The following is a 56,062-nucleotide window of genomic DNA, read 5'->3' on the forward strand; positions in this document are numbered from 1 at the left end:
TGGCCAAAAAGGCGCTTTTGTGTCTGGTTTGTTTTTTGGTATGCCTTTGATTTTTCTTTTGGTATTGACCTTTGAGCGGCAATTAAGCCTCGCCGAAGGAGAGCGGATTTCCAGGACGAGCCAACAGGACGTTGGCGAGAGGGCGTGCCGGGACAGGGATGTCCCGTCACAACCGGTCCGGCCGGAAAGCCGATAGACTGAGGGAACCCGCTGTAAGCGGGCGATGCGCCTGCCGCAAGCCCGGGGTCAAGGGGCAGCGGCGACTGGCTGCCCCTTGTCGCTTCGCCCGCGCAGCGGGAAAGCGAAACGCCCTTAACGTTGACCTTAAGACGTTGACCTTAAGACGTTGACCTTAAGACGTTGATCTTAAGACGTTGATCTTAAGACGTTGACCTGACCTTTCGGGGTGACCGAAAAAGAAGGTCACCCCCTACACCCGCATGCATCCCCTTACGGCAGCGCCGGATACACCCCCGGCCCAATCGGCAGACCCAGCGCATACCACGCCAGCAGCAGCACAATCCACACGGCAAAAAACACCAGCGGATACGGCATAATCAGCGTGTAATAGGTGCCGAGCTGGGCGTCTTTACGGTAGCGCTGCAAGAAACCGAGGAACAGCGGCAGGAACGGCGACATTGGCGACAGCGGGAGGACGGCGGAGTCGGCGATGCGGAAAATCATCTGGGCGAAAGCCGGGTGAAAGCCGAGCAGCATAAACATCGGCACGAAAATCGGCGCGAGGATCGACCAGATAGCCGAACCGCTGGCGATAAACATGCAGAGAAACGCCGACAGGAACATCAGCCCGATAAACGCCGGCGCCCCGGTCATCGACATCTGTTCCAGCACATCCGTCAGCCCCACCGCCATAAACGTGCCCATGTTGCTCCAGTTAAACATCGCCACAAACTGGGCGAGGGGGAACACCATCACGATAAATCCGGCCATGCTTTTCATCGGTTCAATCAGCAGGGCAGGCACATCGTCCGGGCGGGTGATCTGCTTGGTTGCCACGCCGTAGGTAATCGCCACCACAAAGAAGAACAGAATAATCAGCGGCACGATGCCCTGAATAAACGGCGACGGGATGATCGAGCCGCTGCCCGGATTGCGCAGCATTGCCCCTTCCGGCACCACCATCAGCGCCACCAGACCGATAAACACCACCGCAGCCAGCGCGCTCATCAGCAGACCACGGTTCTGCAACGGCGTCAGGCTGGCGAGCTTCTCTTCGCTGCTGCCCTGCCAGGCGGGCAGGCGCGGCTCCACAAATTTATCCGTCAGCAATCCACCTGCGAAGGTCAGCACTATCACCGAGCTGGCCATAAAGAACCAGTTATCGATCACGCTGACGTGAACGGTATCGCTCACCGCTTTGGCCGCCTCGCTGCTGATGCCCGAGAGCAGCACATCGGTAGTCACAATCAGCAGGTTGGCGGTAAAGCCGGAAGCCACCCCGGCAATCGCGGCGAGCAGCCCGGCGACCGGATGGCGACCGACGGCAATAAACATCAGAGCGCCCAGCGGCGGCATCACCACCAGCGCGGCATCCGACGAGATATGGCTGAAGAAGGCGATAAACAGCACCATATAGCTGGCGTAGCGGGCGCTGACAAACGACGCCATCTTATTCATCAGCGCCTGCAACAGCCCGGTCCGTTCTGCCAGCCCGGCACCGATCATCAGCGCGAGGATCGAACCCAGCGGGGCAAAGCCGCTGAAGTTTTTAATGATATTCGGCAGGATCCACTGGATCCCCGCCACGCTCAACAGGTTTTTGACCTCGACCATTTTGCCGCTGGCCGGGTTTTTCACCGCCACGCCGAACCAGGAGAGCAGCGCGGTGGATATCATCAGCACCGCGATCAGATAAACAAATAACAGAAACGGATTGGGTATTTTGTTGCCGATACGTTCAATCCAGTGAAAGATCTTTCCGGGGCTTTTGTTCGCTGCTGTTGTCTCGCTCATTGATTAACCCTATTGCCTTGTCGTCGTTATGGTGTTGTTTGCGTGTTATTTTTTTAACGGGGCCGGGATCGAGCCAGGCCTCCGGGAACGTCGAATATCGTTACGCCAGCGGCGTGGGTGTAACCCCTGGCGGAATAGGGCAGTGGTAAGGCTGTCTGGCCCGCTGCTGACGGAATTCCTGCTGCGCCTGATCCAGGACATCGGCGTCGCTGAATAACGCCAGCGCGGTTGCCGCCAGGGTTTTACCTGCAAGACACATGCCTTTATGGGCAATCGGGGTGCGGCCCTGGGCCACGAGCTGCCAGCTGTGCAGCGCGGTGCCGAAGGCGAAGCAGGGGGTAAAGCACTGTGCGGTGGGGGCTACCCAGCTGACATCGCCGACGTCGGTGGAGCCGTACAGCACTTCATCGCTGGCGCAATAAGGCGCAACGCTCTCCGTCAGCACGCGATCGCCCAGTTCCTCTGCCCAGGCGTGACCTGCTGCGCCCCCGGTACGCGCGGCATTCAGCCGGGCGTTACGCAGATCGTCGGCGGTCAGCGTCTGGCGGATCTCGCTGGCAAACTGGCGTTCTTCGGAGGTGTAATCGGGCAATCCGAAGTGGGTGAGCTGGCGGTACATCAGCTGTTCCAGCACCCGGTTGGGTTGATAGTTGGAGCAGGCTTTTTCAAAGCGCACGCGCATTTGCGTGCCGGTCATCAGCGCGGCGCCACGGGCAATATCGCTCACCCGCTGGTAAATATCTTCCAGCTGATCAAGCTGCGGCGCCCGCACCAGATACAGCACTTCCGCTTCGGCCTGCACGACATTCGGGGAGCTGCCCCCGCTGTTGGTCACCGCATAGTGCAGCCGCGCTTCAGGAATAATGTGTTCGCGCAGGAAGTTAGCGCCAGTGTTCATCAGGGTGACGGCATCCAGCGCGCTGCGTCCGAGGTGCGGGGCATTGGCCGCGTGAGCGGCGACGCCGCTGAAGTGAAACGCCGCCTGGATATTGGCAAGGGTGGCGGTATTAAACATGCCGCTGAACCCCTCCGGGTGCCAGGTCAGCGCGGCATCCACGTCGTCGAACAGCCCTTCACGCACCATAAAGGTTTTACCGGAACCGCCTTCTTCGCCGGGGCAGCCGTAAAAGCGGAGGGTGCCCGCGCTACCGTGTTGTTGCAGCCAGGCTTTTACCGCACAGGCCGCCGCCAGCGCCGCGGTGCCCAGCAGATTGTGGCCGCAGCCGTGGCCATTGCCGTCCGTGACCAGCGGCGTGCGCGTGCTGCATCCCGCCTGCTGGCTCAGCCCGGCCAGCGCGTCATATTCCCCCAGCAGGGCGATCACCGGCTGGCCGCTGCCGTAGCTGGCGATAAACGCCGTCTCAATGCCGCCCGCCGCCTGTTGAATGCGGAACCCTTCCTGCTCCAGCGCCCCGGCAAGCAGCCCGGCGGCGAAGGTTTCGCTAAAGCGCGTTTCCGGCTGGTCCCAGATGGCATCGCTTAACGCACTGAAGCGCGCCTGATGCTGGTCGATGTAGTGCGCCACAAAGTCATTCATTGCCTGGTTCATCACGCCTCCGGCTCGAATTCAGCAATATTGAGCGCAATCGCTGCGAGGGTTTTCACCGCCACGGCTATCACCTGCTCGTTGAAGTCGAATTTTTCGTTATGGTGCCCGGCACTCAGTTCAGTGCCGAAAATGATGTAGGAGGCCTGCCCGCCGTGCTGCTTGACGCGCTCCATCATGTAGGTGGCATCTTCCGATCCGGCCGCTACGCCGCGCTTGTCGACTCGCGAGGTCAGTTCAGGAATGTGCCGCGCCTGGTGGCGGATATAACGCACCCACGGCGCGGTGGGCTGGCTGCTGCGCGCTGCGCCCATCAGCGTGACCTGATGCGCCACGCCGTACATTTCTGCCGCCCCTTTCAGGACTTGTAACGCACGCTGGTAGATAAAGTCGTTGATTTCATTGGTTGCGCCACGGGTTTCCACCTTCATCATCGCGCGGTCAGCGACGACGTTACGCCCGGTGCCCGCCTGCAAGACGCCGACGTTAACGCGGGCGCTGCCGCCGCTGTGCTGAGTCAGTGTGTGCAGCCCCAGCGTGGCCTGCGCGGCAGCCAGCAGCGCGTTGCTGCCCTCTTCGGGGCGTGCGCCTGCATGGGCGGCATTACCACGGAAGCTGACGTCGAGCTTGGTGGTCGCCATAAAGTTATCGCTGCCGCACACCAGTTCACCCGCCGGAACGCCGGTGCCGATATGGATGGCGGTAAAGAAGTCGACGTCATCAACCACGCCTGCTTCGACCATCGATTTTGCGCCGCGCGTGCCTTCCTCAGCGGGCTGGAAAATCAGCTTAATGGTGCCGCTCAGTTCGGCTTCGAACTGCTTCAGCACCTGCGCCAGGCCCAGGCCAATAGTGGTGTGACCGTCGTGGCCGCAGGCGTGCATCATGCCCGCATTAACGGAGCCAAAGCCCTCAGCGTGCGGGCGGTGCTCTGCGGTCTGATTTTCAATCACGTCCAGCGCATCCATATCCACGCGGAATGCCATCACCGGGCCGGGACGGCCGGTCGCCAGCGTGGCGACAATCGCGCAGAATCCGCCGGAGAAGTGCGGCAGCCACTCGGGCAGCGCACCCTGTTCCAGCGCGCGCTGTTCGTGCTGTGCCAGCACCTCTGGCGCAGGCAGGCCCATGCGCGCGTCGGCCTTCACCACCTCTTTACCCAGCTGGAGCTGATAGCCAAGGCGATGCAGTTCAGCCGCCACAAGGGTGGCGGTGCGGAACTCCAGCCAGCCGGATTCGGCAAATTTATGCAGGTCACGTCGCCGCTCCTGAAGACGTGGCGCAATCTCTTTCACAAAGTCAGCAATAGCCTGGTGCATGGTTCATCCTTCTGATTGGGCATCATGATTTCAGTGTTATCACTTTCTGTTCTACACAATGGAATCTGGCGGCAGAAGATGCCAATATCTTATGACTGATAACCAATGGTTATCACATAAGGAAAACCTATGCCTGCCTCCATCAAGTTGCACCAGCTACGCGCCTTTGTTGACGTTGCCCGTCACGGCAGCATTCGCGCTGCCAGCCGCGTCGCCGGATTGTCACAGCCCGCGCTGACTAAATCGATTCAGGAGCTGGAAGAGGTGCTCGGTGCCCGGCTGTTTATCCGGCGCAGCCAGGGCGTGGCACTCACCGATATTGGTGATAACTTTTTCCAGCATGCGAGCCTGGTGATTGAAGAGCTGCGCGTTGCGCAGGAGGACATTCAGCAGCGGCTGGGGCTGGCCGGTGGCACGGTGAATATCGGTGTAGGCGGCAGTATTGCCCGCACGCTGATGCCGCAGGTGATCACCCAGTTTCGTCGCCAGTTTCCGAATGTGAAGATCCGCATTGTGGAGGGGCAACTGGTTTCGATGATCCCTGAGCTGCGGCAGGGCGAGCTGGATTTCACCATCAACACGTCTTATCCCGGCCATCTGGACAGCGAGCTGAGCTATGAACGGCTGATGGAGCGCGAGTATCGCGTGGTGGTGCGCAAAGGGCACCCGTGCGAGCACGTTCAATCGCTGGCGGAATTGCAGCACTGCGACTGGACGATGCCAACGCCACGCGGCAGCTACTATCGTCTGCTGCATGATCTGCTGCACGATATGGGCATGGCCCCGGCGATCAGCGTCACCTGTGAAACCTTTATGGCCTGTACCAGCCTGATCGCGCAGAGTGATTTTGTCAGTATTCTCTCCAGCGATGTGATTGGCGATCCGATCCTCGGCAACCAGCTGGTGGCGCTGAATATTAAAGAGGTGCTGCCCAATGCCACGTTCTATTTAATCCAGCGGAAGGACAGCACGTTGACGCCGATGGGGGCCGAGCTGGCGCGCTTATTTCGTCTTTATTGCGGTGACTCACAAAAAGAGAATTAAACACCGCACATCCCACTAAAACGCACGAGGAAAAAACATCATTTATTGATGATATCGCCTGGCAGAACGGCTGGCTGTGGTTTGGTGGGGCGATAAGGTGATATTCAGGATGCAAAAAACAGGGAAGGCATTGGCGGTCGTGATGCTGGTTGTGGTTTCATCTTCGGCCAGTGCGACCATCACCGTGCTGGAAAAAAACACCCTCACAGATCCGTGGTTAGCCCCGCTGAGCCTGGGCGTCAGCGGCAGTGTTCGCCCGGAGTTTATCTGGCATAGGGGGGAGGATAATCACGCCGGGCATGACGGCGGTACACGCTTTCGTTTCAGTGCGGATTACCTGCTCAGGCCCGGCACGTCAATCATCGGTTTCTACTCGCTGGGCGTGGATACCGCCCATGCGCTGGGCCTGAAACACCATTACGATCATGACCGGAGCTGGGATCGGCAGCGTAAGCTGTTTGGCGGCATTAAAGATGATCGCTACGGCACGCTGACCTTTGGCCACCAGTACAGCGTTTATTACGACACCATCGGGGGAAAAAGCGATGTCTGGGGTAATGATGGCAATGCCAGCGCTAACTGGATTGGCGTCGGGGGGGATTATGATGGGGGGGAGCGGCCGCGTAACAGCCTGAAATATAAAAATACTTTTGGTGACCTGACGCTTTATGCGAGTTATCTGCTGCCGCAGGATGAGCTGGTGCTGGATAACAGCCAGTATTACCGGCGTAAGCGCGGTGGCGGAATAGGTTTTGATTATCGGCTGGCAAAAGACCTCACCATGAGCGCCAGCTGGAATCAGACCAACGCGACGGTGCGGGGAGCGGGCGCGACACAACGTCATTATCGTCAGGCGTTTAGCGGCGCCGCGATGACCTGGACGCCGGGCAACTGGTATCTGGTGAGTACCGCCACGATGTATCGCCACTATGTTCCTGCTGTCCCCCCGCAGAGTACCGACGACTATTTCGCGCGACACGGTTACGGACTGGAAGCTTTTGCCGGTTACACCTTCCCGATCAACAAACCTTATCTGCACAGCGTTCAGCCCTATTTTGCTGTCGATACGCTGCGTTTGCAGGGGAATGAACATTATCATGCCAACCACAGCTATCTGGGGATTTACACGCAGCTGGCTTACGGTTTTTCCGTCTATCTGGAACAAACATTTACCGCCACGACGGCGAATGATCCGAACGTGACGTCGTTGTCGATTTACTACGATTTTTAATTCGCCAACGTATTAGTAAAAGCGATAGATTAAACTCCTGCCGAACGATCTTAAACCAGCGGAGCCACGTATGATGCCCAGCGAGCTTGTCACTATCCAGCGCTACCGACCTGAATACCAGCCCGGTGTTGTGCAGTTGATCCTGCCGATCCAGAATGAGGAGTTCGGTATTGCCATTACGGCAGCGCAGCAGCCGGATCTCAGCGATATCGGGAATTTTTACCAGCAGGGCAACGGCGATTTCTGGCTGGCGCAGATTGGCGATCGCGTGGTGGGCTGTATTGGCCTGAAGGATATTGGTCAGCAGCAAACGGCGCTGCGTAAGATGTTTGTCGCCGCACCGTATCGCGGCCGGGAGTGGGGTGTGGCTTCGGCATTGCTCAATACGCTGCTGATGTTTGCGCGTCATCGGGGCGTGGACAGTATCTTCCTTGGCACCACCGCGAAGTTTATTGCGGCGCATCGTTTTTACGAGAAAAACGGCTTCAGAGACATCCCCCGGACGGATCTGCCGGTGAGTTTCCCGGTGATGACGGTGGATACGAAGTTCTACCGTTTTACTTTCTGACCAGCAACGCTGGTCCATGTCGACACCCAAACTGAAAACAACTCAGGACGCGTAGGGGCGGCCCTTCTGTTTCGGTCCGCCCGTTGGGTGCACATCATCAGCACGGGGCGATCGGAAAAGATGATCGCCCCCTACATCAGATCGAGATGCCGCGGAGGTTTTAACATCCACAGCGAGCAACGCTTCTGCGGGGATCCCTCTGTGGCCGACCTCCTCAGGCGAAATTTTCTGACATATATTGTAATAACCCCGGCCGCGTCGTAGCATTCCCCAGCTCAATTGAGATTGAGAATAATTATTATTCCTCTGTGGAGAGTGTTATGACGTTCTGGGGTAAAGCAGTGATCCTGGCGGGTGGCTTGCTAGCGTCAGCCAGTCTGCTGGCTGCACCGTTTGTGGTGGAAGATGTCAGCGGCCGTAAGGTCGAAATCAAATCTGAAGTAAAACGCGTGATCCTCGGTGAAGGGCGGCAGATTTATCTGCTGGCGGCCTTTGATACCGATGCGCCTTTCCAGCGTGTAGTGGGATGGCGTGACGATCTGCCGAAAGCTGATTTTGACAGCTATCAGATCTACGCCAAAAAATACCCGTCCATTACCGCTCTGCCGACCTTTGGCGGCGCGAAAGATGGCACTTTTAACGTTGAGCAGGCGCTGACGCTGAAGCCCGATCTGGTGCTGATGAACCTGGAATCGAAAGCCGCCACCGATGAATCTAAACTGACGGAAAAACTCAACAAGCTGGGTATTCCGGTGGTGTTTATCGATTTCCGCGAAAAGCCGTTTGAGAACGCGGTGAAAAGCATCCGCATTATGGGGCAACTGGTCGGTAAACCGGAACGTGCGGAAGAGATCATCGCTTTCCGCCAGAAGCAGATCGATATCGTTATCGATCGCCTGAAGAACTATCAGGGTCCGCGCCCGAAAGTGATGCTGGACCGCGCTGGGGGCTATACGGAAGAGTGTTGCATGTCCTTCGGCGACGAGAACTTCGGCCGTATGGTGGAAGTGGCAGGGGGAACGAATATTGCTAAAGGGCTGATCCCTGGCACCTTCGGCACGCTCAACCCGGAGCAGATTATCGCTTCACGCCCGGATGTGGTGGTGGTGACCGGCGCGAACTGGAAAAACTACAACACGGCCGGTGGCTGGGTGGGCGTGGGACCTGGCGCGGATCTGGCGCTGGCGACCCAGCGGTTAACCGCCCTGATGGCGCGTCCGGCCTTCCGTACGTTGCCGGTGGCTACCAACGGCAATGCGCACGCTATCTGGCATCAGTTCTACGACAGTCCTTATCAGTTTGTCGCCATTCAGATGCTGGCAAAATGGCTGCATCCTGAGCTGTTTAAAGATATCGACCCGGATGCCACATTCCGGGAGTTCCATCAGCGCTTCCTGCCGATCGATTATCAGCCGGGTTACTGGGTGACCCTGAAACCGGCTCAGTAAGGCAAAAAAAAAGCGAACCGCAAAGGGTTCGCTTTTTTTCATCACCCGCCGCTGGCGGCCGGTTATCTCACAAGGAGAGCGATCATTAACCCTGGTGCGCGCCTGGCTCACTCAGTTTCTGCAAATCTTTATCGACGAAGAACAGTGCCTGACCGCTGTTACCCACCAGTGCCAGTTTATCCAGTACAGATTTGAACAGCTTCTCTTCTTCGTGCTGCTCAGACACATACCACTGCAGGAAGTTAAAGGTGGAGTAGTCCTGGGTGGTCATGGCTGAGTGCGCCAGTTCGTTGATTTTAGCGGTGATCAGCTGCTCGTGCTGATAAGCCTGCTCCAGCACTTCGTACAGGGAGTTGAAGGTCACCGGTGGGGCTTCAATGGTGCCCAGAACCGGCATTGCGCCCGTGTCGCTCAGGTAGTTGAACAGACGCTGCATGTGCTGCATCTCTTCCGCAGAGTGCTCACGCATAAACGCAGCAGCACCTTCAAAACCTTTGTCATTGCACCATGCGCTCATCTGCAGGTACAGGTTGGCAGAATAGAATTCCAGATTCAGCTGATCGTTCAACTGAGCGGTCATTTCGTTAGTCAGCATGGTGACTCCTTAACATTATATTTTGCGATTTATTACTCTTAATAATTCATGTTACAGGGACAGAGTGAATGTTTCTGTAACGTGAAGTATAACGAGTAAACAGGTGATTTCTGCGCATTATGCACGCAGACTGATAAAATAAAAACCGTTTTATATAGCATAGGCTAATTTTATTGAAATCACCTAAAGGTATGATTGGTAAGTGATAATCATTCCATTGTGAATATAAATGGTTCTGTTTTATAAATGATTATGATAACCATTCCTATTAGAATATAAAGGGGATTAATACTGCGGAATGAGAATTAATCCGTATTGGGTTGTTTCTTATAAGGCGTTATTTTTACTGCGAATGAGCTGCCTTTATCCGCTGAGGATAAAGGCAGTTTTGTATTTACTGCGGATCGGTGACCAGACGGTCGAGGATGGCCTGCGCGGTTTTAATATCGGTGACCAGCGCGTTGATCATGCCGGAACGTACCGCACCAATAATCCCGGCGGCTTTCTCTGCCGTGGCCGCCACGCCGATGCATAACGGTGTCTGACGAAGCTGGTCCGGTGATGCCGCAATCATCCGCTGCTCGCCCTCCCAGTGCAGCACTTCCCCCTGTTCGGTGACGTAGTGGCGGAGTACATCGCCTGCCGCATGGCTGAGCGCCTGCTCATCGGGGGTGGCGGTGCTGGTTTCGCTGGGGTGGGGCGCATGATGCGTCAAGCCGACGCCGACGATTGCCACGTCCAGATCGTCCCACAGCGAGGTAATTTGCTGCACGCCCGGATCGCAGAGAAACGCATCACGCAGCACTGGCGACGAGATATAGGGCGCGTGCAGGAAATGCGGCGTACCTTCCATCTGTTCTGCGGCCTGGCGCACAAATTCGTTAATCTGAAAATGCGCTGCTGCCTGCTGCATACCGCCGTTAAGTGCCACCGTCATCACCCCCGGCAGGCGCGGCAGGCCGGATAACGTCACTTCACGTACCGCCCGTCCCCAGCCGATGCCCACCACCGAACCGCTGACCAGATCGGCCTGCTGAAGCAGCGATGCCAGCGGCGCATTCAGGGCGCTGAGCACATTGCCGGGCGGAGATTCCACCACGGCGGCGGTTTTTAACCCCAGCCGGGCAATCAGATCCGCCGTGATCTCCTCAGGGGACGTCAGCTCAATCACCTCTATCCGTACAATCCCCGCCGCGCGCGCTTTGGTCAGCAGACGCGAGATCGTGGCGGTGGACACGCCCAGTTTTTTAGCGATATCGACCTGCGACATATCGGACTGATAGTGCAGCTTCGCCACCATATGCATCATTGCCCGCGTGGTGGCGGGATCTTGTAAAAGTGGCTCTTTCAGGGTTGTAATTCCTTTCTGCAATGTATTACACTCACTTCATCGGTTGGAGAATTATTGCTCAACATCCGCAAAATTGCAACGTGCACAGGTGGCTGAAACCCCTGACAGGACTGGAGATTCACCGGCAACAGCCCGGCGTCGTGCACACAGGCTAAAGGTAACTTTCGGGTCGTCTACGACGGCTTTTTACCCTGTAATCTGTATAGGAGTTCACCCTAATGTCACACATGTCCACTTCTGAACTGCGCGGTTATCAGCAAATTTGCGGCAGCAACGGCGCGATGCTGGTGATTGCCTGCGACCAGCGCGGTGCGATGCGTTCGCTGTTAAGCGCCGATCCTGACCAGCAAAAAGCCATTTCCGAGCGGCAGCTCGGTGGTATCAAGGCGGACATCACCCGCTATCTTGCCAGCCAGGCGTCCTGCGTGCTGGTGGATGCCGTCTGTGCCGTACCGGATCTGGTCGATGACGGGATTATCAATCGCGATACCGCCTTGCTGATTGGCCTGGATGCCTCCGGTTTCGATACTACCCCGGAAGGCTATCGCAACTCGCGTCTGGTGGAGGGCATCAGCGCCCGCCGCGTGCGCGAACTGGGGGCTAACGGCGGTAAAATTATGGTCTATTTACGCGCCGACCGCCCGGAGGCAAATCAACATAATCTCGATATTTTGCGTCACTGCATCGAAGATTTCGCCCGCGAAGATCTGTTACTGGTGGTGGAATTCCTCACCTATCCCCTGCCGGAAGAGCCGGACGAAGCCTATAAAAGCCGCGTGCCGTCACTGATCTATCAGGGCACCAAACTGTCGCTGGAGCTGGGTGCCAAAGTGCTGAAGATCCCGTATCCTGGATCCGCTAAAGCCTGTGCCGATATCACTGAGCTTGCCGGAGATGTGCCCTGGGCCGTACTCTCGGCGGGGGTTGATCATACAACCTTCCTGACCCAGGTGGCGGATGCCATGAGCAACGGCGCTTCCGGCGTGATTGCCGGGCGTGCATTGTGGAAAGACTGCATCTCGCTGGATCATCGTATCACCCGTGAAAAACTGGAAACGCTGGCGATCCCACGTTTGCGTGAAATTCAGGCGGTGATAGGTAAGTACTTCCATGCCCGTACCCCAGAGGAAAAAACCAGCCATGCCTGAGCAGCCCGTTTTGCAGCACTCTGCCCCCCGGACCCAGGGTAAACGCCTGGTGATGGTGAACGGCGTACCCGCCTCGGGAAAAAGCCATATCGCCACCCGTCTGGCGACGGAAACCGGCTGGCCGCTGCTGACGCTGGATCAGATTAAAGAACCGTTTATGCGTCAGATTGAAGGTATTGACCGCCCGATGAACCGTAAGCTGGGTATTGCTGCTTATCAGGTGATCTGGTCGATTATTGCCGCTGCCCCGGCAGGTAACACCTTTATTGTTGATGCGTGGTTTGGCTTCCAGCCTAAAGCGGATCTGGCAGGGTTTATCGAGGCGGCAGGCATTGATCGCGTTGCGGAAATCTGGTGCCAGATCCCCGGTGAGATGGCCGCGCAGCGTTACAGCAGCAGACTGGGCGCACGGTTACCGGGACATCCGGGAGCGGAATACGTGGCAGAGCTGCAACAACTGGCCGATCGCGCCGAACCGATGCAACTCGGGCCGGTATGGGTTGCCGATCAACGCAGCGAGATTGACTTCAACGGGTTAATTCACTGGACGCAGGAGATCGTGAATCAGGCTTAGTTAATTTATTCTCCTCTGCCAAAAATAAACAGGATTAATCCTGAATATGAATGGCGTATTAAATAAAGAGTGTTACCACTGGTGTAATTAACCAGGGCGAAGCTATGGTTTCTGATTTAATTAACTGATATTTAATAGTTTATTATTAAATAAGTCATATTGATCACGTTTTTATCATTCTGCGGAAAGTATAGTGAATTAACTTGCTGAATAATGAACAGGGCGATGATGTATGTTAACCGACTGGATTAATGACAGTAACCTGAAACTGTTAACGCATACGGATAACTGGCGTAAAGCCGTTGAGATTGCATTGCAACCGATGATCGATAATGGTGCAGTACAACCCCGATACCTTAATGCTATTTATGATATGCATGAACAGATTGGTCCCTATTATGTTCTGGGCGAAGGTATTGCGATGCCCCATGCCCGGCCAGAAGAAGGGGTGAATCATACGGCACTCTCCTTATTAATTATTTCTGAGGGTGTGAACTTTGGCAGTGAAGATAACGATCCGGTGTATGTGATATTTGCACTGGCCGCTATCGACAGCCACTCGCATATTGAAATGATCGCCAGCCTGTCGCAGCTTTTTTGCCAGGACGGCGTGGTCGAACAGTTAAGGCAGGCACGGGATAAGTCAGCGGTACTGAACATTCTCCAGCAGTTCTGAACCGCCGTCAGGGCTGGGATGCCCGTCATCATACCCGCAGTCAGAGGTCGCGGACTTACAGACACTTAATTAAGGTATGCCTGATGAAAAAATTATCTATTCTGGCTGTATGCGGTGCCGGGCTGGGCAGCAGTTTTGCCTGTGAAATGAGTATTGAAGCGGCACTGAAAGATCTGGGTGTGGATGCCGACTTATCTCACTGTGATATTTCCAGCGCGACCTCATCGCGTGCCGATATTATCATGACCGGCGAAAATTTCCGTTCGCAGTTTCAGCATTACACCATCAGTTCCACCATTATTTATCTTAAGCGCCTGGTGGATAAGAACGAAATAAAACTAAAATTAGAGCCAATTCTTAAAGAAAAAGGCTACCTTATTTAATTTGTGTTTTTTTTAAATCCGATTAAATCCAATAAGCAGGGGAGTTCTATGTCTTTCCTTACCTTTATTGTCCATGATGTTCTGGGGCAGGCGTCTATCCTGATCTCGTTAATTGCCATGATTGGCCTGATTGCGCTGAGAAAAAGCCCAGGACAGGTGATCACCGGAACATTAAAAACGTTGCTGGGTTTCTTAGTGTTGCTGTCTGGCGCCAGTATTATTGTTGCCACATTAACCTTCCTCGGCGATATCTTCCAGAAAGGCTTTAATATGCGCGGCGTGGTGACCGATGTCGGTTCCATTGCCGGTATCGCGCAGCAAACCCTCGGGCGTGAAACGGCACTGATTATGGTGGTCGCCTTTGTGGTGAATATCCTGATCGCCCGTCTGACACGCTACAAATATATCTTCCTTACCGGGCAGGCCTCGCTGTGGATGGCAACCGTCTGCTCGGTGATTGGTTATATGGGCGGGATGCGCGGCGTGGAGCTGATCCTGATCGGTGGTGGGATTGCCGGGGTGATGGCGGTGCTGATGCCCGCGATTGCCCAGCCGATCGTGCGTAAGATCACCGGCGGTGATGATATTGCCCTCGGCCACTTCTGCACCATCGGGTATATGGTGCAGGCGGGCGTGGCAAAAGTGACCGGCGATGTCAGCAAAAGCACCGAAGATGTGGAGTTGCCGCAGGCGCTGTCGTTCCTGCAAGACACCTATCTGTCGATGATGGTGGTGATGATCCCGATCTACCTGATCCCGGCGATCGCCGCAGGCCCGGAGGTGGTGGCTGCTTCCTCTAATGGCGTGAACTATCTGGTCTATGCCTTCCTGCAAGCGATCCAGTTTGTGGTGGGTGTCTATGTGCTGCTGGCGGGGGTGCGCCTGCTGCTGGCTGAAATTGTTCCGGCGTTTCGCGGGATTGCGCTGCGCATCGTGCCGGATGCGGTGCCCGCACTCGACTGCCCGGTGCTGTTCCCCTATGCGCCTAACGCGGTGATCATCGGCTTTATCTCAACCACCATAGGTGCGGTGATCGGCATGTTCCTATTCCCGTGGGTCGGGCTGGCGATGATCCTGCCGGGCATGCTGACCAACTTCTTTGCCGGAGGCACCGCCGGGATCTTTGCTAACGCCGTGGGCGGGCGACGCGGTGCGGTGATTGGCGGGGTGTTCCACGGGCTGTTTATCACGCTGCTGCCCGCGCTGTTACTGCCGCTGCTCGGCCAGTATGGCTTCCAGAACGTGACCTTCAGCGACTCCGATGTGATCGGCGTCGGGCTGGTGTTCGGCCATATCCTTAACTTCTTCCACTAATTTATCAGGAGGTTTTATGGACGCGATTGACAAGATCTTACGGCAGGAATTACCGGCGAAAGCCTGTGCGGAGGCGTTAAATGAGCTGGGTAAGCAGTTTATGGCGCAGCAGGACAGCGACAGTGCCATTCAGTGCTGGGAGCAGAGTATGGCCAGCTACGGAAAACCGGGGTTTGCCCAGGCCCAGCTGATGAAGGCTTACAACGCAAAGCGACGCGCCTGTTCCCAGGCCGGTGACGGCAACGGTGTAGAGCTTTACTCGGAGAAAATCGACGGGCTGATGCAGCAGAGTAAGGACGCAATCCGCTACGGTTTTTGATGGCCAGTTAAAGGCGGGGAAGGGCAGCGCGCTGGGGGTTATCCACGGCGCGCGGTAACCATTCTTTGTTGTACTTCCATTCAAGCGCAGGCTCTTTTAACCCATCAGCACTATGATATACTTGGTCGATAAGTGAACAGGAGGCAATATGAAAAATACCCCCGTTAATGCCGAGAATCTTTCAAGCCTGTTAGTTAAAGCGCGCAAAGCAGGCACTGTGCACATTGAAGGGAGCTCATATGAGGAGCGCCGTGCACAGTTCGTGAAAGACGTATTAGGGATAGACGAAGCACGTCAGGTTGAAGGAAGCAGCCATGGCCAGAAAAGTAAAAATTTCGTGCGTTGAGACTAGCCGATTATTTCAAAAAATCAGTGAAGAGTATGGTTTTACCAGCGAAGTTGTCCTGTCTTATTTCCAGGACATTGATGACCTTCAGCAGCTTTGGGAAAAGCAGCAAGAAGTGTGGGTTTATACCCAGGACGAACAATTTCGTTATGGCTGGATAAAAGAGTCACACTTAAAAGGGGATGGCTCTCTGGTTCCGCTGTATATCGGTTTACATCATACCCGGGTACTTGACGACAGAGAGGAACAGGATCCACTGCTTGTGGTGACGTTTGAAACACGTGAAGGGCTGGCCGATCCCGTACTTGTCATTCTCACTATGGTTGACCATGCAGACATGTTTGGTGAACTGGGTGCAGCGAAGCACAATCCCCAACAGATGTACTACATCCATAAAAAGTTAGATGATTTAATCCAGGGTGACCTCCCAAAAGGCACAAGCCTGCATGAACCCTGAATGTTCTTTTTTGCTGAAAAGGGGCGACCACCCAACGGTCGCCCCTTTCGCTATCAGAAATCCATCTTCACGGTGAACTGCACTTCACGCGGGTCGCCAATCTGGTTGGACAGATTGTTGGTGGCAATAGATGAGGTGTAGTAGGTCTTGTCGAACAGGTTTTTCACGTTAACCTGCAAGGTCACCGGGTTCTGCGTTTTGATCTTATACGACGCAAACGCATCCGCCACCGCGTAGCCCTGTAGCGAGTAGTCTTCGCCGTTGTTACCGGAGCGACGGCTAACCGCATGGCCCCCGCCGCCAACGGTCAGCGTATTGCCGCCAATCACGTTGTGGAAGTCATAAGTCAGGAACAGTGAACCGGTGTGACGCGGCACGTTAGGCAGCATCTTGCCCTGGTAATCCGGGTCTTCCATCACTTTGGCATCGGTATAGCCGTAGCTGGCAATCACATTGACGTTCTGCGTCAGCGCCCCCGCTACATCCACTTCTACCCCACGCGAACGCACTTTCCCGGCGGTTTTCGCCACGCTTTCGCCGTTGACCGTATCGGTGTACAGCACGTGGCTCTTATCGATATTGAACAGCGCCACGTTGGCGGTCACGCCGCTGAACAGGTCAAATTTGGCGCCCACTTCATAAGCGGTCGCGGTTTCTGGCGGCAGCTCACCAATGTAGCTGGCGATCGAATACTGCGGCATAAACGAACGCGAAACGTTGCCGAAGAACGAGACGTTCGGCGTGGCTTTGTACACCAGACCAAATTTCGGTACCCACGCGCTGTCGCGGCTGTCGGTGTTCACATTGAACGGGCGGCCCTTACCGGCATATTCGGTAAAGGTGGTGTAACGCATGGCGCTGACCGCAATCCACTTATCGGTCAGGTACAGCGAGTCCTGCACGTAACCCGAGTAGCTCACCTGCTGGATGGTCTGGTCGCTGTCGGAGGCCGATACCGTGGTGCATTTGCCGGTGGTGCCGTAAGACGGGCTGTAAATATTGAAATCTTTCACGTTCTTACAGCGGATCATATCGGTGCGCAGCAGATCGTAGTTCTCATACGACAGCCCGGTGAGGATCTCGTTATAGAAACCGCCGATCACCACATCGCCCTGCAAATCGAAGCGCGCAGAGTGCTGGCGCTGAGTGGATCCCTGCGTGGCATCGACACGACGCGTCAGGTTGCCGGTGGTGGAATCATAGGCCATCACGCGCGCCTGGTTATCGTTGTATTTGTCCTGGCTGAAGCTGTAGTCGAACTTCGCCGTCCACTGGTTATTGATGCGGTACTCGGTATTCAACTGCGCCAGATCCGACTCGCCGTCGGTGATGTTCCAGGCTTCATCGAAACGGGTTTCGCGACTCACATTCACCGCATGGCCGGTATTCAAATCGAAAATAGTGCCACGGTCGAACGGCGTGCTGTAGTTGCGGTGTGAGTAAGCGACGGTCACGGTGGCATCATCGCCAAACCAGGTCAGAGACGGGGCAATAAAGCTACTGCGCTCTTTGCCGAAGTTACGCCAGTAATCTTCATGCTGATAGGAGCCGATCAGGCGGTAAGCGAGATTCGTGCCGTCAATCGGACCGGTGACATCCACGCTGCCCGTGCCGCCGCCAAAGCTGGTGGAGGTGGCCTGAATCGAGCCGCCGAAGGTTTTTTCCGGGCGTTTGGTGATCACATTGATCATGCCGCCAGGGTCGAGAATACCGTACAGCGTCGAGGCCGGGCCTTTCAGCACTTCTACGCGATCGGTCGCGGCGTTAAAGCTGCGCGGCAGCACGGTTTTCAGGCCGTTGGTCATCACCGAGCCATCACGGTTGCTGCCAAAACCACGGCGTACAAACGCATCCTGAGTGCCGCCGAGGGTGTTGGTCTGAACCACGTTACTGACGTTGTTCAGCACGTCATCCAGCGTGGTGGCGTGCTGATCTTCAATCACCCGGTCGCTGACGGTGTTCACCACCTGCGGAATATCCAGCAGCGGCATGGTGGTTAGCGTGGCGGTGGAAGAATTCAGCGGCTGATAGCCGGAGGTCATTGGCTTATCGGCATCGGCCACGTTGGCTTCGACGGTCAGCGTGCCGTTATCGCTGCTGTCGGCATCATTTTTTTTCACGCTGCTGGCTGGCGTGTCTGCTGCTATCGCTGCCGGCGTTGTCAGCACCCCGATAAAGAGCATTGAAAACAGTACGCGCCCTTTTTTTCCCAGAAAAGAAGGTGATAATTCAGTCATTTATTGTGTTTTCCGCAAGCTTTCTCATTCTCTGTTGAATGAGACGTGGTGTGTTGTTTTCATTGCCCGATGGGTTGCGTCACGCGCAGTCCTGTCCGTTAAACCCCGTCGCCGTGGCTCAGACATGTAATTGAGAATCATTCAAACATGCCGTTATGTAGTAGTAAATGCAAAAATCATCAAAAAAACACACAAGCCGATTACCGATGAATTGTCACATCCGTATTGCGGGTATTATTTTTTAATTAATTGATAAATATAGTCATTAATTTTATTGCAATCGCCTGTTGATGCCCCGGATAAGCGGATGTTGCGCTGTGGGTATGCGACCTTTTATTTCTTGACTACTACAGTCTTTCTACGCATGATCGAGAAAACGAATGAGATTTATTTTTATTTAAGACTTACGCGCGCGCTGGCCCGGTTGCTACGCCGTTGCGGTGCAGGAGCGGCAGATGCCACAGCGGGTGGAAAAGACAGCAGGCGCACTCCCGGCGCCCGCACAACAGGGTATTGTCCTCGACAGACTCTCTGCCGGTTATGGCAAAAAAATCATTGTTGACGGTGTCAGCCTGACCATCGAACACGGCAAAATGACCGTACTGGTCGGCGCGAACGGCTCCGGGAAATCCACATTACTGACCACCATTGCCCGTATGCTGGCGCCCCTCGATGGCTGCGTGCGGCTCGACGGTAAAATCATCCACGATCAGCCCACTAAAGCGGTGGCCCGCCAGCTGGGCATGCTGCCGCAATCGCCGCTGTTGCCGGATGGATTAACCGTATTTGAACTGGTGTCACGCGGGCGCTATCCCTGGCAGAATTTCATGCGCCAGTGGTCAAGCGAAGATGAAGAGGCGGTGTACGATGCGCTGCGTCTGACCGGCACGCTGGAGTTTGCCCATCTGCCCGTCGACAGTCTCTCCGGCGGCCAGCGCCAGCGCTGCTGGATTGCGATGGCGCTGGCCCAGCAAACCGCCACCATCCTGCTGGATGAACCGACCACCTTCCTCGATCTGCGCTATCAGGTCGACATTCTTGAACTGCTGCACGACCTGACGCGGCTGCATGGCCGCACCGTGGTGGTGGTGCTGCACGACCTGAACTTTGCGGTGAACTACGCCGATACGCTGGTATTTCTGCGTCAGGGACGATTACAGGGGGTGATCCGCGAAGGTGAGCACTGTACGCCCGCGCTGATCAAAGAGGTGTTTGATGTTGAGGTCCAGATGTCGGTAAACCCGCTGACCGGAAAACCCTTCTTTATGCCGTTCCGTGCGCCGCGTGATCACGCCGGATGAGTGACTTTGCTGCGGCAGTCCGCCGTCGCCACGCCCGTTCTGGTGTGGCACTGATCATCCTGCTGCTGACCCTGCTGGGCTGTGCGCTGATCCACCTTGGGCTGGGGGCGCGCTATATCGGCCCCGGCACGGTATTGCAGGCGCTGCTGGAATTTAACCCGCGTAACTTTGACCATAAGGTGATTGTTGACCTGCGCTTGTTGCGGCTGGTGGCTGCGCTGCTGACCGGCGCGGTGCTGGGTGTGGCCGGGGTTCTGCTTCAGGCGGTGATCCGCAACCCGCTGGGTGAGCCACATATCCTCGGGCTGAATGCCGGGGCGGCGCTGGCGGTGGTGATCGCCTCGGCGCTCGGCAGTCAGTGGGACGGGTGGCTGTTGGGTCGCCCGTTGATTGCGGCCGGGGGCGGGGGCGCGTTGTTTGCGCTGGTGATGCTGTTGGCCTCCGCCGGACGCAGCGGGCTGACTCCGATGAAAGTCACCCTGTGCGGCGTGGCGATCTCCTCTTTTGCCTCGTCGGTCACGGCGGCGATCCTGATCCTTGATGAACAAACGCTGCTGGAAATGCGCACCTGGCTGGCGGGCGATCTCGCCGGGTTAAGCTGGGCGGTGACCCGCGCTGCTGCGCTGCCGGGTGCGGTGGGAATGGTGCTGGCGATGTTTATTGCCCCGCGTTTGAATGTGCTGGCGCTGGGGGATGTGATTGCCAGCGGGCTGGGGGTGAATATTGCCCGCACCCGGCTGCTGGGGCTGATTGCCACCGCGCTGCTGTGCGGCGCGGCGGTGTCGGTGGCCGGGCCGATTGGCTTTATTGGCCTGGTGGTGCCACATATTGTGCGGCGGCTGATCACCGACGATATACGCCTGGCGATCCCGCTGTCGGCCCTGTGCGGCGCGTTGCTGCTGCTGCTGGCGGATATCGCCGCGCGCACGCTGATTGCGCCTCAGGAACTGGCAACCGGTGTGATGACCGCGCTGGTCGGTGCGCCGGTGTTTATCTGCATCGCGTCGAGGTTTTTTAAATGAAAATGTGGCTGCAACGGGTAGGCTATCGCCGCTGGCAGTGGGGCGACTATAGCCTGCTGGTGCGCCCGCGTGCGCTGGCCTGTGCGGCGATCCTGGCGGTGCTGGCGCTGGCGCTGGTGATGTTCGGCGTGACCCAGGGATCGCTGCCCGTCCCGGCATCGGCCATTGGCCGGGCGCTGTTTGCACCGTCGTTGCCGTCACAGCAGGACTACATTGTCTGGGATATTCGTTTGCCGCGCCTGCTGATGGCCGCCCTGAGTGGGGCGATGCTGGGGATGGCGGGGGCCGCGATGCAATCCATTACCCGCAACGGGCTGGCCGATCCGGGGCTGATCGGGGTGAAAGAGGGCACCAGCGCCGTGGTATTGACGCTGATCCTGTTGTTCCCGTCGCTCGGCCTGCTGTGGCGTCCGCTGGCGGGGATGGCGGGCGGGCTGCTGGTGGCGCTGCTGGTGGTGGCACTGGCGCGGGATTTCTCGCGCCCGCGTTTTATTCTGATCGGCATCGGCGTGTCCTGGGCTTTTTCGGCCGGGATCGGAGTGTTTATGACCACCGCCGACGTGCGCGATGTGCAGACGGCGCTGGTGTGGATGGCGGGCAGCCTGCACGCCGCCACCTGGTCACTGCTGGCCGTTGCCGCCTGCTGGGCGCTGCCGGGTGCGCTGATCCTGTTTCTCACTGCCCGTGCGTCTGATGTGGCGCTGCTCGGTAATCAGGCCGCCAGCGGGCTGGGCGTGCGTCTACAGCATCTGGCGTTGATCCGCTTTGCTGCTCCGGTTTTACTGACGGCAGCCTGCGTCTCCTGCGTGGGTAGCCTGGGGTTTGTCGGGCTGATCGCTCCGCATATGGCGCGTTTTCTGCTGCGTGGCGGCCAGGTGGCGCTGCTCAGCGGCAGCGCGCTGATCGGGGCGCTGTTGGTGCTGGTAACCGACACCATCGGGCGGCTGGCATTTGCCCCGCTGCAAATTCCGGCGGGCATTGTGATCGCCCTGGTAGGCGGGCCGTTTTTCCTGCTGTTGCTCTGGCGCCGTCGTGATGCGCTGTAATCCGGGCGAGGCATGCCTCGCCCCTACTAAAGGAACTGCTATGCGTTTGCTCTTTTCTCTGCTGCTGCTGATCGGGGCTGCCGCCAGTGCGGCCGTGCCCACGCAGTCGTTTACCGACGATCTGGGGCGCACCGTGCTGGTGCCGCTGCATCCGAAACGCATCGTGTCGCTGCACGATCTGGATATCACCATTCCACTGATTGAGCTGGGCGTGCCGCCCGTCGCCAGCCACGGACGCACGCGGCCGGACGGCAGCCATTTTCTGCGTTCGAGCGGTTTGCTCACCGGGGTGGATTTCGATAACTCGGCTATTCAGTTTATCGGCACCGCCGATATGGATATCGAAGCGATTGCGGCGGCGAAGCCGGATCTGATTATCACTGAGCCAGGCCGTAATATGGCGGTGGAGCAGCTGGAGAAAATCGCCCCAACGGTCAGTATTGACCATCTGAAAGGGGGCGCGCCGCGTATCTACAGCAAGCTGGCGCAGCTGACCGGCAGACAGGCACAGCTGGCGATTCTGGAGCGCCGCTATCAGGAGCAGATCAGACAGCTCAAATATGTGGTGGATACGCAACACATCACCGTCTCCGTGCTACAGGCGAACAACGGCAAGCTGACGGTACACCGTAGCTATCATTCGCTGGGGCGGGTATTGCGTGATGCGGGTTTTCGTTTTCCCCCTCTGGTGGATGCGATCCCGGAGGGTGGCAGGGTGGACATCAGTGCGGAGCGCCTGCCCGAGCTGGATGCAGACTACATATTCGATACCTGGCGTGCAGACACCGGGGGGAAACCCGCTGATGAAATTGCCGATATGAATCGGGTGATGCCGGGGTTCTGTGATTTTTTACGCGCCTGCCGTGAAGGGCATTACATTTTATTGTCACGTGATGAAGTGATTTCAAACTCTTATGCCTCGCTGGGCTTGCTGGTCGCGCAGGTTCAGTCGCATCTTTCCGGGCGTACGCTGCCGGAAAAAGCGGGGCAGCCATGAGTGTGTCCACCGGGCGCAGACGCGTGGATCTTTACGGCGAACGCTTCAAGGCGCGGGCAAGCCAGCTGTCGCCCCGGCTGTATGCTGTCGCCAGCTATATCAATGAACACCGGCATGTGGTGCTTGAGCACACCGCGATGGAGATTGCAGCCGCCACGCAAAGCTCCGATGCGACGGTGATCCGTGCCATTCAGGCGCTGGGCTTCGCGGGTTTGCGCGATGTGAAACTGACCATTGAAGGTTTTCTCGGGCCGGGAATTAACTCGGCAGAGAAGATGAATACCACGGTGAGCGCGCTCTCCTGCGATATCAATGCCAGCATAGATTTTGTGATCGAGGGGCATCAGCGTGCCTGCGACGCGTTAAGCGAACCGCAAAACCGGCTGGCGATGGCGCAGGCGGTGGCCTTACTGGCAGAAGCGCAGCAGGTGGCGATTTTTGGTATTGGTGCGTCTGGGGTGCTGGCCGAGTACACCGCGAGATTATTAACGCGTATCGGTACGCCTGCCTGTGTACTCAACCGCACGGGTATTCTGCTGGCAGAACAGTTACTGGAGATGAAGCGCGGGGATGTGTTGATCATGATGGGGCAGAAGTCGGCGCATCGTGAAGGACTGACTACGCTGGCCGAGGCGCGGCGGTTGGGGATCCCGGTCATATTACTGACTAATGCGCCGGATTCACGCTTCAGCCGTGAGGCACAGACGATCATTACCGTGCCGCGCGGCGGGGAAAACGGAAAGGTTGCGCTGCATGGCACCGTGCTGCTGTGCCTGGAAATGCTGGTGATGTCGGTGGCTTCCACCGCCCCGCAAAAAACCATGAAGTCGATGAAGCGGATCCAGGATCTGCATCGGTCGATTGGTAAATCGGGGGGGAAGAAGGGCTAAAATAACTGGCTGTAGCTCAGGGGATCGGTGCGCGTTATGGGCAGAACGTCGGGACGCCGTAAACCCCTCCCTGGGGGCTCCAGCTGCCGCATCCATGCGGCAGAGGCCCGACTAACCTGTCCCATAACGCTCACCTTAACCAACATTGGCGTCGCGGTTGAAATTCTTAACAGCAACACCGGAACGTCAATGCCATCGGGGTTATCCGGGTTAGCGGACCGTTGAGCGCAGGGATGCGCGAACACGAGCCCCCAGGGATGGGTTTACGGCGAGTCCGCGTTCCGGATAACCCCGATAAGGCTTTCACCAGACTTGCCGCAATCCGTTACAGATCCGCACCGTTGCTGCTGATCACCTGCTTATACCAGTCGAAGCTTTTCTTCTTCGAACGCGCCATCGTGCCGGTACCGTCATCGTTTTTATCCACATGGATAAAGCCATAACGTTTGTTGTACTGGCCGGTGGTGAAGGACACGCAGTCGATGCAGCCCCACGGCGTGTAACCCATCAGATCCACGCCATCTTCCAGTACCGCAATCTTCATCTGCTCGATATGCGCCTGCAAATACGCAATGCGGTAGTCATCGTTGATCTGACCGTCAGCTTCAACGGTATCGTAGGCACCAAAGCCGTTCTCAACGATAAACATTGGCTTCTGATAGCGTTCCCAGAAGGCATTCAGCGTGTAGCGCAGGCCCACCGGGTCAATCTGCCAGCCCCAGTCGGAGGCTTTCACATGCGGGTTCGGGCGGCTGCCTGGGAAGCCTTCGATATGACGGCCGTCATCGCTGTCCTTCGCAGAGAACTGCACCGCATTACTCATGTAGTAGCTGAAACCCAGATAGTCGGCACAGCCGTCACGCAGCGCCTGCTCATCGCCCGGCTGCATCTCAATCTGGTAACCCTTACGCTCCCACTCTTTCAGAATGTACGACGGGTAGTAACCGCGCAGATGCACATCACCGAACAGATAGCGCTCACGCATCGATTCCTGCGCGAACATCACATCATCCGGGTGGCATGACCACGGATAGAGCGGCACAATCGCCAGCATGCAGCCGATCTGCAAGTTCGGGTTGATCTCGTGACCCAGTTTCACCACCTGCGCACTGGCCACAAACTGGTGATGCAGAACCTGGTACATCGCCTGCTCAGGCTTCTCGTGGTCGTTGAAAATCACCCCGGAGTTACAGTAGCCGAACAGTGGATAACGCCAGTTACGCTGGTTATTGATCTCGTTAAAGGTCATCCAGTATTTCACTTTGTGCTGATAGCGCTTCAGTACCACTTCGCTGTAACGTACAAAGAAATCCACCACTTTACGGTTCAGCCAGCCGCCGTACTCTTTCACCAGATGCTCAGGCATCTCGAAGTGGGAGAGGGTGATCACCGGTTCAATATTGTATTTCAGCAGTTCATCAAACAGGTCGTCGTAGAACTGTAAGCCCGCTTCATTTGGCTCCAGCTCGTCGCCTTTTGGGAAGATGCGCGTCCAGGCAATCGAGGTGCGGAAACACTTAAAGCCCATCTCGGCAAACAGCGCGATATCGTCTTTGTAGCGATGGTAGAAATCCACCGCCAGGTGATTCGGGTAGTGATGCGCCGGGTCAATGCCATCGGTGATCACGCGGTCCACGCCGTGCGCGCCGCCGGATAACACATCCACAATACTCGGGCCTTTACCGCCCTGGTCCCAACCGCCTTCAACCTGGTGTGCCGCAACCGCGCCACCCCATAAAAAATCTTTTGGTAATTGCTGCTCTGACATAATCCATCCTTTCTGGTGAGATTAACAACGTCTTAATAATGCGGGCGAGGCATGCCTCGCCCCTACGAAATCCCTCACTATTGATGCCGGGATTTAATACTCGATATCTTTATTTAAATTCGCGCCATTGGTCTGGATCACGCGCTGATACCAGCTAAAGCTTTTCTTGCGGTAGCGCGCCAGATCTTTCAGATCGTGCTCGTCACGGTTGACGTAGATAAAGCCGTAACGCTTGCTGATCCCCTGATGCGTACTGACCAGATCGATTGCCGACCACGGGCAGTAACCGAAGACGTCTACGCCATCGCTGATCGCTAACTGGAGCTGCTCCAGATGGTCGCTGAGATAAGCGATGCGGTAGTCGTCATACACTTTATTGCCTGCGGCCAGCTCGTCAAAGGCACCAAGGCCATTTTCAGTGACGATCAGCGGCAGCTGGTAACGATCGTAGATCTCGCGTGCTGTGATGCGGAAGCCAACCGGATCAACATACCAGTTAAACTGATTTTTCTTCAGATGCGGGTTATTGGTGCCGACGTAAACGCTTTTATCGATACCGGCCATCTGCTGGTCAACTTTCTGGTTGCCTTCCCCCTCATCGCTCAGCTCGGCGGCAACGGTGGCGGAGGCATAATAGTTAAAGGCGATAAAGTCCGGTTTCGCCTGCTTCAGCAGCGCCATCTCGGCATCGGTGATCGTTGGCAGCCAGCCTTTTTCCTGCATAAAGCGCCAGGCAATGGTGTTGTAGCGGCCATAACAGGCGAGGTCGAGGTACAGCCAGTTGCGAATGGAGGTGAAGTTATTCGCCGCCAGCACATCTTCCGGTTTGGAACTGGCCGGGTAGACGCAGGAGATATTCGGTGCCGGGCCAATTTTCGCCGCAGGCAGCATCTCGTGGCAGGCGATCATCGCCCGCGCCTGCGCCAGCATCATATGATGGTTCTGCTGATACAGCGTTTTATGCGGGTCCGGGGTGCCTTCGGGCAGCGTACCAATGACATCCCCTTTGAGGATCATCATGTTCTGCTCATTGATGGTCAGCCAGTATTTCACCCGGTCGCCGTACAGCTCAAAGCAGGTGCGGGCAAAGTGCTCAAACGCCGCGATGGTGGCAGGATCGGACCAGCCGCCTTTCTCCTGCAATGCCCACGGCAGATCGAAGTGGTACAGCGTGACCAGCGGCTCAATCCCTTTGTCGGTGAGCGCGGTGATCAGCTTCTGATAGAACTCCACCCCTTTGGCATTGATTTCCCCGGTCCCCTGCGGAAACAGGCGGCTCCAGGAGATGGAAAGACGGTAGGTTTTCAGGCCCAGTTCAGCGAACAGTGCCACATCCTCGGCAAAGCGGTGGTAGTGATCGCTGGTCACGGTGAAGTCTGTCAGGCGCGGATCGAAACGGGCTTTATCAATGACCGATGGCCCTTTACCGTCCTGGTTCGATGCCCCCTCTACCTGATAGGCCGAGGTGGAAGCTCCCCATAAAAAACCGTCAGGGAAGGGCGATAGCTTGCGGTATTGCATCCTGTTCTCCTTGTCTTCTTGAACGGGTCGACCGGAAAAAAAGGTCGACCCCTACGGTGATGCTGTTAACCCTTGTTTTTCAACGTCTGCACTTCACGGTGCAGAATGATGATCTCTTCCGCTAATTCGCGGCAGAGCATGGCGTTCATCAGATGATCCTGCGCATGAACCAGAATCAGGTTCACCGGCACCTTGCCGACACCTTCGTCAGCGCCAATCAGCGCCGTCTGGATCTTATGCGCGGCTCTGGCTGCGGCCGTCGCGGCTGTCAGCTGGGCATCCGCTTCCTGCCAGTCATAAGTCCGTGCCGCACGCAGCGCCTGCATTGAGCAGGAGCGGGCTTCGCCAGCATGAATAATCAGCTCCATGACGGTGGTTTCCATATCCATGATCAGTTCTCCACGGCTTTCAGTTCAGTATCCGACGGGGTCGGCTGCTCCTGCTTCAACAGCTCGCGCTCATACATTTTGAAGAAGGGATAGTAAATCAGCGTTGAGACCACAATCAGCACGCCCACCAGAATCACGGCGCGGAAGTCCCAGCCGGTTGACCAGGCGGCACCAATCGGGCCGGGTGTTGTCCACGGGGCCAGCGAAACGACGTGGTTCACCAGGTCAGTACGCGTGGCGACCCAGGCAATAATGGCATTGACCAGCGGTGCGGTAATAAACGGGATAAACAGCAGCGGGTTCATCACTACCGGGGAACCGAAGATAATCGGCTCATTGATATTGAACATGCTTGGCACCAGGCCCAGCTTACCGATGGAGCGCAGGTGCGCCGAACGGCTGCGCAGGTAGAGGAATACCAGGCCCATCGTGGAACCGGAACCGCCCACCACGATAAAGAACTGCCAGAACGGTTCGATAAAGATTTGTGTGATCGGCTGGCCCGCGTTCAGTTCCTGCTGGTTAATGCCAAGGTTGGTCAGCCAGAACGCCTGCAAGATCCCGCCGACAATCACCGCACCGTGAATACCGGCAAACCACAGCAGGTGACACAGCAGCACGGCAATCAGCACCGCAGGCAGTGAATCAGACGCGGAGATGATTGGCTTGAAGATCGCCATAATCGCCTGCGGCAGCAGCATACCAAACTGATCCTGCACCAGCAGACTGAGGGGGAACAGCGTCAGGAAGATGGCAAGGATCGGGATCAGCAGATCGAACGATTGACGGATTTTCGGCGGAACCTGCTCCGGCAGCTTAAAGCCGATATGGTGCTTTTGCAGGAAGTGCATCAGCTCAGTGGAGTAAAGGCTGACGATAATCGCCGTAAAGATCCCTTCTCCCCCCAGCGATCCCACTGGCAGTGTGCCATTGCTTTGAGGGGCGGCGACCAGCAGAAACGCCATCAGCGACAGGCAGGCAGCCATAAAGCCGTTCATCTTGTAGCTAATAGCGAGGTTGTAGGAGATGGCGGCGGCGATATAGACCGCCATAATGCCCATCGTCATGTTGTACGGCATCATGATTTGCGCGGTATGACGCTCCACCATGCCCAGCCACCACTGGGCAAACGCCCACTGGCTGTCGGCACCAAACGGCGGATGTGCGAACAACAGCATAAACGAACCCACAATCAGGAACGGCATCGAGGAGATAAAGCCATCTTTAATCGCCACCACGTGGCGCTGGCTGGATAGCCTGGCCGCGATCGGGCTGATGCGATTCTCGATCACGCCGAACAGGGACTCGCTGAAGCGACTCATTTGGCGGCCCCGCCGTTCTGGATCATCAACAGGGCTTCCGCAAGGATTTTTTCGCCGTTCATCATGCCGTAGTCCATGGTGTTGATCACGGCAATCGGCTTGTTGAGTTCATCGGCCAGCGGCTTGAAATCCACCAGCTTGTATTTGATTTGCGGGCCGAGCAGGCAGCAGTCGTAATGGGCGATCTGCTCCACATACTCGTCCAGTCCGACCGCATTAATTTCCACGGCAATATTTTTTTCTTTAGCGGCTTTTTCCATACGCTGCACCACCATGCTGGTGGACATACCTGCGGCACAACAGAGTAAGATTTTATTCATGGTTGTTCTCCGGTCTAGGTTTCTTTAATAAATAGCTGAAATTGACCTGTTTCTGCAACCGGTTTCATATTCAATGATTTGTTCTGTGAGCGGGATCGCATCGGTCAGAGACAAAGCAGGTGAAACAGCAAAGTTGTGCTGGTAATAGATATATCGCGATGCATATTGCAGGCAGGTTTAAACCGCTCTTTTCCGCTGAAAAGATGGGCGACCGGTGAGATGAGAACCTGCCAGATGGGGACTAAAGATAATAATTTCATTATGTTACCGTGCAGGTGTGGGCGCACGGTAAAACAGGTTATTATATCAACCAGAACTTAGCTTTCAGGAAGCCATGATGATTACCATGCTGGATGTCGCAAAAAAAGCCGGTGTTTCAAAAGCCACGGTTTCCCGGGTACTGGCAGGAAATAGTTACGTCAGTAAAACCACGCAGGATCGGGTATTTAAAGCGATTGAAGAAACCGGCTATCGGCCTAATTTATTGGCGCGAAATCTGGCGACCAATAAATCACAAAATATCGGACTGGTGGTCACCAATACGTTATATAACGGTCCCTATTTTAGTGAGCTGCTATTCCAGGCGGCAACGGTCACCGAGCAGCATGGTCGCCAGCTGTTGCTGGCAGATGGTAAACATGATGCGCGCCAGGAGCGGCAGGCTATTGAGTTTCTGCTGGATCTGCGTTGCGATGCGATCATTATCTATCCCCGCTTTCTCAATACCGCCGAACTGGATGAGATTATTGAGCAAACCCACAAACCCATTATTGTGGTGAACCGCCAGCTGGAAAAACACCCGCAGCACTGCGTTTTTGCCGCCCATGAACAGAACACCGTTGATGCCGTGAATTATCTGGTGTCCCAGGGGCATCGCGATATTGCCTTTATTTCCGGTTCCGATGGTTCACCGACCGGTATCAGCCGCCTGAACGGTTACCGTGAAGCGCTTCAATCGCACCACATTGCGTTTAACCCGCAGCGGGTGGCACAGGGTAGCTGGACGCTGCAAAGTGGCTATGAAGCCGGGCTGGAGCTGCTGGCAGGGGGGGCTGAGTTTACCGCGCTGGTGGCGAGTAACGATGATATGGCCATCGGTGCCGCAAGGGCGCTGTATGCCGCTGGCAAACGCATTCCGCAGGATGTGTCGTTGCTGAGTTTTGATGATATTCCAATGGCATCATTTTTTGTTCCACCGCTCACTACCGTGCATGTCCCGGTCGGAGAGATGATCCGGCATACGCTGGAAAAACTGGTGCTGATGCTCGACGGGCAGCCCGGCGAACCGCTACCGGCATTCAACGGCCAGCTTATCGTGCGTGAATCGGTGGTGGCAGGGCCTTATCTGGGGCGGACCTGACGCGTTGGCAGCGCCATTATTGGCCCAAAAAGTGATTCAAACGGGGCAGAGGCAATACGCACTCTGCCCCGTTTGAGCTTTTCTTAACGCGACGCCACCACCGCCCGGTTACGTAACGCCAGCGACAACACGTAATAAATCACACACGACACCAGCAACGAGTTAATGGTTGGCACGCCCCACTCGGTCATCAGGCCAATCACACTGCCGACCAGCGTAGCGATAATCGCGATCCAGCCAATGGTGGGTGTTTCGCTGTCCCCAGGCAATTTCCCTTCTGCACGGCTTTTATCCAGCGCGGCACGGTGTGTGCGCAGCAGCAGATAGTCAACCAGCATAATGCCGAGGATCGGAGGGAACACCACGCCCAGCACGGTGAGGAAGTCAACGAAGCGGTCAAGGATACCCAGCACCGAGAGCAGGGTGCCCAGCACGCCAATCACCAGCGTCGTATTCCGGTACTGTAACTTCTTACCGGAGATGCCTTCGACGGCGTTAATCACCCCGAGGGAAGAGGAGTAGAGGTTGAGATCGTTCACGCGCAGAGTGGAAAGGATAACCACCAGCAGCCCAACGCCGCCTGCGACCTGTGACATAATCGTCACGACATCAGCGGTTTGCAGTGTGCGGGCAATCATAATGGCCAGCCCGTTTACGATAAACTCCCCGGCAATAATCGTCAGCAGGGTTACGCCCGCCACATGTTTTGACGAACGTGAATAACGTGTCAGATCCGGTGTCATCAGGCTGGCAACAATGGCCCCGCCAACCACCATGGTGATGGCCGCGCTGATGGTCAGTGGGCTACCGGTGGGCGGCAGGTCAATAATTTGCTGAAGGGTATGACCGGATAACGTCTGGAACGAGATAAATGCCACCAGACAGATGAACAGCGGGACGGCGATACGCGCAGTCACGCGCAGCGCTTTAAACCCAAAGGTCACCAGCACGGTGAGCAGCAGGCCGGAAAGCGTGGCGGCCAGCGGGAACCCCAGCGCGCCACCGAGGGCGAAATTCAATGACTTGGCGAAGATGGCGTTTTGAATACCAAACCAGCCCAGCAGACTGACGGCGACAACCAGGCCAATCAATACCGAGCCGATGCGACCAAAACCGCACCAGCGTGCCAGTAAGCTACCGGAGATGCCTTCTTTCATCCCGGCGTAGCCCAGCCCGAAGGTGACAATACCAAAGATCACGCTCCCGGCCAGAATCGCCAGAAAAGCGGAGGCCAGACTCATCGAGTCCCCCAGTACCGCCCCCAACATAAATTGGTCGAGTGCGGTCAGCATGCCCATATGGACTACAGCAACGCTTAAGAATGAGACACGCTTGTTTTCCGGTACGCGACTGAGTGGGTAGTCTTCAATACGAATCAAGATGGTTTTCCTTAGCAAAAATTAAATAAACTGGATGCCCTTTTCAATCAGACGGTCCGGGATAAAATTGTCCAACCCTGCATGACGGCAATACTCCTCGAACTGGCTCAGGGTATGCACCCCCGCTTTCTGATAGATGTTATAAATCCGGTTCTCTACGGTGCGATGGCTGAGATTATAAATCCGCGCTATCTCTTTGGTAGATAAGCGTTGCAGCATCAAAAAAAGCGTATCCAGTTCGGAGCGGGTAAATACATCGTTATCGACTTCGGTTGTCAGCACCCCGGGTTTTTGCTGAGTAATATATTTCAGCGGTGACATGGTGTTGAGGAGCTTAGCGTTCCATGCAATCCCGATAAAATCCCCGTTTTCGCCATACAGTGGGATTTTTTCACAGACATAGGGCGTTAAGGTTTTCTGCCCGTACCAGTAGTGAGTTTCGATGACGGCAACCCGCCCGTTACATGCCTGAGTGCGACGGTCGTGCTCGATCAGATCGTCTTCACACTCGGCCCATGCGGCGGGGAAATCACTGTCGAATCGGCCTTCAATGGCAAAGTTTTTGGGCGTATTGGTGTATAAATATGCCGCCGTATTCATATACAGGTGTTCTGAATCAGGCGCCTTGATTCCCCAGGGTTCGGATAAATGTTCCATCATAGCAATCAGAGCATTCAGACTTGATCGCGGCTTATCTTCCGGTGATTCCATTTTTCCCCCTGCGGTAGGCTTCAGATCTTCTTAGCCAGATAATGGCGCGTATGCAGGTGCGCATAGTCGCCGAGTTCGCCATAAGCGGAGTAGCCTAACTTCTCGTAAAACCCGACTGCCTGAAAATTGAACGTATCGACGTAAGCCATATGGCAGCCGCGCTGTTTTGCTTCCTGCTCTGCCGCCAGCATCAGGTCACGTCCCACACCTTTGCCTCGACAGTCATCGCTGACCCAGAGATATTGCACTTCCAGACCCCCCCACCAGGTGCGTGCGACCAGGCCTGCAAAAATCTGGTTTTTTTCATCACGCAGCGTGAGAAAAAGAGGGTGGATATCAACCGGTGTTGTTTTCGCATTGTGTTGCCACAGACTATTGATCACAAACGTTTCATCAGCGTCTGCGGGCGTATCAGTTACAGTTATTTTCATTGGCCACATGCTCTCATTATCTGAACAATAATTAATAAGATAAGTTGTATATTACCTTCGCGCAATTATCATTTATTTCCAGGTATAGCAAGAGTGTTTTCTCCCCTTTCCCGGAATGATAAAAATGCTTAAGGTATGAGTCATGGGCGGCGATGTGAATCAGACGATACTAATATCCTGCTGTCCTTCCAGTTTGGCAAGGCAAAAATTCGGCCTCACCAGGGAAATTTCACCATGCAGTCCCTTTTTCAGCGACCCTTATGTGGCGGATGAGAAAGTGAATAAATAAAGAAGTCTGAAGAGGGCACTGAGTGCCACTTCAGTAAATCTTTTTAAAATGATGTTGTTTCAGTAAAAGGCCGCTTCTGAAGTGGCCTTTTTTATTGGATCGCCCCCACAGTGGTTCTGAGCAGGTGGCCGGGGCGGGGAAAACGATGCGGGAAATTATTTAAACGATTAACGGATTAAATGACCGGGTGCATTAGTGCCCGGCGGCGCTCATCACATCAATGCAGCTCGCGACATCTTTTGCCGCCGCGTTTTTCTGCTCCACACTGAGCGCCTGGTACTTCTTAATCGACGATCGTCCCAGCCGATCGTCATAGCTCACCTGCTTCACCGAGTAAGAGCTGTTTTCATTGATAATCACCGTGCGGATTTTATCAGCGAAATCCTGCTCGCTGGTCGGTGTGCCCAGCACATCGACAGCCACGCAGGCCGCCGCGTCATAGTGCGGATCGTGGGCCGGACTTCTGAACATAAACCACCACAGTGACAGTATGGCGGCAGCGAGTACTAACAGCGGGAACAGCTTTTTCATTACATCAACTCAATTCACCCGGAGCGGGCTATCATCAGGGGGCGCATTATACGGAGATATGCACCCGTAGCGATCAAAAAGAAGCCTGACGGCGATCAGCCATGCATTTCGCGCAGCAGCGCGTGCAGCTGTTCCGCTGGCTGCGGTTTGCTGAGCAGAAACCCCTGTAACCGGTCGCAACCTGCCGAGGCCAGCATCAATCGCTGCTCTTCGGTTTCCACCCCTTCTGCGGTCACGGTAATGCCCAGGCTATGACCCAGCTTGATCACCGCTTCAACAATGGTGGTTGAGTTTTCGCGTACCCCCAGCGACTGCGTAAAGGCGCGATCGATTTTAATCGTATCGACCGGGAACTGGACCAGATAGCTCAGGCTGGAATAACCGGTACCGAAATCGTCGAGCGCAATACAGAACCCGGCGGCGCGCAGGGTCTTAATGGTTTTCAGCGCATTCTGTTCATTTTCCAGCAGCACCCCTTCGGTAATTTCCAGTTCGATTTGCTGTGGATTGATCCCGTGGCGCGCCATAATCACCATCAGATTGTCAATAAACCCAGGGGCGAGGAATTGCAGGGGTGAAACATTGACGGCAACGATCAGTTTTGGGCAGGTGAGCGCCAGCTTACAGGCCTGCTCCAGCACCCATTCACCCAAAGCGATAATCAGCCCGGTCTCTTCGGCAATCGGCACAAACTCTGCCGGAGAGATGTTGCCAAGCTGCGGATGGTGCCAGCGCAGTAGCGCTTCGACGGCAATTATTTTTTTGCCGCTAACATCCATAATTGGCTGATACCACTGCATTAATCCCGTCTCGTTTTCCAGCGCCAGATGGAGCTGCTGCGCCAGTCGCTGACGTTTTTGCAAGGCTTCGTCCATTGCGGGAGCAAACAGGCAGTAGCGGCCACGTCCTTCCGCTTTGGCGGCATACAGGGATATATCGGCTTTGCGCATCAGCTCCAGCCGTTCCAGCCCATGTCGTGGCGACAGTGCCACCCCGATACTGACGCCCACCCACAGCGTATGGCCGCGCAGCGTCATGGGTTCGGCGAGCCGTGTAATAATTTTCTGGCACAGTTCTGCCACCTGCTGATCGTCTTCCACATCACCGATCATCACCACAAACTCATCACCGCCAAGACGCCCGACAGCGTCCTGTACCGGCAACAGCGACGACAGCCGTTGACCGATCTCGACGATCAGATCATCCCCCGTATGGTGGCCGTAGGTATCGTTGATCATTTTAAAGCGATCGAGGTCGAGCAGCAGTAGCGCCAGCTTCCCTCCGCTGAGGGGTAAATGATGCAGTCGTTCATTAAGCTGCTCTTCAATCCAGGCGCGGTTGGGCAACCCGGTGAGCACATCATGGCGAGCCAGATGCTGAGCGTGTGCTTCACTGGCGGCCAGTCGGCGCATTGAGCTGGAGAGTTTGAGCGAGGAGTGCCACAGGCGGCGCGTCATAATGATGCACATCAGTGTGATGCTCAAAATGGCCACCGCAATCAGCGGGCCTGTCACCATCAGCATCTGGCTGCCGGGGCGCATGGGTATCCAGGAAACACTGCTGACAGGCACACCGCTTGCCGACGTCAGAAGAAAACCGGCGCTGTTGGACTGCTCTGGCACGCTGGGAGTAAAACGAAAATGGCTGACCACACCGCGATGCTCAAGGAAATCGATAAAGCTGTAATGCAGGTAGCGGATAAACACCAGCCGTCGCCCGGAGTTATCCGGCAAATTACCAATAACGACCTCCGCAACCCGGTCACGCAGGCGGATGAAGTCATTGATAAATGGCGGTGAACCCACCGGAAGCAGCCAGTGCGATAGCGATGGGCTGAGAGCATCAAAGCTGGAAACCGGTACGAGCCTGCCCTCCAGCCAGCTGACCACCGGATGCTGCTCTGCATCCAGAAGATACATTTCATTATCGCCAGCGAGATGAAACAGCCAGCCGCCAAACTCTGCGGGCCTGGCTAACTGTGAAATCAGATCCGGCCCATTCAATAGGTTTTTGTGTTGAAGGGTAAAATCAGCCAGGTGCTGAGCAAAAATGTTTTCAATAACCTGTTGTTGTTTTTCTTGTGCTTTGGCATTGCTTTGCACGGTGACCCAGTATGCAGTAAAGCCGCATCCCAACAGGGAGAACAGCACCACGGCCACGACCGGCGCGACAACGCTACGCATAAACTCACGGCGTAGTTCAGCTACCGTGCTGTATTCGATTTTCATTGATATTCCAGGATGGACGAGTCGTTGCCTCAGGAAATACTGGACCTGTTAAGCGCAAACATTACCTCATTACGTATTATTGGCAAAGTCAAAGACGTTATTAAATATCCCTTTATCTGAAATTCGGGTCAGGGGAGGAGGAATTTTTTATCTCGGGAGTAATACACTTAATGATGAAGGGGTTACCTGTGGTGGAGAGACGCGCCCGGGTTGTTCATTGAATGAACAACCCGTGAATCGTATTAATCAGAAAGCAAGGTTGCCTGGTGTAAATTCTGTGAATGCATTATCTGAGGGGGGATAGCCCAGCACCTCTCGGGTACGGGTCAGATCAAAACGCTTGTCTGTGTACTGCTGGCAAAAACGAAGCGATGGCAGGTGTTTTACAGCCGTCCGGCGCTGCCACAGATGCGGATTTTCTCTGCCACCACCTGCTTCATCGCCGCCTTGCCTGGCGCCATATATTCGCGTGGATCGCTGGCGGTGGGGTGCTCACCAAACCAGGATTTCACCGCGCCGGAGAACGCGATTTTCAGCTCGGTGGCGACGTTCACCTTGCAGATCCCCAGCGCAATGGCTTCACGCAGCATCGCTTCGGGAATACCAGAAGCGCCGTGCAGCACCAGCGGAATATCCACCTGTTCACGGATTGCCGCCAGCCGGGCAAAATCCAGCTTAGGTTCACCCTGATACATCCCGTGCGCTGAGCCAATCGCCACCGCCAGAGAATCAATGCCGGTGCGCATCACATACTCTTTCGCCTTTGCCGGATCGGTAAAGAAGCTGTCCTCTTCATTGACGACCAGGTCATCTTCCTGCCCACCAAGGCGCCCCAGCTCGGCTTCCACGCTGGCATCGTAGCGCTGACATAACGCCACCACCTGCTGTACCCGCTCAATATTCTGCGCGAAGGCAAAGTGAGAGGCGTCAATCATCACCGAACGGATGCCTGCCTGTACTTTATGGCGGATGTCATCGAAGGTTTCGTGATGATCAAGATGCAACGCGATCGGCAGGTCGTACTGGCGTGCGGCATCCTGACAGATAGACACCAGATAATTCAGGCCTGCGTACTGATAGGTTCCCGGCGTCCCGGCCATAATCACCGGGGAACGCAGTTCGGCGGCGGTTTCCGCAATCACCTGAACGGTTTCCAGGTTGTGGATATTAAACGCCGGAACGGCATAGCCCTCGCGCTGGGCTTTTTTCAACATTTCACGATTAGACACTAAATACATAACGCCTCCTGCTGCTTAATCATTCTGAAAATTGAGCATGATCTTGCCGTTCATCGGCTGACCATGAAGGGCGCGGACGGCGCTGGCGTAGGTGTCTGCATCGCCCTGTTCGGCCATCAGCGGGGTCAGTTGAATACGCCCGGCGTTGAACAATGCCACGGCCTGCTGCCACTCTACGCCAGGCCAGGGGCCGGAGTAGTTCATCCAGCTGCCGAGAATGTGCAGCTCTTTGCGCAGGATCAGCCCAAAGGTGCTGCTGCTGAGAGTGAGATCGCGATGCAGCGTGCCGATCAGCGCCAGCTGCGCCTGTGGCCCGGCCAGGGTGATAGCCAGCTCCACCGTTTGCGGGGTGCCTGCAGTTTCGAGGATCAGCTGATCAAAGCGCTGCTCACGCAGCAGGGTCTGCATATCAGCAGCGGTCAGCTCTGCGCTGTTAAACACCCGGTCAGCCCCCAGCTGCTGTGCCAGCGCCAGACGCTGCGGATTGATATCGATGGCGGTGACGCTGCGGGCACCCAGCGCTTTGGCCGCCTGCAACGCCAGCTGGCCGATCGTCCCGGCACCGATAATCAGCACCTCTTTATCCTCACAGCCCCCCGCCAGCTGTATGGCATGCAGGCTGACGGTCAGCGGTTCAAAAAAGGCCCCGGCCAGCGCGGTGGTGCCCGCAGGAAGAAGGAACAGATTATGGCGTGGCAGAACGATAAACTCGCGGTTGCCGCCATCGCTGCGTGAGCCGATAAACTGATAATGTTTACACTGCGACCACAGCTGGCGCTGGCACTCTTCACAGGCAAAGCAGGGCTGCAACGGCACACAGGCGACCCGGTCGCCAGGCTGTAAATCGGTCACCGCGCTGCCGCAGGCGGTGACCCGGCCGCTGAACTCATGGCCGAGGATAATCGGGTAAAAGTGCGCTCCTTCGTGGAAGATGCGCGGAATATCGGAGCCGCACAGCCCGGCACACTCCACCTGGACCAGCACCTGATCGGGCTGTACGAGATGAGGCAACGGTCTTTCTTCAACCGTAACGCTGCCTCCGGCGTGTATGACGACAGATTTCATGGTAGATACTCCGGTAACGCGGGGTTAACCCCCCGCGAGTTATTTCGACAGTGCGGTGAGGTCAGCCGCTTCAGGCGCGGGGATTGCCTGACGTGCGCGCCGCCAGGTCAGGAACACGCCGATGGCATAGACCGAGCCAATCGCCAGCAGCGCCGCGACGTTTTGCCAGGTCAGTAGCTGGATGAACAGATAAGTGATCGGTGAGCCGCCCTGGTCCATCGAGGCCACCATGCCGCCGGGGGTTTTCAACGCACCGGCATTGGCTGCCAGCTGGCTGTGCAGGCCAATGGTTTGCGTGGCAATCCATAGCGTGATGCTCATGATGATCACGCCGGAGATCAGTGTGCGGAACAGGTTGCCCTGGTGTACCGCCACCGCCATGGCAACAAAGAAACCGATGGTTGCGAGGTCGCCAAACGGCAGCACTTTGTTACCCGGCAGCAGTACCGCGACCAGGATCGTCAGTGGGATAAAGATCAGGCTGGCAGACACCACGGCGGTATGGCCGAGCAGCAGGGCAGGATCGAGACCAATCAGGAACTCCTGGCCGCCAAATGTCGCCTGTAGCCGCTTGCGTGCATGTCGGGCAATCGGCGTCAGGCCGTCCATGATCGGTTTGATCACGCGCGGCATCAGCAGCATCACCGCTGCGGTTTTCACCGCCAGTTGCAGAATATCTTTCACATCGTAGGAGGCCAGCATGCCGATAATCAGCCCCATGATAAAGCCCACCGTGACCGGTTCACCGAAGGCACCAAAACGCTTCTGAACATCGTCGGCACTGAAGTGGATCTTGCGCAGGCCGGGGATCTTTTCGATCACCGCATCCACCAGCACGGCAAAGGGACCCATATACGCGGACGTGCCGTGTGGAATGGCAATCCCGTCCAGACCAAAGAAGTCACGCGTATCGCGGGCAAACCAGTCGCCCAGCTTGTAGACGAACGCGGCATGCACCACCACACCCAGAATGCCCAGCCAGTAAGATCCTGTCGCCAGATGCACCAGCGCACCGGTAAAGGTCATATGCCAGATATTCCAGATATCGACGTTCACCACGCGCGTCATGCGGGTGACCAGCATCAGGATATTCACCCCGATGGCGATTGGGATCGCGACCAGCGCAATCTGTGACGCCCAGGTCATGGGGGACGATCCTGGCCAGCCCACGTCCACCACCTCCAGACCGATCTGGAAATGTTCAGCCATCGCTTTTGCGGCCGGGCCAATGGAGTCCAGCATCAGGCCAATCACCAGCCCGATACCGACAAAGCCAATGCCGATATGCAGCCCGGATTTAAACGCATCCCCCAGCTTCATGCCCAGCCCGACCGAGAAGATGATGATCACCAGCGGCAGCATCACCGTGGGACCAAGGTCGAGGATGTAACGCATAATGTCAGTAAACATAAAATTACCCCTGCAACAGCATCAGGATTTTTTGCCGAAGCGCGTCAATGCCCACGCCGGAAACGAAAGGCATCCCGTGTACCACCGGGATATCACCGAACGGGCGATCCACGCGTGCGGTGGTGCAGATCAGGTCGGCATCGTCCATATAGGTTTCGATCTCGGTGACGCGGCACTGCACCAGGTCAAGGGTGATGCCATGCTCTTCGCACAGCTCTTTGATCTCTTCTGCTGCCAGAGTGGAGGTCGCGACGGCACCGCCGCAGGCAACGATAATTTTTCTTTTCACAGGTCACTCCTGTTGTAGGGTCAGGTAAGACAAAGGTCAGGCCGCCGTCGCCAGCAGCTGCCGGTTAAAACAGGCGGCAATCTCGGCTTCCGGGACGTTAAGTAAAGTTTCAATAAATTCCGGCTGTTGCAGCTGGCTGAACAGCGCCCGCAGCAGCGTCAACTGCTGCTGCGGATGGGTGACCACCAGCGCGATAATCAGCGTAGCGGCCACTTTTCCGTCGTCATCGGCCTGGTCAAATTCGACCGGGTTATCAGGGCGGATCAGGTAAATAGCCGGTTCAACCGCATGGTTGGCTTCACAGTGTGGGATCGCCACCGCATGACTTTCCAGCGCTATGCCGGTGGGGTAGCTGTGTTCCCGTTCCAGCAGTGCCGCCGGGTAGCTTGGTAGCACCACACCTTCGGCCAGCATCCGTTCGCCGATATGCGTCAGCGCCTGGTGAGCATTGTCGAAATGCACGCCTGAAGTGACGAACAAACGATAATCATGCATGGCTGACTCCCTTCTGTGGCTGTGATTGACGTTCACAGCCAAAGGCATAGTCGCGCAGGACATCCTGAATTTTGTCGATGATTAATCCGGTCGGTGTCGGGGAGAGTTCGCCGCACAGTACGCGGGTAAACTGCTGCGGCAGATACTGACTGAGCAGGCCCAACGGGATCGCGGTGGTTGCCAGGTTGTCCATCAGCTGGCTGAAGGCACGATGAATACGTGGATGCGGCCAGTAATAACGGATGCGGTCAGACAGGCTGAAATGAATATCCACCAGCGACTCACTGAATACCGGGCGGTAGTACTTCTTCCAGTAGCCAGGCTCGTTAAGCATCACCTGGTCGATCACAGCCAGGATCTGGCTCTGCTGTTCCGGGGCGATCAGCACCTGCTCAATAGCGGCCAGGGCGAATACCGCCTCACGCAGGGCAAAGGTCAGCGCGGGGCCGACTTTCAGAATGGCAAAGTGGTCCAGCACCAGAGCACGATAGGCGCTGCGGGTCTGGTAGTCCGTTGAGTGGGCTTCATACACCAGCGGCGTGGTGGCAATGTAGTTGCGCAGCCCCTGCGCCAGGTCGGGCTGATAGTGCACCACGCTGCTGTGATCGAACTCGACGCCTGGCTGCACCACAATGGCAATGATCCGACCGATAGCCTCTTCCAGCCCGGCGGCGCGGAAGGCCTGATGATGCAGCTCAATGGTGGCCGCCGCATCGGCCACGCGGGTGATATGCACCGTGCTGATCGCGCTGGCTTCGCCACCTGGCACGGGGACTTCTGTGCCAATCACATAGGTCAGTGCGGCTTTCTGCTGGGGCGTTGCGCTGCTTTCGGCAATGCGGCATAACTCAGCGGCACGCTGCGCCACGGTTTCTGGTGGTAACGGGTTGGGATCGTCGGCGCAGGACATGGATGCATCAAGGTGGATCTTACTGAACCCCGCCTGCACATAAGCGGCGATCAGATCCCGGGATTTTGCCATCGCCTGTTCTGCGGGTTCCTGCTGCCAGCAGTTTGGCCCCAGATGATCGCCGCCGAGGATCAGGCGCTGGCACGGGAACCCGACCTGGTCGGCAATCGCCAGCACGTAATCGCGAAAGGCCTCCGGCGTCATGCCGGTGTAGCCGCCAAACTGATTGACCTGATTGGATGTGGCTTCGATCAGTACCGCACGGTCGCTGTGCAGATCCAGCCTCAGTGCGGCTTCGATCACTAACGGGTGTGCAGAACAGACGGAGCAGATGCCGATCTGTGGATCTTGCTGGTGTTGTTCAATGATCTTTTTCATATACCCTCCGGTTGACTGCGCAAACAATCGTTTGTTTTCGAATTGGACGCAATTGGCTTCCTGTTCTTTTGTGATCGGAGTCATAATCTTTTCGTATTCTTTCGTTGTCTTTCTTTGTCTTTATTGTCTTTTACTTTCTAATGCTTCCGTTTAAGCTTTCGCCGGTCATCATTTCAGGAGCCGTTATGAATACGTTTGAACGCCGGAGGAAGATTGTTGAGCTGGTCAATGCTCAGGGAAGCCTGTTGGTTAACGATATTTCGGGGAAGCTAGGCGTGACCGAAGTGACCATCCGTGCAGATTTACGGCTGCTGGAAGAGAGAGGGTTACTGACGCGTTTTCACGGCGGTGCCGCCCGCGTCAGCAGCGCGCTTCAGGAGCCTGAAGCCGTGCAGTATCATGCGGAAGTCAGCCTGACGGATCGCTATCAGCTGGCCTCCTGGCCGAAAAAGCGCATTGCCATTGCGGCCGCAGGTCTGGTGCAGGAGGGCGATACGCTGATCCTCGACAGTGGCAGCACCACCAAACTGATCGCCGAGGAGCTGGTGGCCTTCAGCAATATCACGGTGATCACCAACAATCTGCCCGCCGCTTTTATCCTGGCGGAAAACAAAGATATTACGCTGGTGGTGTGCGGCGGCACGCTGCGACATAAAACCATTTCGCTGCACGGTTCCATTGCGGAATATGCCCTGCGCGACGTCTCAGCCAATCTGATGTTTGTCGGGGCCGACGGTCTGGACCCGGATAGCGGCATCACCACGTTTAACGAAGGGTTTGCCATCAGCAGCGTGATGGCGGCAGCAGCGCATAAAGTGGTGGTGGTGACTGACGCCAGTAAGTTTGGCCGCAAAGGCTTTAACCAGGTTCTGCCGCTGGAAAAAATTGACACGATTATTACCGACGATGCCGCCCCGTCAGAGGTGCTGGATCAGCTGATCGGCAAAGGGAAGACGGTGATGGTGGTGTAGGTGAGAATGGCGGCGGTTATGGCCATTGCCGGGCAGTGTGCAGGATACGCAGTATTTTCAGGCTATAACTATCGACCTGATAAATCATGACATAATGGGGATGAACCACCGCCTCATGAGTGCCGGGCACTCGCCCCATGTTGTACATGTCCGGGTGACGACATGCTGATTCTGCGATAATTTCAAAGCGATCATCCAGTTCAACGGCGGCCAGCGGGTTGTCTTTGGCAATATAATCCATGATGGTCTCCCTGTCCTTCAGGGCAAGTGGCTTCCATACCAGTTTCATGATTATTCCTTAAGCAGAGCGCGCTTCCTCGCGGCAAAAATTTCCCGGGCTTGCTGATGATCAAGGGAAGGACTGTCATCATTCTGTGAAATCAAAACCTGTTCACTGAACCACTGCTCATACGCTGCGGCTTCATGGGCGCGTTTAAGCGCCACAGAACGATCGGGCCGCGTACCCGTTGGACCTATTTGTGGGTCAAAGCCTGAAGAGTCAATATCAAAGCGTTCGATGCCCAGGTCTTTCAAATAGATAACCAATGACTCCAGTCGTTTAAACAGACGCGTCTGGCGGCTGCGTTGCGTAGTCAGTTGGCTCTCTATGCGTCCATAGCGGATCAACAATATCCAGCCTCCATGCTGAGCCACCACCTGGACGGAGTTGATTGCACCGGCTTCTGCCAACTTATTGAACGTGGCGTGATCGATTGTTTCGTTCATCGTTATGCACCTTAATTCTTGTGCGCAAATAATAATCGAATTATACGCAATTAACTGTTAATCGCAATTCTGCCGGGGTATTTACCCGGCTTTAATCGGATAACTCACCAGCGGTTTGATCTCTTTCAGCACAAACATACTCTGCATCTCTTTGATGCCCGGCAGGCGGCGGATCACCTTCATGGCAAAGTCGGCGTAGGCATCCAGATCCTGCGCCACCACCTGTAACAGAAAGTCTGCGTCGCCGCCGATGCTGTAGCAGGCCACCACATCCTCCAGCGCCGTGACTTCCTGCTCAAATTTGCGCGCTTCGGCTTCGCTGTGGCTGTCGATCGATACGCGGACAAACACCATCACTCCCAGGCCAATTTTCTTGCGATTCAGCACGGCACGGTAGCCCTGAATCACCTCATCCTCTTCCAGCTTGCGCACCTTACGCCAGCACGGCGAGGCCGACATCCCGATATGATCGGCCAGCGTCTGATTGGTGATGCGCGCATCGTTTTGCAGCAGCGCCAGAATTTTCATATCGATTGTGTTTAAGGTCATCAGGTCCGGTTCTTCTCATATTGATATTACATTGGGTTAATTTTGCCCTTTTTAAGCCATTTTACAACAAATTGAGACAACCTTTTCCCGCCGTGCTGCGCAATAATATTCGCCTGATTATTGTGACTGACACCAGGAAATTCCGATGAAATTTGACGCCACGCAGCACCGTTGTACGATTATTATCGACAATCAACTCAGCCCAGGACTGGCGATGAATGCTGCCAGCGTGATTGGCATCAGCTTTGGCCGCACGGTCGACAACCTGGTGGGGCCGGACCTGCAAAGCAGCGATGCGGTGAACTATCCGGGGGTGATTTATGCCCCGTTGCCGGTGCTGCTGTCAGAGGGCAGTTATGTGCAGCAGCTACTGGCTATCGCCGCTCAGGATGATGATATCTATGCCATGCCGTTCAGCGCGCTGGCACAGTCGTGCCGCACGTATGAAGAGTACGGGGAACGTATTTCCACGGTCAGCAGCCCGCAGATTGAGCTGGTCGCGATTGGCTTAATCGGGCCAAAAAAGAAGATCACGCAACTGACGGGGAATCTGGCGCTGTATAAATAGAGGATGCAATGAAGATTATCGACAGTGAGATTCGCAACGTGGTCAGCGGGCAAAATGTCCGGGTGATGACCCCGGCAAATATCTATGAATGCGTGTTGCAGGATGATGTGTTTGTGGGGCCTTTTGTCGAGATCCAGAAAGGGTGCGTGATTGGGCGCGGCAGTCGTATTCAGTCACACACGTTTATCTGTGAGAACGTCACGCTGGGCGATCACTGTTTTATCGGGCATAACGTCACTTTTGCCAACGATCTGTTTCACAGCGGTAAACCGGATGCGGATGCGCAAAACTGGCTGCGTATCACGCTCGGTGACCATGTTGCCGTGGGCAGCGGCACGACCATCCTGACGGAAACGATATGCAGCGGAGTGGTGATTGGTGCGGGCAGTGTGGTGGTGAAACCGGTGACTGTGAAGGGGATCTATGCCGGGAATCCCGCCCGGCTGATCAGGACGCTGTGATCGTTGATGGCTTAAAAACCATGACGATCTGTTGCAGGGGGCGATCATTTTTTCCGATCGACCCTGCGGATGGCCTGCACGATGGCTCAGTGCCTGCACACCGAGCATGCCGTTATCACCGCACCACGCTTGTCGGCCTGCCCGATACCGGGTCGGGATAAATCTGCGCATCAATACTGAACACCGTGCGCAGCAACGCGGGCGTCATCACCTGCTCCGGGCTGCCGCTGGCGACAATCTTCCCGGCGGACATCAGCACCAGATGATCGCAGTAGCGGCTGGCCTGATTGAGATCGTGCAGCACGGCTACCACCGTTTTTCCCTGCTGCTGCTGGCGTCGCAGCAGCGCCATCAGCTCTACCTGGTGATGAATATCAAGGTAGGTCGTGGGTTCATCCAGCAGCAGCAGCGGCGTATCCTGCGCCAGCGTCAGGGCGAGAAACACCCGCTGGCGTTGACCACCGGACAGCTCCGTCACTTTCTTACTAGCCAGATCGCTGATCTGCGCCTCGTCCATCGCGGCAGCAATCAGCTGACGGTCGGCCGCTCCAGGGCGGCCAAACAGATTCAGCCATGGGCTGCGGCCGTAACCCACCAGCTCCTGCACGCTGATCCCTTCCGGGGCAATATGCTGTTGCGGCAGCAGTGCCAGCCGCTGCCCAAGCTGACGGGCGCTGAAATCCCTCAGCGGCGTATCATTCAGACGAATATCGCCGGATTGTGGGGCTAACAGACGTGAAAAACAGCGTAACAGCGTGGATTTCCCACCGCCGTTAGGACCCAGTAGTGCGGTGATTTTCCCGGCAGGCAGCGCCAGAGAAATATCATGCAGGACGGGCGTGCTGCCGTAACCCGCGTTCAGCCGTTGAGCGGTTAACTGCATCATCAGCGAGTCCTCATTAACAGCCAGAAAAAGTAGGGCGCACCAATAATCGCCGTCAGCACCCCGGCGGGCAGCTCCAGCGGCGCGTGCAGCGTGCGGGCCAGCAGGTCAGCCAGCAGCAATAACAGCGCGCCTGTCAGCATGGAGGCTGGCAGCAGCCAGTGATGGCGCCCACCCACCAGCCGCCGCGTTAAATGCGGGGCCACCAGCCCGATAAAACTGATCGGGCCGCACAGCGCTACGCCAATAGCCGCCAGCGCCAGGGCCAGCAGCAGCGCCCGGCGTGGCGTGGCGGGCAGGGCAACGCCAAGGGTGTGCGCCTGATCTTCACCCAGCGCCAGCAGATCGAGATCGCGGCACAGCAACAGGCTCAGTGGCAGCAGCAACAGCAGCCACGGCAGGGCAACCCAGACAAACGGCCAGCCGCGCCCCCACAAACTTCCGGTCAGCCACAGCAGCGCCTGGTTGATCTCCAGCGGGCGTGACAACATCAGATAGTCGGTGACGCTGGCATACAGCGCGGTTAGCGCCACGCCAAGCAGCGCCAGCCGCAGCGGTGCGCTGTTACCCGCCAGCATCCGCAGCAGCACAAAGGCCAGCAATCCCCCGGCAAACGCCACCGGCGGCAGCCACAGTACCGACAAGGCCGGGAACAGCATCAGCGCGGCTACCGAACACAACCCGGCGGCATGATTGACCCCGAGGATCTCCGGCGAGGCCAGCGGATTACGGATCACCCCCTGCACCAGCACCCCGGACACCGCCAGTGCCGCACCGACCAGCAACGCCAGCAGGGTTCGCGGCAGACGATACTCCATCAGCGCGAAGTGGTGGGGATCGGCTGGGTTCAGCGCCTGGCGCAGCGCGCTGAAGCTCAGGGTTTCACTGCCGAAACGCAGTGACAGCAGCATGGTCAGTAGCACCAGAGCCAGCAGCAGCGATAGCGTTATGCGTGGCGATCTCATGTGCGCCTCCGTACCAGCCAGACAAAGAACGGCGCACCGATCAGCGCCAGCACCGCACCGGCAGGCATTTCAGCCGGGAACGCCAGCCCGCGTGCCAGCACATCGGCCAGCAGCATCAGCAGCGCACCCAGCAGCATGGCCGCAGGCAGCATCACGCGCAGATCGTGACCGATCCACGCCCGCGCCATATGCGGCACCAGCAGGCCCAGAAAGGCCACCGGCCCGGCCACGCTGACACAGCTGCCCACCAGCAGGACCACGACAACATTCACCAGCAGTCGCAGCCGACCGAGGTTCACGCCGAGCGTGCGGGCGCTGTCATCACTGACGCGCAGCAGATTGAGGCGTGCGGCCAGCAGCCACGCCATAGGTGCGAGCAGTAAAACGAAGGGAGACAGCTGCCAGAATTCACGCCAGCGCACGTGAGAAACACCGCCAGCCAGCCAGTGCAGAATGCCGTATGCATGATCTTCCGCCAGCAGCAGCGTGGCTTTGGTCAGTGCGGCGCACAATGCGGACACCGTCACCCCGGCAAGGATCAACCGACTGCGGTCGCCCGCCTGCTGCCAGCCTCTGCCCAGCAGCATCACCATGCCCCAGCTCACCCCGCCACCGCAGGCGGCCAGCAGCGCAATGCTGTACCCGGCCACCCACGCGGGATTGAACGCGCTCGCCAGCACCATCGCCAGCGAAGCCCCGGCATTGATACCGAGCAGGGAAGGGGAGGCCAGCGGATTGCGCGTCAGCGTCTGTAACAGGCTGCCCGCCAGCGCCAGACTGGCCCCCAGCAGCATCGCCACCAGGCTGCGCGGCAGGCGCAGATTCAGCACCAGAGCCTGGGGCAGCGTGGTGCTCTGGCCCGGCAGCAACGCACGTAACGCGGCCAGCGGGCTGATGGGCACCGCGGACCAGCAAAACAGCGACAGCCAGAATGCCGCCGCCAGCAGGATCAGCGGCAGCCCCCAGGCCAGTAGCGGTTTGCCCTGCATCATTGCGGCACGGTCACCGACTGATGATGAAGAATAGCAACCAGATCGCGGGCGATATGTTCAGCGGCAAACAGCCCGCGCATGCGCGCCCAGACATTGCTGTCGACGGCGGCCACCTGGTTGTGCTGCGCGGCTTTCAGCACCTGCCACAGCGGGTCCTGCTGCCAGTCGCGCACGATGCTCTGCTGACGGTAGTGGGCGACAATCAGCCAGTCAGGATCCATCGCCAGCAGCTGTTCGAGGTTAATACTCGCCAGCGCCACCTGGTTGACCGGGGCCGGAACCTTCATCCCCAGCGCGGTGAGCACGCTGCCGGTATACGAGTCGCTGCTGTGCAGGTTGAACTGCTGCTCGCGCGAGGTGCCAAACACCAGCGTCAGGTTCTTTGGCAGCTCAGCGGCAAACGCCTGCATACGCTGGTGATGCTGCGCCAGTCGCTGTTGCATGTCGGCTTCTTTACCCAATACTTTGCCAATGATCGCCGCTGATTGCAGATTCTCAGCATAAGTTTCATTACGTGATTTTAGCATCAGGGTCGGCGCAATGGTCTTTAACTGGCCGAGAATGCCGCCGTGACGGGCAGCATCGGCAATAATCAGATCCGGCTTGAGTGCAGCAATCACTTCCAGGCTGGGCTGGCCGCGTGTACCGACGGATTTCCACGGCTGAATCTGTGAACGCACTTCCGGCAGAATGCGCGCCGGATCGTTATCATCCGCCACGCCAACCGGGCTGACGCCGACGGCCGCCAGCGCATCAACAAAGGACAGCTCCAGCACCACCACGCGCTGCGGCGTGTTATCGAGGGTAAACGCGCCGTTGCTGTCCTGAACGGTCACCGCCTGAGCGGCGGGCGTGATCAACATCAGGGCGCTGAACAGGGAGAGGATTAGTCGTGTAAGCATGTTATTTCCTGAGAATGTCGCTGTGATAACGGGATAACCGGGCCTCCCTGCCCGGTATGACGCAGCATCAGAACTTCACTGAGCCTTGCATATAGATCGTGCGTGGCTGCCCGGCATACAGGCCCTTGTTGTTATCTTCTGCGGCGCGGGTGAAGTAGTTGTGGTCGAAGATATTCTTCACACCCACGGCGAGGTTGAGGTTAGCGAGCTGTGGGCCAAAGTCGTAGTTGGCGCGGGCGCCCCACAGCATAAAGCCGGGAATACGGCCGAGGCTACCGTCCGCACTTTCCTGCTGCGTGTTGACGTTATCGGCGTACTGGCCGGACTGGTATTCGCTGTTGACGTTAAAGGTCCAGTTGCCGCTGAGGTAATCCATCCCCAGCGTGCCTTTATGCTTCGGCGAGAACGGCACCTGATTACCATAGTTGTCGCCCGCCTGGCGAATCACCGCGTTGACATACGCATAGCTGGCCGAGACGGAGAGATTTTCCAGCGCCGGGGAGACGTCGCCGAGATCGTAGCGCAGGCGGCTTTCCAGCCCGCTGTGGCGGGTTTTACCGCGTGATTCCACGCTGTCATCGGTCTGGTTCGACTCGTACTGGTTACTGAAGTTAATCAGGAACAGACCCACTTCTGCCTGTAAGGCCTGGTTATCAAAGCGTGTGCCGATCTCCCAGGTGCGGGCTTTTTCCGGTTCAACGCTGCCGCTGTCGACCGCTTTGCCAATCTGGCTGTACTGCACGGTGCCGAAGGAGCCTTCGGTATTGGCGTACAGATTCCAGGAGTCATTGAGGTGATACAGCACGTTCAGCGCAGGTAACGGCGCGTTGTAGCCAATCTTCTGCTCGGTGTCTTTGTAGTAGTCGTTCTGATACGACTGAATATGCTCGTAGCGCATACCCGGCGTGATGGTCCAGTTACCGACATCAATACGGTCATCAATGTACCAGGCGTGCGCCTCGGTGCCGGACTGGGTATCACGATCGTACGGGCTGTTGCCGGTCGGCAGTTTGCCGCTGCTGGCCGGGCTGAAGTAGCGCACTTCGTGGGTGGATTCACTCACATAGCGGTAACCCACGCCGACTTCATGGGCGGTTTCCCCCAGCGTGAAGCTCTGGCTGTAGCGCGGTTCCACACCGCGCACCCAGTATTCACGCGGTGACAGCGTCAGGTTTTTTCCCTGATCGAGGTAACCGCTGCGCAGCGTGTTGGTGTAGAAGGTGAGAATATTGAATTTGTGCTGCGTATCTGGCTGGAACTGATAGCCGAAGCTCGCCAGCTGGCGGCGACCCCAGAACTCATCATACGGACGGGTGGACTGGAAACGGTCTGCATTGTACGCCGCACGCGTCAGGCCGCCCGGCATCTGCGCCCGGCCTTCGTAGTATTGCAGCAGGCTGGTAAAGGTGTGCACCTCGTTCGGCGCGTAACGGGTTTTCAGCATCACGTCGTCAATTTTGGTGGAGCTGTGCTCGCGCCAGTCGCTGCCGCGGGTGCCGGAATAGAGCAGCGCCGCACCCAGGCCATTATCGGCGGTGCCGCCCATCATAAAGTTGCCGCTGCCTTTCGGATCATGCTGGCTGGAGGTCGGGCTTTGCAATCCTTCCATTCCGGCTTCAATGCCAAACTCTTTCGGGATGGCGCGGGTGACAAAGTTAACCACACCGCCCACGCTCTGCGGCCCGTAGCGTACGGCACCGCCGCCACGTACCACATCCACCGCATCCATATTGCCGAGCGACACCGGGGCCAGCGACAGCTGCGGCTGGCCGTAAGGGGCAAATGGCACCGGGATGCCGTCCATTAGAATGGTGGATCGGCTGGCGAGACGCGGGTTGAGGCCACGAATACCAAAGTTCATCGCCATATCGTGGCTGCCGGTGCCGTTATTTTCCGGGGCGTTCACGCCAGGGATACGGTTCAGCGCTTCACGCATGGTGGTGGCGCCGGTTTTGATAAATTCATCGCGGCGGATCACATCGCGCGCACCGGCATGTTCAAACACGTCATTTTCACGCGCGTCGGCCAGCCAGTCACCGACCACGGTAAGCGTGCTGGCAGGGACGGCGACCGCCACGGCAGGCGTCAGGGTATAGGCGTTATTGCCCAGCGCTTTGGTTTGCAGGCCGCTGCCGTCGAGCAGGGTTTGCAGACCGTTATCCACCGAGTAGCTGCCGTTCAGGCCGGGGCTTTTTTTACCCTGGGTCAGGGAGGCATCCACCGACAGCGTGATGCCGGAGTGGGCTGCGAACTGATTCAACGCGCTGTCGAGATCCGTTGCCGCAATCTGGTAGTTCAGGGCGGCGGCCTGCGTGGTGGCCGCTATAACGAGCGGCGAGGCCAGCAGCGCCACAGGAACAAGGGCACAGTGAATAGCGAAAGCCAGAGGTGTTGCTTTGTTAACAGCGCGCTTGATGCGGGCGCAGGAATCAGACATGACCGTCTCCGAAAGAAATCATTTTTGTGTTGTGTACTGAAGGAGTCGGACGAGGCGATCAAAAGGGACAATCGAAATGAAAATATTTCTTATTTTTATTCAGGGTTGTCGAATTACGCGGCGCTAACCTTGACCCAGTAACGGCTCATGGTCTGAATTTTAATCGGTAATGTCTGCGCCAGCACCCGCAGTAACCGATCGGTATCCTGGAGCGGGAAGGTGCCGCTGACGCGCAGGTCGGCAGCGCTGGCATCGCAGCTCAGTATTCCGTGGCGATAGCGTGCCACCTCGGCAATTACTTCTGCGAGGCGACGATTGCTGACGCTGAGCAGGCCGCTCGTCCAGCTGATATCGCCAGGGGTTAATGCCCGCAGTGGCTCGAAAGCCTGTGCGCTGAAGCGTAGCGTTTGCCCTTCCGGTACGCGCAATATCTGCTGCGGATCGGCATTGAGCGTCACTTCCACTGCGTGTTTCTGCACGGCCAGCTGTGTCTGGTTTTCCCACTGGCGCACGCTGAATTCGGTGCCGAGCGCGCGCAACATCCCTTCACGAGTGGCAACCAGGAACGGCCGCTGTTGCGCATCTTTCGCCGTGGTGATGGCGATTTCACCTTGGTTGAGATGCAGTAACCGCTGCTGCGTGTTGAAGGCGATCTGCACGGCGCTGGCGGTGTTCAGCTGTAATTGCGATCCATCATCCAGCCTGACCAGACGCTGCTCACCGGTGCCGGTGTGGTAGTCGGATCGCAGGCCAACGCCCGTGGGAGACTGCCACAGCTGCCAGCTGGTGCCGCCGACGCCCAGTAGTACCAGCAGGGATTTCAGTACCCGGCGGCGCGTGAGCTGCGCGTTTTGGTGTGCCTGATTCAGCGTCTGATAACCGAGGTGGCCGGGCATGCTTTTCAGCTGGCCCCGCAGTGATTCCACGCGCTGCCAGGCCCAGCGATGATCTTCATGTTGCTGATACCATTGCAGCCATTTGCTGCTCTGTTGCGGGGTGATCTCGCCAGCGCACAGCGTGGCGAACCAGTGTGCGGCCATTTTCAGCGCCTGCTTCTGCTGATCGCTCACTTGTTCATGCATCATGCCAGCTCCTGCTCCAGCCGGAACAGCAGGCAGTGTTCGGTGGCCTTCGCCATGTATTTTTTGACCGAACTGACGGAGACATTAAGCCGTTCGGCAATCTGCGGATAGGTCAGTCCTTCCAGCTGTGACAGCATAAATGCCTGGCGAACTTTGGCCCCTAAGCCGTCGAGCATCGCGTCGATCTGTTGCAGCGTTTCCAGCAGTTCATGCTGAAGATCGGGGGAGGGCATCTGTTCTTCCGGCAGCTGTTCCAGCATCGCCAGCCAGGCACGTTCCAGCGCATTGCGGCGGAAGAAGTCGACCATCACCCGACGGGCAATCGTACAGAGGAAGGATTTTGGCTCGCGGATATCCTGGGCGCTGCCACCGAGCAGCACCCGAACAAAGGTATCCTGTGCCAGATCGTCCGCATCAGACGCGGAACCCAGCTTGTGCTGCAACCAGTGGCGCAGCCAGCGATGGTGGTTCTGATACAGGTTGGCGAAAGCATCGGCAGCAAGCGGCGCTGCTGGCATTGACATAAAAGGTTACACAGCCCGGCAAAAAATTAACGCTGAGAGGATAATTGATAATGGTTATCATTACAATGGTGGCAATTTGTGCGGGTGTGAGCGGGCAAAAATTCGTAAAAAAACGAGGACCAGGCCAGCGCTAAGCGTATTACGCTACGCAGGGAAGGAGGAACATGACCCTATGCGTAAGTCATTTAAGATATTTAGCGGAATCATTATCGTGGTTGCCATTGCGCTCACCTGCGCCTGGCCCTGGATTAAAATGGACTTTGCCGGGAACGCTCACTATACCGGGCAGGATAAACGGGAATATGATTTTTATACGCCTGACATACTCAAAAATATGCCGCGCATCTCCCCCCGTTATTCGTTTGATTACACCAACATCACCGGGCCTGCAACGCATGTGCATGCCATGAAATTTTACGATACAGATACCACTCGTGAGGTTGAAAACTATCTGGCGTCTTTGGGGTACAGGCAAGTTAAGTGTGATGTTGACGCAGTGTGTTGGCGTAGCACCGACCCTGAGGAAGCCATTGATGTCGACATATTGAAGGGTGAGAAAACCGTTATTGTGCAGGTGGTTTATCACTTCACATAACCGTTTCGGCGGGAGAGTGCTCGCTGTGGGGTTTAAAACCTCCACGGCATCTCAATCTGATGTAGGGGGCGATCATCTTTTCCGATCGCCCCGTGCTGATGATGTGCGCTACAGGTTGGCTCCGCGTCACTGGCGGACCGAAACAGAGGGCCGCCACGACGCCAGAGGGATGTTAACCTAAGCCATTCTCCACCAGCGCGGAACGCGAAATATCGGCCACCGATTTCATGCCGGTCAGCGTCATCGCCACGCGCATCTCTTTCTCGATCAAGGTCAGCAGATTCTCTACCCCGGCCTGGCCTGCGGTTGCCAGCGCATAAAGATACGCGCGGCCCAGCAGCACGGTATCCGCGCCCAGTGCAATCATCCGCACCACGTCCAGCCCGTTGCGGATGCCGCTGTCGGCCAGAATGGCGATATCGCCTTTCACCGCATCGGCAATGGCGGGCAGCGCCCGCGCCGTTGACAGCACGCCGTCCAGCTGACGGCCGCCGTGGTTGGACACCACAATGCCGTCGGCACCGAAGCGCACCGCATCGCGTGCATCGTCAGGATCGAGGATGCCTTTGATGATCATCGGGCCATCCCAGAACTCGCGGATCCACTCCAGGTCGCGCCAGGAAATCGAGGGATCGAAGTTATTCGCCAGCCAGCCAATATAATCTTCCAGTCCGGTCGGTTTACCGAGATAGGCGGAGATATTCCCCAGGTCATGCGGCTTGCCGTGCAGCCCGACGTCCCAGGCCCACTGCGGATGGGTAACGGACTGCAAATAGCGGCGCAGGGCGGCGTTCGGGCCGCTCATCCCTGAATGTGCATCACGGTAGCGTGCGCCAGGCGTGGGCATATCAACGGTAAACACCAGCGTGGAACAGCCTGCGGCTTTGGCTCGCTCCAGCGCGTTGCGCATAAAACCGCGATCTTTCAGCACGTAGAGCTGGAACCACATCGGGCGGGAGATCGCCGGGGCGACCTCTTCAATCGGGCACACCGACACGGTGGAAAGGGTAAACGGAATGCCCTTCGCGGCGGCGGCTTTCGCGGCCTGCACTTCACCACGGCGGGCGTACATACCGCACAGCCCGACCGGGGCCAGCGCCACCGGCATCGACAGCGTTTCGTTAAACAGCGTGGTTTGCAGGCTGAGGGTGGACATATCGTTCAGCACGCGCTGTTTTAGCGCGATCTGCGCCAGGTCGTCGACGTTACGTCGGAGCGTGTGTTCTGCATAAGCCCCACCGTCAATATAGTGAAACAGGAACGGGGGCAGGATGCGTTTGGCTGCGGCGCGGTAGTCGGTTCCGGCTGAAATAATCATCGATTGTCTTCCCTTGTGAGATCGGTATCGTCATCCGGCAGGCGGGTGCTGCGCTGCTGCCGGGCTTCATTTTCATGCAGGGTTTTGAGGGTGGTTTGCACAAAACCCAGGTGATTTTTCGCCGCCTGGCTGGCCCGTTCCGGGTCGCCCGCGAGGATCGCCAGCAGCAGCTCTTCATGCTGCTCCGTTAGCCGGGAAAAAATCGTCGGTGCGGTGTACATGCGCTGGCGGCTGTGCGCCACGGAGGATTGCAGCAGATCGAAGAAGCCGCGCATGGTCTGCAACAGCACCACGTTGTGCGAGGCTTCAGCAATCGCCAGGTGAAAGCGCACGTCGGCCTGGGTGGCCATCACTGGCGACAGGCTCTCCTGCTGCTGGATGGCATCAAAACAGCTTTGCAGCTTCTCTTTATCAGCATCGGTCGCCCGCAGCGCTGCATACCAGGCGGTACTGGCTTCGATAGCATGACGTGCTTCAAGAATATCGTTGCGGTAATCCGGGTCATCGGCCACCAGCGCTTTCAACGGCTGGACGATGCGTTGTTCCGACCACGGCGGCGGCGCTTCACTCAGGTAGTAGCCGCCGCCGTGGCGGCTGAACAGTACTCCTTCGCCGACCAGTTTTTTCAGCGCTTCACGCAGTGATGAGCGTGACACCGCCAGTTCCTCAGCCAGCTTACGTTCGGCGGGCAGACGGGTGCCTGCCAGCAGCTGACGTGCGGCAATCAGCGCGCGGATGCGTTCGATAAGCGGGCCGGAGGACGTCATGGGATCATCCAGGTCAGCACGTAGGCCTGCAGCGTGGTGATCACGCCAACCATGCAGGTGAAGATCAGGCTGTGTTTCACGGTAAAGCGGAACAGATCCGACTCTTTCCCGACCAGCCCCACCGCCGCACAGGCAATGGCAATCGACTGCGGAGAGATCATCTTACCGGTCACGCCGCCTGTGGTATTCGCCGCCACCAGTAACAGATCGGACACCCCAATCTGCTGCGCCGTGGTGGCCTGCAAGGCGGCAAACAGTGCGTTAGACGAGGTATCCGACCCGGTCAGGAACACGCCCAGCCAGCCAAGGAACGGCGAGAAGAACGTAAACGCAGGGCCGGTATGAGCCAGCGCCAGTGCCAGCGTGGCCGACAGCCCGGAGTAGTTAGAGATAAAGGCAAAGGCCAGCACCATACCGATGGAGTAGATCGGCAATGCCAGCTCTTTCAGCGTGCTGCGGAATGTCGAGAGGGCATCGGCAGGTTTCATCTTCAGATAGACGA

Annotated in this window: 58 protein-coding genes (1 of these 58 cut by a window edge); 23 read left to right on the forward strand and 35 right to left on the reverse strand. The window is 56.8% G+C overall.

The annotated features are described in order from the left end of the window. The coding region (locus ACFL9S_RS12165) for a hypothetical protein (RefSeq protein WP_405262169.1) at positions 1 to 196 on the forward strand (196 nt) is incomplete at its 5' end. 254 nt (positions 197 to 450) lie between these two features. Here ACFL9S_RS12165 and abgT read toward each other — a convergent pair. The 3 genes from abgT to ACFL9S_RS12180 all read right to left on the reverse strand — a co-directional run bounded on the left by abgT (position 451) and on the right by ACFL9S_RS12180 (position 4,839). After that, on the reverse strand, positions 451 to 1,974 hold the full coding sequence (gene abgT / locus ACFL9S_RS12170; RefSeq protein WP_405262170.1) for a p-aminobenzoyl-glutamate transporter: 1,524 nt from the start codon (positions 1,972 to 1,974) through the stop codon (positions 451 to 453). Positions 1,975 to 2,074: 100 nt separating this feature from the next. Further along, positions 2,075 to 3,523, reverse strand: a complete 1,449-nt coding sequence (locus ACFL9S_RS12175; protein ID WP_405262171.1) for a M20 family metallopeptidase — start codon at positions 3,521 to 3,523, stop codon at positions 2,075 to 2,077. After that, the gene (locus ACFL9S_RS12180; protein WP_405262172.1) at positions 3,523 to 4,839 is read right to left on the reverse strand and encodes an amidohydrolase; all 1,317 of its coding nucleotides are present in this window, start codon (positions 4,837 to 4,839) and stop codon (positions 3,523 to 3,525) included. The genes ACFL9S_RS12175 and ACFL9S_RS12180 overlap by 1 nt, the downstream gene beginning before the upstream one ends. 129 nt (positions 4,840 to 4,968) lie before the next feature. On the opposite strand from ACFL9S_RS12180, the gene ACFL9S_RS12185 reads away from it, so the two are divergent. The 4 genes from ACFL9S_RS12185 (at position 4,969) to ACFL9S_RS12200 (ending at position 9,130) form a co-directional block, all read left to right on the forward strand. Further along, positions 4,969 to 5,883: a LysR family transcriptional regulator gene (locus ACFL9S_RS12185; protein ID WP_405262173.1), complete on the forward strand. Its 915-nt coding sequence runs from the start codon at positions 4,969 to 4,971 to the stop codon at positions 5,881 to 5,883. Between the two features lie 109 nt (positions 5,884 to 5,992). Beyond that, positions 5,993 to 7,114, forward strand: coding sequence for a porin (locus ACFL9S_RS12190; RefSeq protein ID WP_405262174.1), 1,122 nt, complete (start codon positions 5,993 to 5,995; stop codon positions 7,112 to 7,114). 70 nt (positions 7,115 to 7,184) lie between these two features. Further along, positions 7,185 to 7,682 (forward strand): GNAT family N-acetyltransferase, encoded by a 498-nt coding sequence (locus ACFL9S_RS12195; protein WP_405262175.1) that lies wholly within the window; start codon positions 7,185 to 7,187, stop codon positions 7,680 to 7,682. A gap of 320 nt (positions 7,683 to 8,002) precedes the next feature. Further along, a complete protein-coding gene (locus ACFL9S_RS12200) occupies positions 8,003 to 9,130 on the forward strand; it encodes an ABC transporter substrate-binding protein (protein WP_405262176.1) in 1,128 nt (375 codons plus the stop codon). A gap of 85 nt (positions 9,131 to 9,215) precedes the next feature. Here ACFL9S_RS12200 and ftnA read toward each other — a convergent pair whose 3' ends face one another. Beyond that, positions 9,216 to 9,725, reverse strand: a complete 510-nt coding sequence (ftnA, locus tag ACFL9S_RS12205; RefSeq protein ID WP_405262177.1) for a non-heme ferritin — start codon at positions 9,723 to 9,725, stop codon at positions 9,216 to 9,218. Positions 9,726 to 10,119: 394 nt separating this feature from the next. Next, positions 10,120 to 11,097: a sugar-binding transcriptional regulator gene (locus ACFL9S_RS12210; protein WP_405262178.1), complete on the reverse strand. Its 978-nt coding sequence runs from the start codon at positions 11,095 to 11,097 to the stop codon at positions 10,120 to 10,122. Positions 11,098 to 11,294: 197 nt separating this feature from the next. On the opposite strand from ACFL9S_RS12210, the gene ACFL9S_RS12215 reads away from it, so the two are divergent. From ACFL9S_RS12215 to ACFL9S_RS12250, 8 genes are all read left to right on the forward strand, one after another. Beyond that, entirely contained in the window at positions 11,295 to 12,224 is a 930-nt protein-coding gene (locus tag ACFL9S_RS12215) for a tagatose-bisphosphate aldolase (protein WP_405262179.1), read from the forward strand. Further along, positions 12,217 to 12,798 (forward strand): AAA family ATPase, encoded by a 582-nt coding sequence (locus tag ACFL9S_RS12220; RefSeq protein WP_405262180.1) that lies wholly within the window; start codon positions 12,217 to 12,219, stop codon positions 12,796 to 12,798. Before ACFL9S_RS12215 ends, ACFL9S_RS12220 begins: the two co-directional genes overlap by 8 nt. 232 nt (positions 12,799 to 13,030) lie before the next feature. Then, positions 13,031 to 13,474, forward strand: coding sequence for a PTS sugar transporter subunit IIA (locus tag ACFL9S_RS12225; RefSeq protein WP_133843704.1), 444 nt, complete (start codon positions 13,031 to 13,033; stop codon positions 13,472 to 13,474). Between the two features lie 83 nt (positions 13,475 to 13,557). Continuing rightward, the gene (locus ACFL9S_RS12230; RefSeq protein WP_405262181.1) at positions 13,558 to 13,857 is read left to right on the forward strand and encodes a PTS sugar transporter subunit IIB; all 300 of its coding nucleotides are present in this window, start codon (positions 13,558 to 13,560) and stop codon (positions 13,855 to 13,857) included. 48 nt (positions 13,858 to 13,905) lie between these two features. Next, a complete protein-coding gene (locus ACFL9S_RS12235; protein WP_405262182.1) occupies positions 13,906 to 15,171 on the forward strand; it encodes a PTS sugar transporter subunit IIC in 1,266 nt (421 codons plus the stop codon). Positions 15,172 to 15,187: 16 nt separating this feature from the next. Further along, positions 15,188 to 15,490, forward strand: coding sequence for a hypothetical protein (locus tag ACFL9S_RS12240; protein WP_405262183.1), 303 nt, complete (start codon positions 15,188 to 15,190; stop codon positions 15,488 to 15,490). A 148-nt stretch (positions 15,491 to 15,638) separates the two neighbouring features. Next, a complete protein-coding gene (locus ACFL9S_RS12245) occupies positions 15,639 to 15,836 on the forward strand; it encodes a hypothetical protein (protein WP_405262184.1) in 198 nt (65 codons plus the stop codon). Then, the gene (locus ACFL9S_RS12250; RefSeq protein ID WP_405262185.1) at positions 15,805 to 16,293 is read left to right on the forward strand and encodes a hypothetical protein; all 489 of its coding nucleotides are present in this window, start codon (positions 15,805 to 15,807) and stop codon (positions 16,291 to 16,293) included. Before ACFL9S_RS12245 ends, ACFL9S_RS12250 begins: the two co-directional genes overlap by 32 nt. Positions 16,294 to 16,346: 53 nt before the next feature. Here ACFL9S_RS12250 and ACFL9S_RS12255 read toward each other — a convergent pair whose 3' ends face one another. After that, positions 16,347 to 18,530 carry a TonB-dependent siderophore receptor gene (locus ACFL9S_RS12255; protein WP_405262186.1) on the reverse strand — a complete coding sequence of 728 codons (2,184 nt, stop codon included), beginning with the start codon at positions 18,528 to 18,530 and terminating at the stop codon, positions 16,347 to 16,349. Positions 18,531 to 18,985: 455 nt separating this feature from the next. Between ACFL9S_RS12255 and ACFL9S_RS12260 the strand changes: the two genes are divergently transcribed. Genes ACFL9S_RS12260 through ACFL9S_RS12280 form a run of 5 tightly spaced genes read left to right on the forward strand, consistent with a single transcriptional unit; the run spans position 18,986 to position 23,786 of the window. Then, positions 18,986 to 19,831: an ABC transporter ATP-binding protein gene (locus ACFL9S_RS12260; protein ID WP_405262187.1), complete on the forward strand. Its 846-nt coding sequence runs from the start codon at positions 18,986 to 18,988 to the stop codon at positions 19,829 to 19,831. After that, complete coding sequence (locus tag ACFL9S_RS12265; RefSeq protein WP_405262188.1) at positions 19,828 to 20,853, forward strand: FecCD family ABC transporter permease; 1,026 nt, start codon at positions 19,828 to 19,830, stop codon at positions 20,851 to 20,853. The genes ACFL9S_RS12260 and ACFL9S_RS12265 overlap by 4 nt, the downstream gene beginning before the upstream one ends. Further along, the gene (locus ACFL9S_RS12270; protein ID WP_405262189.1) at positions 20,850 to 21,899 is read left to right on the forward strand and encodes a FecCD family ABC transporter permease; all 1,050 of its coding nucleotides are present in this window, start codon (positions 20,850 to 20,852) and stop codon (positions 21,897 to 21,899) included. The genes ACFL9S_RS12265 and ACFL9S_RS12270 overlap by 4 nt, the downstream gene beginning before the upstream one ends. Before the next feature lie 40 nt (positions 21,900 to 21,939). Further along, a complete protein-coding gene (locus tag ACFL9S_RS12275; protein ID WP_405262190.1) occupies positions 21,940 to 22,896 on the forward strand; it encodes an ABC transporter substrate-binding protein in 957 nt (318 codons plus the stop codon). Further along, positions 22,893 to 23,786 (forward strand): MurR/RpiR family transcriptional regulator, encoded by an 894-nt coding sequence (locus tag ACFL9S_RS12280; RefSeq protein WP_405262191.1) that lies wholly within the window; start codon positions 22,893 to 22,895, stop codon positions 23,784 to 23,786. Before ACFL9S_RS12275 ends, ACFL9S_RS12280 begins: the two co-directional genes overlap by 4 nt. Positions 23,787 to 24,111: 325 nt before the next feature. Here ACFL9S_RS12280 and ACFL9S_RS12285 read toward each other — a convergent pair whose 3' ends face one another. From ACFL9S_RS12285 to ACFL9S_RS12305, 5 genes are all read right to left on the reverse strand, one after another. Continuing rightward, positions 24,112 to 25,554: a 6-phospho-beta-glucosidase gene (locus ACFL9S_RS12285; RefSeq protein WP_405262192.1), complete on the reverse strand. Its 1,443-nt coding sequence runs from the start codon at positions 25,552 to 25,554 to the stop codon at positions 24,112 to 24,114. Positions 25,555 to 25,647: 93 nt separating this feature from the next. After that, positions 25,648 to 27,075, reverse strand: a complete 1,428-nt coding sequence (locus tag ACFL9S_RS12290) for a glycoside hydrolase family 1 protein (RefSeq protein ID WP_405262193.1) — start codon at positions 27,073 to 27,075, stop codon at positions 25,648 to 25,650. Between the two features lie 65 nt (positions 27,076 to 27,140). Continuing rightward, the gene (locus ACFL9S_RS12295) at positions 27,141 to 27,464 is read right to left on the reverse strand and encodes a PTS lactose/cellobiose transporter subunit IIA (RefSeq protein ID WP_405262194.1); all 324 of its coding nucleotides are present in this window, start codon (positions 27,462 to 27,464) and stop codon (positions 27,141 to 27,143) included. A gap of 2 nt (positions 27,465 to 27,466) precedes the next feature. Continuing rightward, complete coding sequence (locus ACFL9S_RS12300) at positions 27,467 to 28,786, reverse strand: PTS sugar transporter subunit IIC (RefSeq protein WP_405262195.1); 1,320 nt, start codon at positions 28,784 to 28,786, stop codon at positions 27,467 to 27,469. Further along, a complete protein-coding gene (locus tag ACFL9S_RS12305; protein ID WP_405262196.1) occupies positions 28,783 to 29,106 on the reverse strand; it encodes a PTS sugar transporter subunit IIB in 324 nt (107 codons plus the stop codon). Before ACFL9S_RS12305 ends, ACFL9S_RS12300 begins: the two co-directional genes overlap by 4 nt. A gap of 334 nt (positions 29,107 to 29,440) precedes the next feature. Here ACFL9S_RS12305 and ACFL9S_RS12310 point away from each other — a divergent pair, with 334 nt between their 5' ends. Continuing rightward, positions 29,441 to 30,466 carry a LacI family DNA-binding transcriptional regulator gene (locus ACFL9S_RS12310; protein ID WP_405262197.1) on the forward strand — a complete coding sequence of 342 codons (1,026 nt, stop codon included), beginning with the start codon at positions 29,441 to 29,443 and terminating at the stop codon, positions 30,464 to 30,466. A gap of 83 nt (positions 30,467 to 30,549) precedes the next feature. On the opposite strand, the gene ACFL9S_RS12315 is transcribed toward ACFL9S_RS12310, so the two are convergent. From ACFL9S_RS12315 to gatZ, 11 genes are all read right to left on the reverse strand, one after another. Beyond that, positions 30,550 to 31,845, reverse strand: coding sequence for a cytosine permease (locus ACFL9S_RS12315; protein WP_405262198.1), 1,296 nt, complete (start codon positions 31,843 to 31,845; stop codon positions 30,550 to 30,552). 21 nt (positions 31,846 to 31,866) lie between these two features. After that, a complete protein-coding gene (locus ACFL9S_RS12320; protein WP_405262199.1) occupies positions 31,867 to 32,556 on the reverse strand; it encodes a helix-turn-helix transcriptional regulator in 690 nt (229 codons plus the stop codon). A gap of 20 nt (positions 32,557 to 32,576) precedes the next feature. Next, positions 32,577 to 32,987 (reverse strand): GNAT family N-acetyltransferase, encoded by a 411-nt coding sequence (locus ACFL9S_RS12325; RefSeq protein ID WP_405262200.1) that lies wholly within the window; start codon positions 32,985 to 32,987, stop codon positions 32,577 to 32,579. Between the two features lie 481 nt (positions 32,988 to 33,468). Continuing rightward, entirely contained in the window at positions 33,469 to 33,807 is a 339-nt protein-coding gene (locus ACFL9S_RS12330) for a hypothetical protein (protein ID WP_405262201.1), read from the reverse strand. 95 nt (positions 33,808 to 33,902) lie between these two features. Beyond that, a complete protein-coding gene (locus tag ACFL9S_RS12335; RefSeq protein ID WP_405262202.1) occupies positions 33,903 to 36,035 on the reverse strand; it encodes a putative bifunctional diguanylate cyclase/phosphodiesterase in 2,133 nt (710 codons plus the stop codon). Between the two features lie 383 nt (positions 36,036 to 36,418). Next, the gene (locus ACFL9S_RS12340) at positions 36,419 to 37,273 is read right to left on the reverse strand and encodes a tagatose bisphosphate family class II aldolase (RefSeq protein ID WP_405262203.1); all 855 of its coding nucleotides are present in this window, start codon (positions 37,271 to 37,273) and stop codon (positions 36,419 to 36,421) included. Between the two features lie 15 nt (positions 37,274 to 37,288). Then, positions 37,289 to 38,338 carry a galactitol-1-phosphate 5-dehydrogenase gene (gatD, locus tag ACFL9S_RS12345; RefSeq protein ID WP_405262204.1) on the reverse strand — a complete coding sequence of 350 codons (1,050 nt, stop codon included), beginning with the start codon at positions 38,336 to 38,338 and terminating at the stop codon, positions 37,289 to 37,291. Positions 38,339 to 38,377: 39 nt separating this feature from the next. Then, positions 38,378 to 39,748, reverse strand: coding sequence for a galactitol-specific PTS transporter subunit IIC (locus tag ACFL9S_RS12350; RefSeq protein ID WP_405262205.1), 1,371 nt, complete (start codon positions 39,746 to 39,748; stop codon positions 38,378 to 38,380). 4 nt (positions 39,749 to 39,752) lie between these two features. Beyond that, entirely contained in the window at positions 39,753 to 40,037 is a 285-nt protein-coding gene (gatB, locus tag ACFL9S_RS12355) for a PTS galactitol transporter subunit IIB (protein WP_405262206.1), read from the reverse strand. 36 nt (positions 40,038 to 40,073) lie between these two features. Then, on the reverse strand, positions 40,074 to 40,532 hold the full coding sequence (gene gatA, locus ACFL9S_RS12360; protein ID WP_405262207.1) for a PTS galactitol transporter subunit IIA: 459 nt from the start codon (positions 40,530 to 40,532) through the stop codon (positions 40,074 to 40,076). Continuing rightward, complete coding sequence (gatZ, locus tag ACFL9S_RS12365) at positions 40,525 to 41,820, reverse strand: tagatose-bisphosphate aldolase subunit GatZ (RefSeq protein WP_405262208.1); 1,296 nt, start codon at positions 41,818 to 41,820, stop codon at positions 40,525 to 40,527. The genes gatA and gatZ overlap by 8 nt, the downstream gene beginning before the upstream one ends. Positions 41,821 to 42,005: 185 nt before the next feature. Here gatZ and ACFL9S_RS12370 point away from each other — a divergent pair, with 185 nt between their 5' ends. Beyond that, entirely contained in the window at positions 42,006 to 42,791 is a 786-nt protein-coding gene (locus ACFL9S_RS12370) for a DeoR/GlpR family DNA-binding transcription regulator (RefSeq protein ID WP_405262209.1), read from the forward strand. A 16-nt stretch (positions 42,792 to 42,807) separates the two neighbouring features. On the opposite strand, the gene ACFL9S_RS12375 is transcribed toward ACFL9S_RS12370, so the two are convergent. The 3 genes from ACFL9S_RS12375 to ACFL9S_RS12385 form a co-directional block, all read right to left on the reverse strand. Then, positions 42,808 to 43,080: a type II toxin-antitoxin system RelE/ParE family toxin gene (locus ACFL9S_RS12375; protein WP_405262210.1), complete on the reverse strand. Its 273-nt coding sequence runs from the start codon at positions 43,078 to 43,080 to the stop codon at positions 42,808 to 42,810. A gap of 2 nt (positions 43,081 to 43,082) precedes the next feature. Continuing rightward, on the reverse strand, positions 43,083 to 43,517 hold the full coding sequence (locus ACFL9S_RS12380) for a hypothetical protein (RefSeq protein ID WP_405262211.1): 435 nt from the start codon (positions 43,515 to 43,517) through the stop codon (positions 43,083 to 43,085). Between the two features lie 81 nt (positions 43,518 to 43,598). After that, positions 43,599 to 44,066, reverse strand: coding sequence for an Lrp/AsnC family transcriptional regulator (locus tag ACFL9S_RS12385; protein ID WP_405262212.1), 468 nt, complete (start codon positions 44,064 to 44,066; stop codon positions 43,599 to 43,601). A gap of 145 nt (positions 44,067 to 44,211) precedes the next feature. Here ACFL9S_RS12385 and ACFL9S_RS12390 point away from each other — a divergent pair, with 145 nt between their 5' ends. Together ACFL9S_RS12390 and ACFL9S_RS12395 are read left to right on the forward strand one after the other, a co-directional pair. After that, positions 44,212 to 44,634, forward strand: a complete 423-nt coding sequence (locus ACFL9S_RS12390; protein ID WP_405262213.1) for a DUF2000 domain-containing protein — start codon at positions 44,212 to 44,214, stop codon at positions 44,632 to 44,634. Between the two features lie 8 nt (positions 44,635 to 44,642). Then, positions 44,643 to 45,095 carry an acyltransferase gene (locus ACFL9S_RS12395; protein WP_405262214.1) on the forward strand — a complete coding sequence of 151 codons (453 nt, stop codon included), beginning with the start codon at positions 44,643 to 44,645 and terminating at the stop codon, positions 45,093 to 45,095. Between the two features lie 115 nt (positions 45,096 to 45,210). On the opposite strand, the gene fecE is transcribed toward ACFL9S_RS12395, so the two are convergent. From fecE to fecI, 7 genes are all read right to left on the reverse strand, one after another. Beyond that, complete coding sequence (gene fecE / locus ACFL9S_RS12400) at positions 45,211 to 45,978, reverse strand: Fe(3+) dicitrate ABC transporter ATP-binding protein FecE (RefSeq protein ID WP_405262275.1); 768 nt, start codon at positions 45,976 to 45,978, stop codon at positions 45,211 to 45,213. A 2-nt stretch (positions 45,979 to 45,980) separates the two neighbouring features. Continuing rightward, complete coding sequence (gene fecD, locus ACFL9S_RS12405) at positions 45,981 to 46,943, reverse strand: Fe(3+) dicitrate ABC transporter permease subunit FecD (protein WP_405262215.1); 963 nt, start codon at positions 46,941 to 46,943, stop codon at positions 45,981 to 45,983. Beyond that, positions 46,940 to 47,935 carry an iron-dicitrate ABC transporter permease FecC gene (gene fecC / locus ACFL9S_RS12410; RefSeq protein ID WP_405262216.1) on the reverse strand — a complete coding sequence of 332 codons (996 nt, stop codon included), beginning with the start codon at positions 47,933 to 47,935 and terminating at the stop codon, positions 46,940 to 46,942. Before fecC ends, fecD begins: the two co-directional genes overlap by 4 nt. After that, positions 47,932 to 48,837, reverse strand: a complete 906-nt coding sequence (locus ACFL9S_RS12415) for a Fe(3+) dicitrate ABC transporter substrate-binding protein FecB (protein ID WP_405262217.1) — start codon at positions 48,835 to 48,837, stop codon at positions 47,932 to 47,934. Before ACFL9S_RS12415 ends, fecC begins: the two co-directional genes overlap by 4 nt. Positions 48,838 to 48,904: 67 nt before the next feature. Continuing rightward, positions 48,905 to 51,274 carry a TonB-dependent Fe(3+) dicitrate receptor FecA gene (gene fecA / locus ACFL9S_RS12420; protein WP_405262218.1) on the reverse strand — a complete coding sequence of 790 codons (2,370 nt, stop codon included), beginning with the start codon at positions 51,272 to 51,274 and terminating at the stop codon, positions 48,905 to 48,907. Between the two features lie 113 nt (positions 51,275 to 51,387). Next, complete coding sequence (gene fecR / locus ACFL9S_RS12425) at positions 51,388 to 52,356, reverse strand: ferric citrate uptake sigma factor regulator FecR (protein ID WP_405262276.1); 969 nt, start codon at positions 52,354 to 52,356, stop codon at positions 51,388 to 51,390. After that, positions 52,356 to 52,880 (reverse strand): ferric citrate uptake sigma factor FecI, encoded by a 525-nt coding sequence (gene fecI, locus ACFL9S_RS12430; RefSeq protein WP_405262219.1) that lies wholly within the window; start codon positions 52,878 to 52,880, stop codon positions 52,356 to 52,358. Before fecI ends, fecR begins: the two co-directional genes overlap by 1 nt. Before the next feature lie 172 nt (positions 52,881 to 53,052). On the opposite strand from fecI, the gene ACFL9S_RS12435 reads away from it, so the two are divergent. Further along, positions 53,053 to 53,475: a hypothetical protein gene (locus tag ACFL9S_RS12435; protein WP_405262220.1), complete on the forward strand. Its 423-nt coding sequence runs from the start codon at positions 53,053 to 53,055 to the stop codon at positions 53,473 to 53,475. A 172-nt stretch (positions 53,476 to 53,647) separates the two neighbouring features. On the opposite strand, the gene lldD is transcribed toward ACFL9S_RS12435, so the two are convergent. The 3 genes in view from lldD to lldP are tightly spaced (each overlapping or abutting the next) and all read right to left on the reverse strand, a layout consistent with a single transcriptional unit that may run on beyond the window. Further along, on the reverse strand, positions 53,648 to 54,793 hold the full coding sequence (gene lldD, locus ACFL9S_RS12440; RefSeq protein ID WP_405262221.1) for an FMN-dependent L-lactate dehydrogenase LldD: 1,146 nt from the start codon (positions 54,791 to 54,793) through the stop codon (positions 53,648 to 53,650). Further along, positions 54,790 to 55,560: a transcriptional regulator LldR gene (lldR, locus tag ACFL9S_RS12445; RefSeq protein ID WP_405262222.1), complete on the reverse strand. Its 771-nt coding sequence runs from the start codon at positions 55,558 to 55,560 to the stop codon at positions 54,790 to 54,792. The genes lldD and lldR overlap by 4 nt, the downstream gene beginning before the upstream one ends. Then, positions 55,557 to 56,062: the end of an L-lactate permease gene (lldP, locus tag ACFL9S_RS12450; RefSeq protein WP_405262223.1), read on the reverse strand. It continues 1,147 nt past the right edge of the window; only the last 506 of its 1,653 coding nucleotides appear in the window; its start codon lies off the right edge, out of view — the gene reads right to left on this strand; it ends in the stop codon at positions 55,557 to 55,559. The genes lldR and lldP overlap by 4 nt, the downstream gene beginning before the upstream one ends.

Origin of the sequence: Erwinia sp. AnSW2-5 (genome assembly GCF_045107195.1) — a bacterium.
Taxonomy (GTDB): Bacteria; Pseudomonadota; Gammaproteobacteria; order Enterobacterales; family Enterobacteriaceae; genus Erwinia.

Coding starts and splice junctions, on each gene's coding strand:
- abgT (WP_405262170.1), bottom strand. CDS start 1,974: ATGAGCGAGACAACAGCAGCGAACAAAAGCCCCGGAAAGATCTTTCAC.
- ACFL9S_RS12175 (WP_405262171.1), bottom strand. CDS start 3,523: ATGAACCAGGCAATGAATGACTTTGTGGCGCACTACATCGACCAGCAT.
- ACFL9S_RS12180 (WP_405262172.1), bottom strand. CDS start 4,839: ATGCACCAGGCTATTGCTGACTTTGTGAAAGAGATTGCGCCACGTCTT.
- ACFL9S_RS12185 (WP_405262173.1), top strand. CDS start 4,969: ATGCCTGCCTCCATCAAGTTGCACCAGCTACGCGCCTTTGTTGACGTT.
- ACFL9S_RS12190 (WP_405262174.1), top strand. CDS start 5,993: ATGCAAAAAACAGGGAAGGCATTGGCGGTCGTGATGCTGGTTGTGGTT.
- ACFL9S_RS12195 (WP_405262175.1), top strand. CDS start 7,185: ATGATGCCCAGCGAGCTTGTCACTATCCAGCGCTACCGACCTGAATAC.
- ACFL9S_RS12200 (WP_405262176.1), top strand. CDS start 8,003: ATGACGTTCTGGGGTAAAGCAGTGATCCTGGCGGGTGGCTTGCTAGCG.
- ftnA (WP_405262177.1), bottom strand. CDS start 9,725: ATGCTGACTAACGAAATGACCGCTCAGTTGAACGATCAGCTGAATCTG.
- ACFL9S_RS12215 (WP_405262179.1), top strand. CDS start 11,295: ATGTCACACATGTCCACTTCTGAACTGCGCGGTTATCAGCAAATTTGC.
- ACFL9S_RS12220 (WP_405262180.1), top strand. CDS start 12,217: ATGCCTGAGCAGCCCGTTTTGCAGCACTCTGCCCCCCGGACCCAGGGT.
- ACFL9S_RS12225 (WP_133843704.1), top strand. CDS start 13,031: ATGTTAACCGACTGGATTAATGACAGTAACCTGAAACTGTTAACGCAT.
- ACFL9S_RS12230 (WP_405262181.1), top strand. CDS start 13,558: ATGAAAAAATTATCTATTCTGGCTGTATGCGGTGCCGGGCTGGGCAGC.
- ACFL9S_RS12235 (WP_405262182.1), top strand. CDS start 13,906: ATGTCTTTCCTTACCTTTATTGTCCATGATGTTCTGGGGCAGGCGTCT.
- ACFL9S_RS12240 (WP_405262183.1), top strand. CDS start 15,188: ATGGACGCGATTGACAAGATCTTACGGCAGGAATTACCGGCGAAAGCC.
- ACFL9S_RS12245 (WP_405262184.1), top strand. CDS start 15,639: ATGAAAAATACCCCCGTTAATGCCGAGAATCTTTCAAGCCTGTTAGTT.
- ACFL9S_RS12250 (WP_405262185.1), top strand. CDS start 15,805: ATGGCCAGAAAAGTAAAAATTTCGTGCGTTGAGACTAGCCGATTATTT.
- ACFL9S_RS12255 (WP_405262186.1), bottom strand. CDS start 18,530: ATGACTGAATTATCACCTTCTTTTCTGGGAAAAAAAGGGCGCGTACTG.
- ACFL9S_RS12260 (WP_405262187.1), top strand. CDS start 18,986: ATGCCACAGCGGGTGGAAAAGACAGCAGGCGCACTCCCGGCGCCCGCA.
- ACFL9S_RS12265 (WP_405262188.1), top strand. CDS start 19,828: ATGAGTGACTTTGCTGCGGCAGTCCGCCGTCGCCACGCCCGTTCTGGT.
- ACFL9S_RS12270 (WP_405262189.1), top strand. CDS start 20,850: ATGAAAATGTGGCTGCAACGGGTAGGCTATCGCCGCTGGCAGTGGGGC.
- ACFL9S_RS12275 (WP_405262190.1), top strand. CDS start 21,940: ATGCGTTTGCTCTTTTCTCTGCTGCTGCTGATCGGGGCTGCCGCCAGT.
- ACFL9S_RS12280 (WP_405262191.1), top strand. CDS start 22,893: ATGAGTGTGTCCACCGGGCGCAGACGCGTGGATCTTTACGGCGAACGC.
- ACFL9S_RS12285 (WP_405262192.1), bottom strand. CDS start 25,554: ATGTCAGAGCAGCAATTACCAAAAGATTTTTTATGGGGTGGCGCGGTT.
- ACFL9S_RS12290 (WP_405262193.1), bottom strand. CDS start 27,075: ATGCAATACCGCAAGCTATCGCCCTTCCCTGACGGTTTTTTATGGGGA.
- ACFL9S_RS12295 (WP_405262194.1), bottom strand. CDS start 27,464: ATGGATATGGAAACCACCGTCATGGAGCTGATTATTCATGCTGGCGAA.
- ACFL9S_RS12300 (WP_405262195.1), bottom strand. CDS start 28,786: ATGAGTCGCTTCAGCGAGTCCCTGTTCGGCGTGATCGAGAATCGCATC.
- ACFL9S_RS12305 (WP_405262196.1), bottom strand. CDS start 29,106: ATGAATAAAATCTTACTCTGTTGTGCCGCAGGTATGTCCACCAGCATG.
- ACFL9S_RS12310 (WP_405262197.1), top strand. CDS start 29,441: ATGATGATTACCATGCTGGATGTCGCAAAAAAAGCCGGTGTTTCAAAA.
- ACFL9S_RS12320 (WP_405262199.1), bottom strand. CDS start 32,556: ATGGAATCACCGGAAGATAAGCCGCGATCAAGTCTGAATGCTCTGATT.
- ACFL9S_RS12325 (WP_405262200.1), bottom strand. CDS start 32,987: ATGAAAATAACTGTAACTGATACGCCCGCAGACGCTGATGAAACGTTT.
- ACFL9S_RS12330 (WP_405262201.1), bottom strand. CDS start 33,807: ATGAAAAAGCTGTTCCCGCTGTTAGTACTCGCTGCCGCCATACTGTCA.
- ACFL9S_RS12335 (WP_405262202.1), bottom strand. CDS start 36,035: ATGAAAATCGAATACAGCACGGTAGCTGAACTACGCCGTGAGTTTATG.
- ACFL9S_RS12340 (WP_405262203.1), bottom strand. CDS start 37,273: ATGTATTTAGTGTCTAATCGTGAAATGTTGAAAAAAGCCCAGCGCGAG.
- gatD (WP_405262204.1), bottom strand. CDS start 38,338: ATGAAATCTGTCGTCATACACGCCGGAGGCAGCGTTACGGTTGAAGAA.
- ACFL9S_RS12350 (WP_405262205.1), bottom strand. CDS start 39,748: ATGTTTACTGACATTATGCGTTACATCCTCGACCTTGGTCCCACGGTG.
- gatA (WP_405262207.1), bottom strand. CDS start 40,532: ATGCATGATTATCGTTTGTTCGTCACTTCAGGCGTGCATTTCGACAAT.
- gatZ (WP_405262208.1), bottom strand. CDS start 41,820: ATGAAAAAGATCATTGAACAACACCAGCAAGATCCACAGATCGGCATC.
- ACFL9S_RS12370 (WP_405262209.1), top strand. CDS start 42,006: ATGAATACGTTTGAACGCCGGAGGAAGATTGTTGAGCTGGTCAATGCT.
- ACFL9S_RS12375 (WP_405262210.1), bottom strand. CDS start 43,080: ATGAAACTGGTATGGAAGCCACTTGCCCTGAAGGACAGGGAGACCATC.
- ACFL9S_RS12380 (WP_405262211.1), bottom strand. CDS start 43,517: ATGAACGAAACAATCGATCACGCCACGTTCAATAAGTTGGCAGAAGCC.
- ACFL9S_RS12385 (WP_405262212.1), bottom strand. CDS start 44,066: ATGACCTTAAACACAATCGATATGAAAATTCTGGCGCTGCTGCAAAAC.
- ACFL9S_RS12390 (WP_405262213.1), top strand. CDS start 44,212: ATGAAATTTGACGCCACGCAGCACCGTTGTACGATTATTATCGACAAT.
- ACFL9S_RS12395 (WP_405262214.1), top strand. CDS start 44,643: ATGAAGATTATCGACAGTGAGATTCGCAACGTGGTCAGCGGGCAAAAT.
- fecE (WP_405262275.1), bottom strand. CDS start 45,978: ATGCAGTTAACCGCTCAACGGCTGAACGCGGGTTACGGCAGCACGCCC.
- fecD (WP_405262215.1), bottom strand. CDS start 46,943: ATGAGATCGCCACGCATAACGCTATCGCTGCTGCTGGCTCTGGTGCTA.
- fecC (WP_405262216.1), bottom strand. CDS start 47,935: ATGATGCAGGGCAAACCGCTACTGGCCTGGGGGCTGCCGCTGATCCTG.
- ACFL9S_RS12415 (WP_405262217.1), bottom strand. CDS start 48,837: ATGCTTACACGACTAATCCTCTCCCTGTTCAGCGCCCTGATGTTGATC.
- fecA (WP_405262218.1), bottom strand. CDS start 51,274: ATGTCTGATTCCTGCGCCCGCATCAAGCGCGCTGTTAACAAAGCAACA.
- fecR (WP_405262276.1), bottom strand. CDS start 52,356: ATGCATGAACAAGTGAGCGATCAGCAGAAGCAGGCGCTGAAAATGGCC.
- fecI (WP_405262219.1), bottom strand. CDS start 52,880: ATGTCAATGCCAGCAGCGCCGCTTGCTGCCGATGCTTTCGCCAACCTG.
- ACFL9S_RS12435 (WP_405262220.1), top strand. CDS start 53,053: ATGCGTAAGTCATTTAAGATATTTAGCGGAATCATTATCGTGGTTGCC.
- lldD (WP_405262221.1), bottom strand. CDS start 54,793: ATGATTATTTCAGCCGGAACCGACTACCGCGCCGCAGCCAAACGCATC.
- lldR (WP_405262222.1), bottom strand. CDS start 55,560: ATGACGTCCTCCGGCCCGCTTATCGAACGCATCCGCGCGCTGATTGCC.